Raw genomic sequence first — 56,017 nt, 5'->3', positions numbered from 1 at the left:
CGCGACCGCACCGCGGCGCGACCGGGCCCCGGAAACAGGGGCCCTCCCCGGTGGCGCCGCGGGCCGCCGTCGGCGCGCGGTGCCGGAGACGTGGGGCGGCCGGGCGCCCGGCGCGGCGCCCGGGCGTTACGGCTGCTTCGGCGAGGCGGGGGGCTCCGGTGCCGACTTCGGGGTGGCGTCGACGACCTCGATCGCCTCCCTGGCCGAGGGGAGGACCTTCTCGCCGGGGGCCTGGTCCGGGGCGTTCTCCGGGTGGTGGCAGGCGACCCGGCGGCCCGGCTGGAGTTCCAGGAGCGGGGGCTCCTGGGTCCTGCAGATCTCCGTGGCCTTCCAGCAGCGCGTGTGGAAGCGGCAGCCGCTCGGCGGGGCGATCGGCGACGGAACGTCGCCCTTGAGCAGGATGCGCTCGCTCTTGGCGTGGCGGCGCCTGGGGTCCGGGATGGGGACCGCCGACATCAGGGCCTTCGTGTACGGGTGCATCGGCGCCTCGTACAGCGACGTCCGGTCCGACAGCTCGACGATCTTGCCGAGGTACATCACCGCGATCCGGTCCGAGACGTGCCGGACGACCGACAGGTCGTGGGCGATGATCACGTACGTGAGGCCGAGCTCCTCCTGGAGGTCGTCCAGCAGGTTCACCACCTGCGCCTGGATCGACACGTCGAGGGCGGATACGGGCTCGTCCGCGACGACGAGCCTCGGCTTGAGCGCCAGGGCGCGCGCGATGCCGATGCGCTGCCGCTGGCCGCCCGAGAACTCGTGCGGGTAGCGGTTGTAGTGCTCCGGGCTCAGCCCCACCCGCTCCAGCAGGCCCTGGACCTCCTTCTTGACGCCGCCCTCCGGCTCGACGCCCTGGAGCCGGAAGGGCGCGGAGACGATCGCGCCGATGGTGTGGCGCGGGTTCAGCGAGCCGTACGGATCCTGGAAGATCATCTGGATGTCGCGCCGCAGCGGGCGCATGCCGCCGGTGCTCAGGTGTGTGATGTCCGTGCCGTCGAACTCGATCCGGCCGCCGCTCGGCTCCAGCAGGCGCGTGATGAGCCGGCCCATCGTCGACTTGCCGCACCCGGACTCGCCGACGACGCCGAGGGTCTCCCCGCGGCGCACCTCGAAGTCGATGCCGTCGACGGCCCTCACGGCACCGGCCCGCCGCTGCAACAGGCCCTTCTTGATGGGGAAGTGTTTGACCAGCCCTTCGACCTTCAGAAGGGTGTCGTTCGTACGCGTCGGTTCGTTGGTCACAGCTTCGGCGCAATCTCTTCGGTCCAGATCCGCGTGCGCTCGTCCTGCGACATGTGGCAGGCGGAGAAGTGGCCGGAGCCCACCTCACGCAGTTCCGGGCGCTCGGTGCGGGTGATCCCGCCCTTCGGGACGTCCGCGTACGGGCAGCGCGGATTGAAGGCGCAGCCGCTCGGCACGTTGATGAGGGACGGCGGCTGGCCCTTGACCGGGATGAGCCGGTCCGTCTGCTCCCGGTCGATGCGGGGCATCGAGCCGAGCAGGCCCCAGGTGTAGGGGTGCTGGGGCTCGTAGAAGATCGTGTCGACCGGGCCGCGCTCCACGCACCGGCCGCCGTACATCACCAGGATGTCGTCGGCGATCTCGGCGACCACGCCCAGGTCGTGCGTGATGATGACGACCGCCGAGCCGAACTCCTTCTGCAGGTCGCGGATGAGGTCGAGGATCTGCGCCTGGACGGTCACGTCCAGGGCGGTCGTCGGCTCGTCGGCGATGAGCAGTTCGGGGTTGTTGACCAGCGCCATCGCGATCATCGCGCGCTGGCGCATGCCGCCGGAGAACTCGTGCGGGTAGGAGTCCACCCGCTTGGCGGGCTCCGGGATGCCCACGCGGTCCAGGAGCTCGATGGCGCGGGCGCGCGCGACCTTCCTGGTCACCTTGTTGTGGACGCGGTACGCCTCCACGATCTGGTTGCCGACCGTGTAGTACGGGTGCATCGCGGACAGCGGGTCCTGGAAGATCATCGCCATCTCGCGGCCCCGCAGCCGCCGTACCTCGTCGGGGTCGGCGTTCACCAGCTCCTTGCCGTCGAGCCAGATCTCGCCGCTCATGCGGACGTTCTTGCCGCGCGCGCCGAGCCTGTGCAGGCCCATGATCGCGAGCGAGGTGACGGACTTGCCGGAGCCGGACTCGCCGACGACGCCGAGGGTCTTGCCCTTCTCCAGTTGGAAGGACAGCCCGTCGACGGACTTGACCAGGCCGTCGTCGGTCGGGAAGTGCACCTTGAGGTCGCGTACGTCGAGGAAGGCGCGCGGTTCGGAGGTGCCGGAGCGGTCGTCCACCACGGCGCCGGTCTTGGACAGTTCGGTCATGACACCCTCACGCGCGGGTCGACGACGGCGTACAGAAGGTCAACCACGAGGTTGAGGAAGACGACGAAGAACGCCGCGAGCAGTGTGACGCCGAGGATCGGCGGCAGGTCGTTGGCGACGATCGACTGCACCGCGTACTCGCCGATGCCGTGCAGCGAGTACACCGACTCGGTGATCACCGCGCCGCCGAGGAGGAGGCCGATGTCCATGCCGAAGACGGTGACGATCGGGGTGAGCGCGGCCCGCAGACCGTGCTTGGCGACGACCCGCCGCTCGCGCAGGCCCTTGGCCCGGGCGGTGCGGATGAAGTCCTCGCTCATCGCCTCCAGCATCCCGGAGCGGGTGAGGCGGGCGTAGATCGCCGCGTACAGCAGGGCGAGGGAACACCACGGCAGGAAAAGGGTGTTGGCCCACTGAGAGGGGTTCTCGGTGAACGGGACGTACGTCCGGCCGAAGATCTCCAGCTTGTAGCTGAAGAGCAGCAGGAACAGCTGGGCGGTGAAGAAGATGGGCAGGGAGACGCCGGCGAGCGCGCCGCCCATGGCCGCCCGGTCGAAGAACGAGCCGGGCTTGAGGGCGGAGATGACGCCGACGACGATGCCGGACACCAGCCACAGCACGGCCGCGCCGATGGCGAGCGAGATGGTGATCGGCAGCCGGTCGACGAGCTGCGGCCAGACCTCCATGTTGGTCTTGAAGGAGTAACCGAAGCAGGGCATGTCGCACCGGACGGTGCTGGGGCCCCGCTCGTAGGTGGCGCCGGAGACGATCCCCTTGATGAAGTCCCAGTACTGGAGGTAGACCGGGTCGTCGAGGCCGAGGTTGCGCTTGACCGCCTCGATGTCCTCGGGCGTGGGGTTCTTGCCGATGTACTGCTGGGCCAGCTGATCGGCGGTCTGTCCGGCCAGCTTCGGCAGGATGAAGAAGATGCCGAAGGTGACCGCCGTGACGACCAGCAGCAGGATCACTGCCGCGATCAGCCGGCGGATGATGTACGAGATCACGGGGACCGGCGCCGGTGCCCGCGGGCCGCACCGTGGATGCGGGGGCCCGCGGGCACCAATGCCTTCACCTGCCTTCCGGGGCTACTTCTTCGTGGTGCCGATGTTGAGGTAGTCGTACTGGCCGCTCCAGGCCGCCGAGGCCACCATGTTGGTGCCCTGCGGCGAGCGGTAGTTCAGGACCTTGAAGTAGGCCAGCGGGACGATGACCGCCTGCTCCATGGTCTTCTTGTCGACCTCCAGGTACGCCGCGTTGCGCGCGTTCTCGTCCGTGTTGGCGATGGCGTCGTCCAGCAGCTTGTTGATCGCCGGATCGTTCAGCTCGGAGAGGTTGGTGTTGCCGGACTGGCCGATGGCCTTGCCGTGCACGACCTGCTGGAGGAAGCCGTAGCCGGTCGGCCAGTCGGCACCCCACTGCATCATGAGCAGGCCGATGTTCTCCTTCTTGGTGAAGGACGGGACACCGGCGTAGTCGGAGAAGTACTTCGACGACGGGTACTGCTTGATCTTGGCGTCGATGCCGACCTTCTTCAGCGACGCGACGACGGCGGTGGCGGCGTCGACCTCGGTCTGGCGGTCGCTGCGCGCGGAGATGAAGGTGGAGATCTTCTCCTGGCCGCAGGCCTTCAGGTGCTGCTTGGCCTTGGCGACGTCACCCTTGTCGCCCTCGGTGGGGTACAGGTCGAACTTCTGGTGGCCGGGCAGGTCGTTCGGCATCACCGTGGAGGCGATGTCACCGCGGATCGGGCCGCCCATGGAGGTCTGCACGGAGACCTTGTCGACGGCGTACTGCACGGCCTTGCGGCACTCGACGTTGTCGAACGGCTTCACCTTGGTGTTGATCGCCGTGTAGACGAGCCGACCGCCGTAGGTGTTGTCGGTGTTGGCCTTCAGGTCTTCCTTGGCCAGGATCTGGGCCTGGGTCTGGGCGTCGACGCCGCCGCCCTTGAGGTCGGCGATGATGTCGCCGGACATCAGGTCCTTGTCGATGGTGGCCTGGTTGACCTTGAGGTTCAGGACGATCTTGTCCGGGTACTGCTTGCGCAGCGGGTCGGTCTTGGCGTCCCAGTGCTCGTTGCGGACGAGGACGACCTGCTTGCCGTCCTGGTAGGTCTCGAATTTGTACGAGCCCGAGGAGACGACGGACTTGGTGTAGTCCGAGCCCTTGTCCTTGGCCTTCGGCACCGGGGCGGTCTGCGGGGCGCTGACCAGGTAGTCGAAGTCGGCGAACGGCTTGTTGAGCTTGAAGACGATCGTGTGGTCGTCCGGCGTCTGGATGGACGCGAGGCCCTTGTCGCTCTTGTCCTTGTACGGACCCTTGTACTTCGTGGGGTCGTCGAGAAGCTGCTGGAAGTAGTTCGGGCCGTTGGACAGCACGTCACGCGCGAAGTTCGAGCGCTCGACCGCGTACTTGACGTCCTTCGCCGTGACCGGCGTGCCGTCGTCGTACTTGACACCCTTGCGGATCTTGTACGTCCAGGTCTTGCCGCCGTCGCTGGGGACACCCATGCCCTCGGCGAGGTCGGCGACCAGCTCGTTGCCCCCCTTGCCGGGGCCCGGCTTGAAGGTCGTCAGCGGGCGCGCGTACAGGCGGCTGAAGTTGTAGAGGAAGGAGTAGTACGTGTTGCCCGGGTCGAACGACTCGGGGGCGTCGGCCATCGCGTAGGTGACCGTTCCGCCCTTCTTGTCCGAGGCGTTGACGACACCGGTGGTGGCCGCGTCGGCCTTGGCGTTGCCCTTGTTGGCGCCGTCGCCGCCGTCCGCCTTGCTGCAGCCCGCGAGGAGCAGGCTCGCACTGCTGACGACCGCGAGTGCGGCCACTGCTGACCTTCGCATAATGGTCGAACTCCCCTTTTTGTACGGAAACTTGATCGGGACCGGACCCGGTCCGGCAGCCTTCAGCGGCTGCGCGGGTCGAGGGCATCCCGAAGGCCATCACCGAGCAGGTTGAAGGCCAGTACGGTGATGAAGATCGCGAGGCCGGGGACGAGCATGAACTGCGGGTCGACTTCGAAGAACGCGACCGCCTCCCGGAGCATGCCTCCCCACGAGGCCTGCGGTGGCTGGATCCCGACGCCGAGGAAGCTGAGCGACGCCTCGAAGATGATGTTGGTCGGAATGAGCAGCGTGGCGTAGACGGTGATCGGCCCGACGAGGTTCGGCAGCAGCTCGCGGAAGAGGATGTAGGGCCCCCTGGCGCCCATCCCCCGCGAGGCGTCGATGAACTCCCGCTCGCGCAGGGCGAGGGTCTGCCCGCGCACGATACGTGCCATGTACGGCCAGTTGAAGAAGCCGATGACGAAGATCAGCACGCTGATGTGCAGCGGCAGGCCTTCGAGTCCGAAGGCGCCACCCTGGAGGGTCGCCGAGATGGCGATGGCGAACAGCAGCAGCGGGAAGGCGAGGAAGGTGTCCATCAGCCGGCTGATGACGGTGTCCACACGACCGCCGTAGTAGCCGGCGACCAGACCGAGGACCACGCCGATGACGTTGGACAGGACCGTCGCGCCGAAGGCGACGACCAGCGACACCCAGGACCCCTCGAGGATGCGGGCGAGGATGTCGCGGCCGAACTTCGGGTCGACGCCGAGCGGGTGATCCCAGCTCATTCCGCCGAAACCACCCTTGGGCAGGGAGGTGTTGGGGTCGACGAGGTCCTGCTGGAAGGCGTTCGGGTCGAGGCCCAGCATCGCCTGGAGCGGCCGGGAGAGCACCGCGACGAGGACGAGCAGAATGACCACCACGCCGCCCGTGACGGCCATCCTGTCCCGCTTGAAGCGGTTCCAGGCGATCCGTCCGAGTGAACGGCCTTCGATCTGCTTGGACTTGACGCCTTCAAGTACGGCCTCAGGCGGTGCTCCGGCCTGCGGTCCGGTGGTCTCCATGGGTGCGGTCATCGTCCCTCGTGCTTGCCCGTGCCGACGGTCGCCGACAGTGCTCGACAGGCCGCCCGGGTCTGCGGTGCGGTCCGTTCAGAGGGTGCGGAAATGCGTTGCACGCATGTACGACGCCCCCTGATTGGGGGGAGTCTTCAATGGGTTCACGATCACCCGCCAGACCTCACCGGGAATGTTTGCGCAACCGTGATGCGGTCCGGTGGCTTCCGTTATGCGGACGCGGTGATCGTGTCAGCGGACCAACTCCGCAGGTATGGAACCTAATCGGACACGCGGGCGCGTCAGCCGCGGGGCGGGTAGCCGTACCCCGTACCGGGCGGGCCCGGGACCATCGGCGCGGTGGCGTGCGCCTCGCGGTCGTAGAAGGGACGGGCGTTGGCCCGCAGCCACATCGCGACCGGGTCGTACTCGTCGGACATCGCGACCGTCGACACCGGCAGGCCGTCCGGGACCGCCGCGATCGACTGACGCATCATCGCCTGCACCGCGTCCACGGACGCCTGGCTCGTGTCGTACAGGTCGAGACCGATGGCGAGGTACGGCGAGCCGAGCGACGGCTGCACCCAGGCGCGGCGCAGCGAGCGGACCGCGGGGGTGCGGTGCGCGTTCTGCGTGAGCAGGGCGTAGAACTGCGGGACCTGGAGGGCCGGTTCGGACAGCTTGAGCGGCCCGGCGGGCATCCGGTCGAGTCCGGTGGCGATGCGGCGCAGGTCGGGCCAGGGGATGCCGACGCCGCCGCCCGGGGCGTGCGGGTTGAGCCAGATGCCCCAGCGGTCGGGGTAGAGGGCGCGGGCGATGTCACGGCCGGTGATGAGCTCGTGGGCGCGGTTCCAGCCGGAGACGGCGAGTTCCTGGGCGGAGGTGACGCAGGGGGCGTACCCCAGGCCGTCGACCTCCATGTTGCCGTACTGGGCGTCGGGCGAGCCGGCCCGGCCGTGCCAGAGCAGCATCCAGACCGGGCCGTCGGCGAGGGCCGCCAGCAGCGCCTCGTACGCGTCGTAGCGCCCGGGCGTCACCTGGCTCAGCAGCTGCTCGACCTGCCCGGCCGCGTGCCCGGCGGCCTGGCCGGCCGCCGCGGTGCCTTGCGCGCTCACCCTGGGTCCCGCCCCTCTTCGATCCACCGCACCAGCTTATGCGGGCTCAAGGCCGCTCGCGCTGGTAGAACGGCCGCACCTTCTCCAGCATCCAGTCGCCGACCGGGTCCTGCGCGACGTCGAGCAGGACCAGATTGACCGGCCACGGGACCTGGACGCGGCCCAGCGCCCGGCCGAGCGCGTCCATCGGTACGTTACGGTCGGCGCCCTCCCATGAGGAGAGCTGGACGCCGACGAAGAGCGTCGGGGCGTCGCCCTCGATGCTCGCGAGGGCGCGGCGGGCGCTGACCACGACGCCGGTCGCCTCGAACTCGGCGGCGGCGGCGGACAGGAAGTCCACCGGGTCCTCCTGCCAGTCCGGCTCGAACAGCCGCACCCGGGCGCCGCTCGCCGGTCCGTCCAGCGGCGTGCGGCCGGCCCGGCACAGCTCGGCGACGGCGGCCGGCGGCAGGGGCGCTCCGACGGCGCCACCGGGGTTCACGGCGATGCCGAGCTGCGGGGGCAGACCGCGGGCGAACTCGACGGCGGGCGCGACGGTGTACGCCATGTGGGCGCCCACGCACCGCAGGAACTGCTCCTGGGAGCTGAAGACGGGGACGTACGCCTGGCCGTCCAGTTCCAAGGTCGGCAGGTCGAGGTCCGGGCTGTCGGGCCCGCCGCCCTTGGGCAGGGGAACCCAGACCTGGCTGCGGCCGAGCACCTCGACGATGCGGCCCCCGGCCGCGGGGTTGCCGAGCGAGGCGGCGAGGACCTCTTCGAGCTCATTGCCCGGCCATGCGGTGTCCACTGGTGATCCCTCGTCCTTCCCCCGTGCGGTGCTCTCGACGCCAGCACCCTAACGTTCCGCTCAGCCGAAGGTGATCCGGGTCAGCGCCGCGGCCGCCGGGCGGTCCAGCAGCACGGCCGACGCGCAGCCGCCCGGCAGGACGCCCCTCTCCGCGTCCCGCACCAGCCGCCCCACCGCCCTGCGGTGCCGCGCGAAGGCGTACCCGGACACGCCGCGCCCCCGGTCCCGCTGCCCCGCGCGGGCCACCTCGGGCGTGACGTCCAGCAGGACGAGGTGCAGGGCCTTGCCGCGCCGCCGGGCCTCGCGCGCCAGCCAGCGCCGCACCCACACCTGCGTACCGCAGTCGTGGACGACCACGCTCGCGCCGGAGCGCAGGGCGTGCCACAGGCCGGCGTAGTGGGCGATCCGGGCGAGCGGGCGGTAGACGGCGTACGGCAGGAAGCGCGGCATCCGCCGCTCCCACCGCTCCCGGGCGTCCTGCGAGTCGATGCCGCGCCCGTGGGCCGTACGGGCGATCAGCGTGGACTTGCCGCTGCCGGGCAGGCCGGAGACGACCACCAGGTCGCCGGCGGCGAAGCCGAGCACGCGCGGGCAGCGCCCGTCCCGGTCCCGCAGGTCGCGCGGGACGGCGGGCGCGGCCGACCGGCCCCGCGCGGACACCGCGGCGGGCACCGCGCCGCCCCGGCCGGCGGGCCCGGCTCCGGTGACCGCGCCGGCGGCCGCTCCCGTCACGGCGCCGCTCGTCGCGCAGGCACCGCCGCCCGGACCACGCCGGGGGGACCCCCACCGCTGCAACGTCATCGCTCACTCCCCCTGCTAGGGCCCTGTCCGGCTGATCCTGCCGTGCTCGCGTGCCCTGGCGCGGTGCCCAGGGCTCCACCCGGGGACATCCCCGGGCGGCGTTGTCGTCAGTCGCCAAAGCTCCGCGGTGGCTCGTTTCTCCGCCGTGCGTCCGTCCGCACCGCGGCGACCTCGGCCGCTCGCGGCGGGCCGCTCCCTGATCCGGCCCGGCCGACCGGGCCGGACGCGGGGTTCGGCCTCTCCGACCCTTGCCCAAGAAGTGTAAAGAACGGGTAATAAGGCACAAGCGATTTGCCGAGCGGACCCCTCGTGCAATGATGTGCGCGCCGGCGCACCCACGTGCGCACACAACCGCATACCGGCCGTTTGAATCCGCGCGGGAGAGTCCCGGGTCCCGCCCGGGCGCCGAAGGAGCAAGTTCCTCCCTTGAATCTCTCAGGCCCCGTACCGCGTGGATGAGGCAGATCTGAAAAGCGGGCCGCCGTGGCGGCTCCACCCAAGGTGCAAGCCGAAGGCCCCCCGTACCCCGCGTACGTCACGGTCACGGTGAACCTCTCAGGTTCCGATGACAGATGGGGAGGACCGTCTTCGAGCCATGCCCTGGGAGCCCTATCCATGAGCACTGCCCCCCGCCTCACCGCCCTCGATGCCGTGCATCGCGCGCTGGGCGCCACCATGACCGACTTCGCGGGCTGGGACATGCCGCTGCGGTACGGCAGCGAGCGCGACGAGCACAACGCCGTGCGGACGAAGGCCGGACTGTTCGACCTCTCCCACATGGGTGAGATCACCGTCACCGGACCGCAGGCCGCGGACCTCCTGGACTTCGCGCTCGTGGGCAACATCGGCAGCGTCGGTGTCGGCCGCGCCCGCTACACGATGATCTGCCAGGAGGACGGCGGCATCCTCGACGACCTGATCGTGTACCGGCTCCAGGAGCGGGAGGCCGGGTCTTCCCACTACATGGTCGTCGCCAACGCCTCCAACGCCCAGGTGGTCCTCGACGCGCTGACCGCCCGCGCCGCCGGGTTCGACGCGGTGGTGCGCGACGACCGCGACGCGTACGCGCTGATCGCGATCCAGGGCCCCGAGTCGCCCGGCATCCTGAAGTCGCTCACCGACGCCGACCTGGACGGGCTGAAGTACTACGCCGGGCTGCCCGGCACCGTCGCCGGCGTGCCCGCGCTGATCGCCCGCACCGGCTACACGGGCGAGGACGGCTTCGAGCTGTTCGTGGAGCCGCAGCACGCCGAGAAGCTGTGGCAGGCGCTGACCGAGGCCGGCGCGCCGGCGGGCCTGATCCCCTGCGGGCTGTCCTGCCGCGACACGCTGCGCCTGGAGGCGGGCATGCCGCTGTACGGGCACGAGCTGACGACGTCCCTCACCCCCTTCGACGCGGGCCTGGGCCGGGTGGTGAAGTTCGAGAAGGAAGGCGACTTCGTGGGCCGTGCGGCCCTGGAGGCCGCCGCCGAGCGCGCCGCCACGAACCCCCCGCGCACGCTGGTCGGCCTGATCGCCCAGGGCCGCCGTGTGCCGCGCGCCGGGATGGCCGTGGTGGCGGGCGGACAGGTGATCGGCGAGGTCACCTCCGGCGCGCCGTCCCCGACACTCGGCAAGCCGATCGCCATGGCGTACGTCGACGCGGCGCACGCCGCGCCGGGCACCGAGGGCGTCGGGGTCGACATCCGCGGTACCCATGAGCCGTACGAGGTCGTGGCGCTGCCCTTCTACAAGCGCCGCAAGTGACCACCCGCACCACTCCCCCGTTCACCACCACTCCCCCGCGTACAGGAGAATCCCAGTCATGAGCAACCCCAAAGAGCTGCGCTACAGCAAGGAGCACGAGTGGCTGTCGGCCGTCGAGGACGGCGTCTCGACGGTCGGCATCACGGAGCACGCGGCGAACGCCCTCGGCGACGTCGTGTACGTCCAGCTCCCGGCGGTCGGCGACACGGTGACCGCGGGCGAGACCTGTGGTGAGCTGGAGTCGACCAAGTCCGTCAGCGACCTGTACTCCCCGGTGACCGGTGAGGTCGTCGAGGCGAACCAGGACGTGGTGGACGACCCGTCGCTGGTGAACACCGCTCCCTTCGAGGGCGGCTGGCTCTTCAAGGTACGCGTGAGCGAGGAGCCGGAGGACCTGCTCTCCGCCGACGAGTACACCGAGTTCTCCGGCTCCTAGGCCGCAGGCCCCCAGGCTAAGGATCTTCCCGATGTCGCTTCTGAACACCCCTCTCCATGAGCTGGACCCGGATGTCGCCGCCGCCGTCGACGCCGAGCTCCACCGCCAGCAGTCCACCCTCGAGATGATCGCGTCGGAGAACTTCGCTCCGGTCGCGGTCATGGAGGCCCAGGGCTCGGTCCTCACCAACAAGTACGCCGAGGGCTACCCCGGCCGCCGGTACTACGGCGGCTGCGAGCACGTCGACGTGGTCGAGCAGATCGCCATCGACCGCATCAAGGCCCTCTTCGGCGCCGAGCACGCCAACGTGCAGCCGCACTCCGGCGCGCAGGCCAACGCCGCCGCGATGTTCGCGCTGATCAAGCCGGGTGACACGATCATGGGTCTGGACCTGGCCCACGGTGGTCACCTGACCCACGGCATGAAGATCAACTTCTCCGGCAAGCTGTACAACGTGGTCGCGTACCACGTCGACGACGCCACCGGCCAGGTCGACATGGCCGAGGTCGAGCGGCTCGCCAAGGAGACCAAGCCGAAGCTGATCGTGGCCGGCTGGTCCGCCTACCCGCGTCAGCTCGACTTCGCCGCCTTCCGCCGTATCGCGGACGAGGTCGGCGCGTACCTCATGGTCGACATGGCGCACTTCGCGGGCCTGGTCGCGGCCGGGCTGCACCCCTCCCCCGTGCCGCACGCCCATGTGGTCACCACCACGACGCACAAGACCCTGGGCGGCCCGCGCGGCGGTGTGATCCTGTCGACGGCCGAGCTCGCCAAGAAGATCAACTCCGCGGTCTTCCCGGGCCAGCAGGGCGGCCCGCTGGAGCACGTGATCGCCGCCAAGGCCGTGGCCTTCAAGGTCGCCGCGACCGAGGAGTTCAAGGAGCGCCAGCAGCGCACCCTGGACGGCGCCCGCATCCTGGCCGAGCGTCTCGTCCGGGCGGACGTCACCGAGCACGGCGTCTCGGTCCTGTCCGGCGGCACCGACGTGCACCTGGTCCTGGTCGACCTGCGCAACAGCGAGCTGGACGGCCAGCAGGCCGAGGACCGCCTCCACGAGGTCGGCATCACGGTCAACCGCAACGCCATCCCGAACGACCCCCGGCCCCCGATGGTCACCTCGGGCCTGCGGATCGGCACCCCGGCCCTGGCCACCCGCGGCTTCCAGGCCGAGGACTTCACCGAGGTCGCCGACATCATCGCCGAGGCGCTGAAGCCGTCGTACGACGCCGACGCCCTCAAGGCCCGGGTCGCGACTCTCGCCGCGAAGCACCCGCTTTACCCTGGTCTGTAGCCCTTACCGGGTTACGTAGGTAACAGACTGAAATGCGGGGCACCGCGCACACTGGACAGTGAGTGCGGTGCCCCGCCCCTTGCCCCGCCTTTGCCCCACCCCGCGTTGCCCCTGCACCACCCCGGCAGACAGCGACGTCTTCCCCTCAAGGAGTCCCCCGTGGCCATCTCGGTCTTCGACCTGTTCTCGATCGGCATCGGCCCGTCCAGCTCCCACACGGTCGGCCCGATGCGGGCGGCCGGGATGTTCGCCCGCCGGCTGAAGAACGAGGGTCTGCTGGCCCACACCGCCTCGATACGGGCCGAGCTCTACGGCTCGCTGGGCGCCACCGGCCACGGCCACGGCACCCCCAAGGCCGTCCTCCTCGGCCTGGAGGGCAACTCGCCCCGCACGGTCGACGTCGAGACCGCCGACGAGCAGGTCGAGCGGATCAAGGCGGACCGGCGCATCAACCTGCTGGGCGCGCACGAGATCGGCTTCGACTTCGACGAGGACCTGGTCCTGCACCGCCGCAAGGCGCTGCCGTACCACGCCAACGGCATGACCCTGTGGGCGTACGACGCCGCGGGCGCGGCCCTGCTGGAGAAGACGTACTACTCGGTCGGCGGCGGTTTCGTCGTGGACGAGGACGCGGTCGGCGAGGACCGCATCAAGCTGGACGACACCGTGCTGAAGTACCCCTTCCGCACCGGTGACGAGTTGCTGCGCCTGGCGAAGGAGACCGGCCTGTCGATCTCCGCGATGATGCTGGAGAACGAGAAGGCCTGGCGCACCGAGGAGGAGATCCGCGAGGGTCTGCTGGAGATCTGGCGCGTGATGCGGGCGTGCGTGGACCGCGGCATGTCCCGCGAGGGCATCCTGCCCGGCGGCCTGAAGGTCCGCCGCCGCGCCGCGAACACCGCGCGCAAGCTGCGCTCCGAGGGGGACGCGCAGGCCCTCTCCATGGAGTGGATCACGCTGTACGCCATGGCCGTGAACGAGGAGAACGCCGCGGGCGGCCGGGTCGTCACCGCCCCGACGAACGGCGCCGCGGGCATCATCCCGGCGGTCCTGCACTACTACATGAACTTCGTTCCCGGCGCGGACGAGGACGGTGTGGTCCGCTTCCTGCTGGCCGCCGGCGCGATCGGCATGCTCTTCAAGGAGAACGCCTCCATCTCCGGCGCCGAGGTCGGCTGCCAGGGCGAGGTCGGCTCCGCCTGCTCGATGGCGGCCGGCGCGCTCGCCGAGGTGCTGGGCGGCAGCCCGGAGCAGGTGGAGAACGCCGCCGAGATCGGCATGGAGCACAACCTGGGCCTGACCTGCGACCCGGTCGGCGGCCTGGTCCAGATCCCGTGCATCGAGCGCAACGGCATGGCGGCCGTCAAGGCCGTCACGGCGGCCCGGATGGCGATGCGCGGCGACGGCAGCCACAAGGTCTCCCTGGACAAGGTCATCAAGACCATGAAGGAGACCGGCGCGGACATGTCGGTGAAGTACAAGGAGACCGCGCGCGGCGGGCTCGCGGTGAACATCATCGAGTGCTGAGCCGCCCGCCGCGTACGCGCGTACGCGTACGGCGCCGCCCGTACCGCCGGGCGGCGCCGTTTTCCGTGGGTACGGTCACGCCTTGCTGAGGTGCGCCCAGAACTCGTCGAAGGTGAGCAGGCCGTCGCCGTTGCCGTCCTGGGAGTTGATGACGGCCTGGGCGACGGTCTCGGTGACGTGGAAGTCACCGAGCTCCGCCATGACGCGCTTGTACTCGGCGGCCGAGATCAGCCCGTCCCCGTTCACGTCGAACCGCTCGAATGCCTTGCGCGCCGACTCGATGTCCGCCACAGGTCCACCCCTTCTTGGTGCATAACTGACGGCGGTCAGATTATCGGCACGGTCGGCGCGCCCGGCCCGGGGGCCGTGGGGGAGCATGGGGGCATCAGCGGCGTGGTGGCCGAGATCCTGCCGGCGGCGGCACGGGGGGTTCCCGCCGGCCGACGGCTCGGTCAGGGTGGTCCCGCAGCCGAACGAACGGGACGCCGGTGTGCCGGCCTTCACCGCGCACCCGGTGGTCTTCACGGACGAGGACCGGGACTCGATCCGGCGGGAACTCGCGGCCACGCCGAGCGACGCGCCGACACCGCCGCCATGAATCCGGCTTCCCTGGCGGCGGTGTCGGCCCGTGCGGGCCGCCATAGAAACACCATCGGCCTGCTGACGGTCGCCCCGGCCCTGCCCGGTGCCCCGGAACTCGGCCTGCGCGAGATCGTGGACCCGGGCCACTCCCGCGTGGCACGCGCCCTGAGCTTCCGTGACGACGTACGGGTCCGGGCGGCCGACGGCGGTGTGGTGATCCTCGGCCGGGGCGCCGCGGGCCGCTGGGAGGCCGCGATCGAGGTGGACGAGGAGGCGCGGGGGGGGGATCGGGCCGGGCCCTCGCCGTCGCGGCCCGGCACCTGGTGCCGGACGCGGTGCCTGGGCCCAGCAGTCCCCGGGCAACGCCCGCAGCGTCCGTACCTTCCAGGCGGCGGGCTACCGCCCGGTCGGCTCGGAGGCGCTGTTCACGGCCGGGTGACCGACCGGGCGGGCCGGGGCGGGCGGGGGGTCAGCCGCGCCAGGGCTCGTAGTGCGGGTTGTCCTCGCACTCCGTCATGATCTCGATCTTCTTCACCTTGTCGACGGGGCAGACGCCCACGATGTGCTTGCGGGCGATGCCGCCGGGGAAGGCGACCTCCTCCTGGTCGGCGTACTTGTGCGTGTCACCGATGGTCCTGTTGACGTCCACGCCCTTCGGGGCGTCGACGTAGTAGTTGAAGCCGCTCTTCCACTTCTTGTAGAGGTCGTGGTCGTACGTCGTCGAGACGTACGGCGAGGGCTGGTTGACCAGAACGTACTTCTCGATGTCGTACTGGCCGTCCAGCGGCGCCCTGGGGTGGAAGCCCTCCTCGAAGACGACCGCCGGCGGGCGGTTGTCGGCGCGGTAGAGCTGCTTGCAGTCCTTCCGCCACGCGGGGGCGGGGGTGATCCGGTCCGGCTGTACCCGGCGGTCGGCCGCCGGGTACAGCCGGTCCTCGACGACGGGGCAGCTCGCCGCGGCCTTCGGGGCGAAGGCGGGAGCGGCGGCGGGGGCCCCGGCGGCCGGGGCCGCCTCGGTGGACGCGGCGGGGACGAGGAGGGCGGCGACGGACACGGCGAGCGCGGCGGCACGCCGCCGCGGACGGGAAGTGATCATGGCCCACACGATCGCGGCCGGGCTGCGCCGGACCCCGCACCGTCACCCGATCGGCGGCGTGTCCCGTCGTCGCGCGGCTCAGCGGAAGACGCCGGTGTGGCCCAGTGAGTAGCGGCCGGGCTGCGGGTAGACGGCGAGCCCGTGCGGGCCGCCGCCGACCGGAATGCGGGCGAGCTGTTTGCCGGTCGTGGTGTCGATCGCGTACACCTCGCCGTCGTACCGCCCGGACAGCCACAGCACCTTGCCGTCGGCGGAGACCCCGCCCATGTCGGGGGAGCCGCCGTCCGGGAGGTGCCACTTCTTCGTGAGCGCGCGGCGCGCGAAGTCGTAGACGGAGACGGAGCCCTCGCCGCGGTTGGAGATGTACATCTCCTTGGAGTCCCGGGAGACGTACAGGCCGTGGCAGCCCTTGCCGGTGGGCAGGAGCCTCGGGGTGGCGAAGCTGTCGCCGTCCAGCACCCACATGCCGTGGGCCATCATGTCGGCGATGTAGAAGGTCGTGCCGTCCGGGGAGAGCTTCACGTCCTGCGGCATGGCGCCCCGGAACGGCAGTTTCTGCTGGCCGATCACCTTCATCTTCTCGGTGTCCACCTTGAGGAGTTCGCCGGAGAACTCGCACGAGACGATGAAGTAGCGGCCGTCGGCGGAGAAGTCGGCGTGGTTGACGCCGTAGCAGGAGACCGGCTCGGTGTGGACGGGCTCCATGGTGTGCGGGTCGCGGAAGACGAGCTCGCGGTCGAGGGACGCCATGACGACGGCGTGCTTGCCGTTGGGTGTGAAGTAGAGGTTGTACGGGTCGTGGACCTCGACCGGCTTGCCCGCGACGCCGGTGGCCGGGTCGATGGGGGTGAGCGTGTGGCCCCGGTTGTTGTTGACCCACAGGGTCTTCAGGTCCCAGGACGGGACGACGTGCTGCGGCTGGACGCCCACCTTGATGGTCTCGATGACCTTGTACGTCTTCGGGTCGATGACCGAGACCGTGTTGGAGGCCGTGTTGGGGACGTACACCCGGGACGGGAAGCCCTTGACGACCGGGGAGAGCCGGCCGGGGCGGTCGGCCGCGTAGACGTCCTTGGGGTCGAGGACGGGCGGCATACCGGGAAGCCCGGCCGGCGCGGCCTTCTTCGGGACGGCGGCGGGCACCGCCGCCTTCGAGGACCGCGCCTCGGTGCGGCCCCCACCGACGCCGTCACAGCCCACCAGGGCGGCGAGGGCGGCGGCCACCACGAGGAGGCTCTTCGATCGCTTCGAGAGGGTCACGGGACATGTATGGCGCGCCGGGGGCACCGCATAACGATTGCGCCACCCGCGCATTCCCCACACCGCCGATGAATCAATCACCCAAGCCCATAGTTATTCATGCTTTACGAGGCGCGTGGCCCATCTCACCTGCGATTCAGTTTCACTATAGCCCGATTTGACCATCATTACTCCGGTAGGGCCTTTTGGCGGCAACGCCCCCCGTCTGCCATAGTCGGTGCCACGACCCCCATTGACCCGGGCGAGGTCGCATGCGCGCCGTGGACACACCCCACCCCGTCCACGGCGCCCCCATGGAAGCCCCCACGGCGCCGCACCACGGCACGAAGGGGGCTTTCCTGTCGCCGGACCCGCCCGGGCCGCCCGGGCGGCCGGCCGTGTCAGCGGTCCGCGACGCGCATCTCGAACCAGGTGGTCTTGCCGCGCGGCTGGAGGTCGACGCCCCACCGGTCCGAGAGCTTGTCGACGAGGAAGAGCCCCCGCCCGCTGGTGTCCATCTCCCGCACCGGCAAGAGGCACGGCAGGCCCCGGGACGGGTCGCGGACCTCGACCCGGATCATGCCGCGGCGCCGCAGCAGCCGCAGCCCGAAGACCCGGGCCCCGGTGTGCCGGACGGCGTTGCCGACGAGCTCGGAGACGAGCAGGACCGCGTGCTCGGCGATCTGCGGGCCGAGGGCCCACTGGCGCAGGACGACGCACTGGGTCAGCCGGCGGGCCGTCGCGGCGGACTGCGGACGGGACGGCAGCCGCACCTCGTCCTCCGCCGGGTTGCCGAACAGCTCGAGCATGTCGAGCGCCTGTTCGTCATCCGCGACCTGCACCCACCGCGCGGCGACAGCGCTGCCGCGCCGCCGCGGTTGATCCACACCTTCCAGCCCCGCCATGCCCACCATCATGGCCGCCCGGCGGCCGGCGCGGGGGCGGTTCCCCGGGAATCGTGCGCCGGTCCGAACCTCTCGCGGGGCCCCTCCGACATATGACTCCGGCAGGAAACACCCCGGATCGCACGGGTGACCTGCGGTGACCCGGATCACACCGGTGGACCGTCCGGGGCTGCGGCCGTCGGACCCCAGCCCCCTTCGGTCCGCGCCAAACCACCCACAAGGCTGACAGCCCAGCGGTCGGGTTTCCAACGCGCCATCCCTCAGAGGAACTTGGCCTTACCGGGGCCTTCCTCCACGAAGCTGCGCATTCCGCGCTCACGGTCCTCGGTGGCGAACAGCCCGGCGAACCAGTTGCGTTCGACGGTCAGGCCCGTGTCGATGTCCGTCTCCAGGCCCGCGTCGACGGACTCCTTGGCGGCGCGCAGCGCCAGCGCCGGCCCCTGGGCCAGCTTCGCGGCCCAGGCGTGCGCCTGCTCGTACACCTCGGCCGCCGGCACGACCCGGTCGACGAGTCCGATCGCCAGCGCCTCGTCGGCCTTCACATGACGGCCCGTGAAGATCAGGTCCTTGGCCTTGGACGGGCCGACCAGCCGCGCCAGGCGCTGCGTACCGCCCGCGCCGGGGATGAGGCCGAGCAGGATCTCGGGCTGGCCCAGCCTGGCGTTGTCGCCCGCGACGCGGAAGTCGGCGCACAGCGCCAGCTCGCAACCGCCGCCCAGCGCGTACCCCGTGACGGCGGCGACGACGGGCTTGGGGACACGGGCGACGGCGGTGAACGAGTCCTGGAGGGCCTTGGAGCGCAGCACCATGGCCGCGTGGTCCATCGCCTGCATCTCCTTGATGTCCGCCCCGGCCGCGAACACCTTCTCGCCGCCGTACAGCACCACCGCGCGCACGTCGTCGCGGCGGCTCGCCTCCTCGGCGAGCTCGCGCAGCCGGTCCTGGGTCGCGATGTCCAGCGCGTTCATCGGCGGGCGGTCCAGACGGATGGTGCCGACGCCTTCGGAGACTTCGAGAGTGACTGTCATACGGGGCAGGTTAGCCGCCGTTAACGACGGCGGGGCCCATGCTGTTGGTCACAGCACGGGCCCCGCTGAGTGGCGGTGGTTACGCGACCCACTCCGACCACGGCATGTTCCAGCCGTTCAGGCCGTTGTCCGGCTTGATGGTCTTGTCCTTGGAGTTCTTCACGATGACCACGTCGCCGATGAGCGAATTGTCGTAGAACCAGGCCGCGGGCGTACCGCCGTCCCAGGCGCCCCGTACGTCCCGCAGGCCCACGCACCCGTGGCTGACGTTGGCCGAGCCGAACGTCCCGCTGGACGCCCAGTAGTTGCCGTGGACGAAGGTGCCCGAGGTCGACAGGCGCATCGCGTGCGGGACGTCCTTGATGTCGTACTCACCGCCGAAGCCGACCGTGGCGCCGTTCATGCGGGTCACCTTGTACTTCTCGCTGATGACCATCTGGCCGTTGTACGTCGTCGTGGACGGCGCGCCCGCGGTGATCGGGATGGTCTTGATGAGCTTCCCGTCGCGTACGACCTTCATGGTCTTCTCGCTCGCGTCGACCGTGGAGACCTGGCTGCGGCCGATGGTGAACTTCACCGTCTTGGCCTGCTTGCCGTACACGCCCGGGCGGCCCTCGACGCCGTCCAGGTCCAGTCGCACGGTCACCTTGGTGCCCGCGGCCCAGTACTTCTCCGGCCGGAAGTCGAGGCGGTCGTTGCCGAACCAGTGGCCCTCGATCGGCACGGACGGCTCGGCGGTCACCTTGATGGCGGCCTCGACGGCCTCCGGGTTGGTGATGCCCCGGGTGAAGTTGATGGAGACCGGCATGCCGACGCCGACGGTCGAGCCGTCCTCCGGCGTGTAGTGGCCGATGAAGGTGTTCTTCGGTACGAGGGTGGTGAAGGTGGTGTCCTTCGCGGACTCGCGGCCCTCCGCGTCCTTGGCGACCGCGTGCACCTTGTACTTGGTGCCCGAGGCCAGGTGCCGTACCGGCTCCCAGCTCGTGCCGCCCGCCGCCGCCCTGCCCTCGACCTGCTTGCCCTTGGTGTCGGTGACGGTGACCGTGGTCAGTTTGCCCTTGACGGCGGTGACCTTCAGCGCACCGCTGGTGGCGACGGCGTCGGCGCCGTCCTCGGGCGTGATGGTGACGACGGCCTGCGAGGCCGCGTTCTCCACCGCGCCGCCGTCCTTCTTCCCGTCCCCGCCCTTGCCGCCGCTGCCGGGGCCGGAGCCCCCGCACGCCGTCACCAGCACCAGCAAAGCGCCCAGCACCAGGGCCGGCAGGCCCTTGCCGGTGCCGCGACCGCGCCGCGCACCGCCCGCCCCGGCCGATGCCCCCGATATCGGCTGCCCGTTCACGATCGTGTTCTCCCCTCGCACCGGCCCCGGCGCTGCCAGGACCCGCACCCCCGCGCGCTCCACTCGCACGCACCGCGTTAGATAATCACATCGCAGGCGGTACCGAGTGCCCACGAATGTCACCGTTCAGTCCCAACTTGTCCAGGACGTGAGCGGAGCATGCGGGGGGGCCGTGAGCGGCGGGGGCGTGGCGAGGAGTTCAGGACAGGGCGGAACCGGCCTTCCACCGGGCCCAGTCCATGTTCCAGCCACCCAGGCCGTTGTGGGCGGCGACCTCGCGGTCGCGGGAGTTGACCACTTCGACCACGTCGCCGATCAGGGTGCGGTCGAAGAACCAGCCGGCCGGGGAGTCCGGGCTGCCGCCCTTCACATCGCGCAGCCCCACGCACCCGTGGCTGACGTTGGCCGACCCGAACGTCTCCGGGGGCGCCCAGTAGTTGCCGTGCAGGAAGGTCCCGGAGTCGGTCAGCCGCATCGCGTGCGGCACGTCCTTGATGTCGTACTCGCCCTTCCCGGTCTCCTCGTCCGTGAAGCCGACCGTGGCGCCGTTCATCCGGGTCACGTCGAACAGCTCGGTGACCACCATCTTCCCGTTGTACGTGGTGGTCTTGGGCGCCCCCGCCGTGATGGGCAGCGTGGTGACGAGCTCGCCGTCGCGCCGTACCTCCATGGTGTGCTCCTCGGCGTCCACCACGGAGACCTGGGAGCGGCCGATGGTGAAGTCCACCTTCTTGCGCTGGATGCCGTACACGCCCGGCGCCGCCTCGACATCGCGCAGCCTCAGGTCGACGGTGACCCGGGTGCCCGGTTTCCAGTACGCCCGCGGCCGGAAGTCGAGGCGGTCCTTGCCGAACCAGTGGCCCACGACCTCGACCGGCGGCCGGGAGGTGACACGGATGGCCCGCTCGACGGCCGCCCGGTTCTCGATGGGCCGGTTGAAGTCGAACGAGACGATCATGCCGGTGCCCACGACGGAGCGGTGCTCCGGCTTGAAATAGCCGATGAAGCGGTGTTCCGGGACCGCGGTGGTGAAGGTGGAGTGGCGCGCCGAGCGGCGGCCGTGCCCGTCGAGGGCGACGGCGTCCACGCTGTACTTGGCGGCCAGCGCCAGCCGCGTACCGGAAGCCGGGCGCCAGCGCAGGCCGTCCTCGGAGATGCTCCCGGGCATCTCGGCCGGCCGGTCGTCCTCGATCTTCCTCACCTTGACCCGCTCCAGCCGGCCGCTCGGCACCCGTACCTCCAGCCGGCCGTCCGGCGCCACGCCCTTCGCCCCGTCCTCGGGCGTCACCCGGATGGTGTCACCGGGCGCCCCGCCCTTGTCACCGACCCCGATGCCCCCGATGCCGCCCTCCGGGGTGCAGCCGGCCAGCCCCGCCACCAGGCCCGCCATCAGTCCTGCCCATGTCACGGCCGCGGCCGTGCCGAGCCCTGCCCGTCTCAGTACGTGTTTCACGCTCCGCCCAACGAGCGCCCCCCTCCAGGGGAAACGTCGGTGCGGGTCATGTTGGGAGCCCGGCCCGGAGGGAAGAACAGGTGGAGGACCACGTGTGCGAGCCGCGGCCGGGACGCCGCGGCTCGCGTGCGGCGTGGGCCGGCAGGGGGACGAGCCGCGGGAGGCCGGCAGGTGTCGAGCGCAGCGGAGCAGGGGGCAGTGCGGCGTGCGCAGAGCGCGCAGGGCCCGCTGCGAGATGTCGTACGCGGACTGAACGCGCGCCCCAGGGCGGCGCCCGGCCCGCCGGTGTGGCCGGGGGCGCCGACGCCCCTGGGCGCGCGGTTCCGGGTCGGGCCGGACGGGGTGGCCGGGACGAACTTCGCCCTGTGGGCGGGCGGCGCGGAGGCGGTGGAACTGTGCCTCTTCGACGCGGACGGCACGGAGAGCAGGGTGCCGCTGACCGAGCTGACGCACGAGATCTGGCACGGTTTCGTGCCGGGCGCGCGGCCCGGGCAGCGGTACGGCTACCGGGTGCACGGCCGGTGGGACCCCTGGACGGGTGCCCGCTGGAACCCGGCGAAGCTGCTGCTCGACCCGTACGCCCGGGCGGTGGACGGCGAGTTCTCCCTGCCGGCCGAGGTGTACGGGCACGTACGGGACTGGCCGGAGCAGCACGTCGCGGACACCGTGCGCGACGACCGGGACTCCGCCCCGTACGTGCCCAAGGGCGTCGTCGTGCACGACGACGCGCCCGACGACGAGTGGGCGGACGACCGGCGGCCCAAGACGCCGTGGGCGGACTCGGTCATCTACGAGGTGCACGTACGCGGCTTCACCAAGCGCCACCCGGGCATCCCGGAGGAGCTGCGCGGCACGTACGCGGGGCTCGCGCACCCGGCGGCGATCGAGCACCTCGTACGGCTCGGGGTGACGGCGGTCGAGCTGCTGCCGGTGCACCAGTTCGCGCACGAGGACCATCTGCTGCGGCGGGGGCTGAAGAATTACTGGGGCTACAACTCCATCGGCTACTTCGCGCCGCACGCCGCGTACGCCGCCACGGGCACGGCGGGGCAGCAGGTCGGCGAGTTCAAGCGGATGGTGCAGGCGCTGCACGCCGCGGGCATCGAGGTCATCCTCGACGTCGTCTACAACCACACCGCCGAGGCGAACGAGCTGGGGCCGATGCTGTCGCTGCGCGGCATCGACAACCGCGGCTACTACCGGCTGGCCTCCGACGCCCGCCGGTACGCCGACTACACGGGCTGCGGCAACACCCTGCACGTCGTCCAGCCGCACGTACTGCGCCTGATCACCGACTCGCTGCGGTACTGGGTCACCGAGATGGGCGTCGACGGCTTCCGGTTCGACCTGGCGGCGGCGCTGGCCCGCTCCATGCACGACGTCGACATGCTGTCGCCGTTCCTCGCGGTCATCGCCCAGGACCCGGTGCTGCGGCGCGTGAAACTGATCGCCGAGCCGTGGGACGTCGGCAACGGCGGCTACCAGGTGGGGGCCTTCCCGCCGCTGTGGACGGAGTGGAACGACCGCTACCGGGACGCCGTGCGGGACTTCTGGCGCGGCGCGCTGCCCGACGTACGGGACCTCGGGTACCGGCTGTCGGGCTCCAGCGACCTGTACGCGTGGAGCGGGCGGCGGCCGTACGCCTCCATCAACTTCATCACCGCCCACGACGGCTTCACGCTCCGCGACCTCGTCAGTTACGAGCGCAAGCACAACGAGGCCAACGGCGAGGGCAACCGGGACGGCACGAACGACAACCGGTCCTGGAACTGCGGCGCCGAGGGCGAGACCGACGACCCGGACATCAACGCGCTGCGCCGGCGGCAGGTGCGCAACCTGCTCACCACGCTCCTGCTCTCCACGGGCGTGCCGATGCTGGTGTCGGGCGACGAGATGGGCCGCACCCAGGGCGGCAACAACAACGCCTACTGCCAGGACAACGAGATCGGCTGGGTCGACTGGTCCCTCCTGGAGCGCCCCGGCCCGCGCGGGCTGCTGGAGCTGACGTCCCGGCTGCTGACGCTGCGCCACGCCCACCCGGTGCTGCGGCGCCGGGCGTTCTTCTCGGGCCGCCCGCAGGCCGCGGACGGGCTGCGCGACCTGGCCTGGTTCACCGCGCGCGGGGAGGAGATGACGGAGGCCGACTGGTACGCGCCGGCGGCGACGATCGGCCTGTACCTGTCCGGCCGGGACATCCCGGGGCGGGACGCGCGGGGTGAGCCGATCACGGACGACAGCTTCCTGGCGATCCTGCACGCCGCCGCCGGACCACTGGACTTCGTCCTGCCGGGGCCGCCGTGGGCGGGCTCGTACGAACTGGTGGTCGACACCTCACGGGAGGACCAGACGGACGCGCCGGGCACGGTCCACCCGGGTGGTGAGGCGGTGCCCGTACCGGGCAGGACGGTGCTGCTGTTCCGGGTGCGGGAGTGAGGGGGAGAGCCGGTCGGCCGAAAAGGACGTGAGCGGTGTCAGGGGTGAACCGTAGGCTCGGAGCTGATGAATGACCGCTCAAGCATCCGTTCGCTGACGCGCCTGTGGCCGTACGTCCGGCCGGTACGGGCGCGGCTGTTCGCGGCGGCGTTCGTCGCCGTCGTCGCGTCGTGTCTTGGCCTGGTCATCCCCCTGGTGCTCAAGTGGATCGTGGACGGCCCGGTGACCGGCCGCGATCCGGACGGGGTGTGGCTCGGGGCGCTGGTGGTCCTGCTGCTCGGGGTGGCGGAGGCGCTGCTGTTCGGGCTGCGGCGGTGGCTGGTGGCGCGCCCGCTGGCGGGGGTGGAGGCGGCCATGCGCGCCGACCTGTACCGGCATGTGCAGCGGCTTCCGGTGGCGTTCCACGACCGGTGGGCGTCGGGGCAGTTGCTGTCGCGGGCCACGACGGATCTGGCGCTGCTGCGGATGTTCATGGCGTTCCCGCTGACGTTCCTGTTCGTCAACGGGGTGACAGTGCTGGTGGGGTGCGCGGTTCTGCTGGCGCAGGACGGGTTCCTGGGGCTGGTGCTGCTGGTGCCGGTCGTACCGCTGATCGTGGTCTGCGCGCTGTTCGAGACGCGGTACTCGGTGGTGGCGCGGCGCGCGCAGGACCAGGTGGGTGATCTGACGACGGTCGTCGAGGAGAGCGTGCTGGGCATCCGCGTCATCAAGGGCTTCGGGCGGCACCGCAGCCAGGCGCGGGCGTTCCGCGCACTGGCGGAGCGGCTGCGCACCACGGAGCTGGGCAAGGCGCGGCTGCTGGCCGGCATCTGGGCGGTGATCACCTTCGTACCGGAGCTGGCGATCGGCGCGGCGCTGGTGCTGGGCAGTGTGCGGGTGGCGGACGGTGAGCTGACGGCGGGCACGCTGGTGGCGTTCCTGTCGACGGCGCTGGCGCTGCGGTGGCCGGTGGAGTCGATCGGTTTCCTGCTGGCGCTGAGTCAGGAGGCGGCGACGGCGACGGAGCGGTACTTCGAGGTGATGGACGAGGCCGAGGAGGACGCGGGCGGTACGTCGCCCGCCTCGTCGTCACCCGGCGGGCTGCGCTTCGAGAGCGTCACCTTCCGCTACCCGGACGCGCCGCCGGATGCCCCGCCCGTGCTGGCCGGGGTCGATCTGTGGGTCCGCCCGGGCGAGACGATGGCGCTGGTGGGTGCCACCGGCTCCGGCAAGACGACGCTGACGGCCCTGGTGCCGCGGCTGCACGAGGTGACGGGCGGCCGGATCCTGCTGGACGGTGTCGATGTGGCGGACCTGCCCCGGGAGCGGCTGCGGGAGCTGGTGTCGGTGGCCTTCGAGGAGCCCACGCTGTTCTCCGCGAGCGCCGGCGAGAACGTGCTGATGGGCGCCGGCCCGGCGGGCGCGGGCGAGGACGGGATGCGGCGCGCGCTGGAGGTGGCGCACGCGGACTTCGTGGGCCGGCTGCCGCACGGCGCGGCGACGCGGGTGGGCGAGCAGGGCCTGAGCCTGTCGGGCGGTCAGCGCCAGCGGCTCGCCCTGGCCCGTGCGGTGGTGGGCCGCCCGCGCTTCCTGGTCCTGGACGACCCGCTGTCGGCGCTGGACGTCCACACCGAGGCGCTGGTGGAGGCCGCTCTGCGGGAGGTGCTGCGGGACACGACGGCCCTGGTGGTGGCGCACCGCCCTTCCACGGTGCTGCTCGCGGACCGGGTGGCCCTGCTCTCCGGTGGCCGTATCGCGGCGGTGGGCACCCACCAGGAGCTGCTGCGGGAGAACGCGGAGTACGCGTGGCTGATGTCGGGGACCGGGACGGGCGGCACGAAGGGCGGTGCGGGGTGAGCGGGGTGACGGACACGACGGCGGACACGGCATCCGGCCCGGACGACGACCGGCGGGCTGGCCGGGGGGCGCCCGTCGACCCGGGCGGCGGGACGGGCGGCGGCGGGACGGGCGGCGGCGGGACGGGCGGTGACGATCCCTTCGACCGGGACGCCCTGCCCACCGGGCGAGGGGCCACCGGGGCGCTGCTGCGGTCCCTGCTCGGGCCGCGCCGCGTCCGTGTGGGCCTCGCCGGCCTGCTCCTGGTGCTCCAGCAGGCGGCGGTGCAGGCGGGCCCGCTGCTCGTCGCGTACGCCATCGACGGCGGCGTACCGGCGCTGCGGCGCGGTGAGTACGGGCCGCTGATCGCCGTCGCCGCCGGGTACGGGGGGTGCGCGGCGGGTGCCGCGCTCCTCCAGTACGCCTTCGTCCGCGCCGCCGCGCGCGTGAACCAGGACGTCCTGCTGGACCTGCGCGGCCGGATCTTCCGCCACGCCCAGGCGCTGAGCGTGGACTTCCACGACCGGTACACGTCGGGCCGGCTGATCTCCCGCTCCACGACCGACGTCGAGGCGCTGCGCGAGCTGCTCGGCGAGGGCTTGCAGGAACTGATCGGCGTCGTCCTGTCCTTCGTCTGCATCTCCGTGATGCTGCTCTGGCTGGACGTGGGCATCGGCGCGGTGGCGGTGGCGTCGTTCGTCCCGCTGCTCCTGCTGGTACGGCTGTACCGGCGGCGCGCGGCGGTAGCGTTCAGCGCGCGGTCCACCGCGATCTCGGCGGTGATCGTGACGTTCGCGGAGACGATGAACGGCATCCGGCCGGTACGGGCGTTCCGCCGTGAGCGCGTGAACGACGAGCGCTTCCGGGTGCTCAACCACCGCCACGAGCGCCGCAACGGCGACGCGATCCTGGAGATGGCCCGCTATGTCGTCGGCTCCCGTCTGGTGGCGAACACGGCGGTCGCGGGCATGGTCCTGTGGGGCGCGTACCGGGTCGCGGGCGGCACGCTGGCGCTCGGTGCGCTGGCGGCGGCCGTCCTCTACATGCGGAGGCTGTACGACCCGATCGACCGGCTCGCGATGTTCCTGAACTCCTACCAGTCGGCCGCCGCGTCGCTGGAGAAGATCGCCGGGCTGCTGGCGCAGACGCCGGGCGTTCCGGAGCCGACTGCGCCCCGCGCCCTGCCGCCGTCCCGCCCGGGGTCGCCCGGCCGGGAGGTCGTCTTCGACGGCGTCGGGTTCGCGTACCGCACGGGTGGCGAGGTGCTGCCGCGCTTCTCGCTGACGATTCCGGCGGGGCAGACCGTCGCCGTGGTCGGTGCCACGGGCGCGGGCAAGTCGACGCTGGCCAAGCTGCTGGCCCGCTTCTACGACCCGACCGAGGGGCGGGTCCTGCTCGACGGCGTCGACCTGCGCGACCTGGCGGTGCCGGAGCTGCGGCGCGGGGTGGTGATGGTGACGCAGGAGGCGTTCCTGTTCTCCGGGACGGTCGCGGAGAACATCGCCATCGGCCGCCCGGACGCGACCCGCGAGGAGATCGAGCACGCCGCGAAGGCGATCGGCGCCCACGACTTCATCGCCGCCCTCCCGGACGGGTACGACACCGACGTACGCAAACGGGGCGGCCGGATCTCGGCGGGCCAGCGCCAACTGGTGTCCTTCGCCCGCGCCCTGCTGGCCGACCCGGCGGTGCTGATCCTCGACGAGGCGACGAGCTCGCTGGACATCCCCGGCGAGCGGGCGGTGCAGCGCGCCATGGACACGGTGCTGCACGGCCGGACGGCGGTGGTCATCGCCCACCGCCTCTCCACCGTTTCGATCGCGGACCGCGTCCTGGTGATGGCGGCGGGCCGCGTCGTGGAGGACGGCCCGCCGTCCGAACTCATCGCCGCTGACGGCCACTTCGCCGGCCTGCACCGGGCGTGGCGCGACAGCGTGGTGGGGTGAGGCGTCCACGGACGGCGTGCCGGGCCGCCCGCGCACCACGCCCCCTGGGGCTTCCGCGTCAAAACGTCCCGGCAGCCGGGGAGCGCGACCGGCCACCGGGCCGCTCACCGGTACGGCTTCCGGGGTCAGGGGGCGCCGCTCGCGTGGTCGCGTCCCGCCGGGAGGGTGGACGCCCCTTCGTCGAGCAGCCGCGCCGGGAGGGAGCCGCGCGGCGCCGCAGTGCGCCGGCTCGGCGACTGCGGCGGCGGCGGTGGCGCGTCCACCTCAGCGCCGCGGGACGAGCGCCTTTCCGGTGAAGCCGGGCGTGGTGACGTCGAAGGCCGTCACGTGGGTGGTCGGGGTGGCGTCGACCATGCCGCCGGGGGCGTACAGGCAGGTGCGGGAGAGGTCGGCGGAGCAGGGGGCCGCGGTGGCGGTGAGGCCGAAGCGTGCCTGGGGAAGCGCCGGGACGGCGGACCAGGTGTTGGTGCGGGGGGCGAACACCTCGGTGGTCGTGACGCCCGTGGTCTGGGTGGTGGGCGAGCCGCCGATGCCGTACACGCAGGTGGTGCCGAGGAGCGCGGTGGCGTCCGGGCAGGGGGCGGAGGTGACGCCCATGCCGCGGCGGGCGGTGGGGGCCGAGGGGAGCTTCACCCAGGTGCGGGACTCGGGGTCGAAGACCTCGACGGTGTTCACGGGTTCGGCGGTGTCGTTACCGCCGATCGCGTACACGCAGGACGGCGCGTGCGACACCACCGCGCGGGGGCAGGACGCGGACGTCACGCCCAGGCTGCGGCGCGCCGTGGGGAGCGCGGTCAGCGTCGCCCAGGTGTTGGTGGCCGGGCTGTAGGCCTCGACGGCGGCGAGCGTCTTGACCGCGCTCCCGGAACCGGTGCCCGGGCCTGAGCCGGAGCCCGTGCCGGTGCCTGAGCCGGGCTCCGTGCCGGTGCCTGAGCCGGGCTCCGTGCCCGTGCCGGTGCCGGTGCCGGAGCCGGTGCCCGTGCCGGTGCCGGTGCCGTGGCCCGCGCCTGAGCCGGGCTCCGTGCCGGTGCCCGTGCCGGAGGCGGCGGTGCGCGCGGCGCCGGCGACGGTGTACACGCACATGCCGCGCAGCTCCTGGACGCCCTGGGGACACGGCGCGGCGGCGGCGCCGAGGAAGGCGCGGGCGGTGGGCATCGAGGGCACGTTCGCCCAGGTGTTGGTGGCCGGGCTGTAGGCCTCGACGGTGGTCAGGGAGCCGCCGCCGTTGGTGCCGCCGACGGCGTACACGCACGTGCCGCGCAGCGCCTCGACGTCCTGCGGGCACGGCGCGGTGACGGCCGCCAGGCCGGAGCGGCCCACGGTCATCGACGGCAGCTTGGCCCACTTCTTCGTCTTCGGGCTGTACGCGTGGGCCGACAGCGCCGCTTCGAGGGGGTGGCCGCCGACGACGTACACACAGGCGCCCTCCCCGAGGCCCTCGACGTCGTCGGGGCAGGGCGCCGTCGTCGTGCCGTGGCCCGTGCGGGCCATCGTCAGGTCGGGGACGGGCACCCAGCCGGGGTCGGCCGCGGCGTGCGCCGGGGCGGCCGGGGCCGCCAGCGCGGAGGTCAGCGCGGCGGCGACGAGCCACCGGCGCCGCCGGTGCCCGCTCGTGGTGGTCGGGTGACATCCCTCGGGTCGGGAAAAGATCCGCACCTGTGGTCCCTGCCTTTCAACGGTCTCGACATTCAGGACCATTAAGACATCGCACCCTCCGACACGCGGCGGAGCCACGACCGAACGACTGACGCGGCGGCGGACAACGGACGGCCGGGAACGAGCCACAGTGCCGGGTGCCGGGGAGAAACGCAGGCCGCCGGCCGCTCAACACGCCGTTCACGCACGGTGGGTGCGGGTCGCGACCTGGCTCCCCTCCGGCCCGGGGATCGGCGAACACCGGGCGACGTGGCGGCGTTGCCCCGCGAAACGTCCGCTTAACGAACATGGCTCTTCGGGCAACGGACGATTTCCGGCCAACTTGTTGACGCGGTCCTGACAGCGACCCTTTACGGCTGCCACTCTTCCAGCGTTCTGCCGCACAGCTGTTCGCACCCGTTCCACCAGCTCTGTTTGCTCTGCCCGGACGGCCCACCCAGCCGTCCGTACCCCCCTCGCAAAAGGAGTCTGCGTGAGATCCACGCCAAGCCGTCGCGCCACCGCGACGGGCGCTCTGATCGCCGCCGCCGCCATGCTCGCCGTGGGCGTGCAGACCGGCACCGCCACCGCCGACGACGAATGGCCCGTCGCCCCGAAGGCGCAGGCAGCGGGCAAGGCCGACCCCGGCGCTCTGCCCGCCGACCTCTCCCCCGCCCAGCGCACCGCGCTGATACGCGCGGCCGACGCGTCCAAGGCGGCCACCGCCAAGGAGCTCGGCCTCGGCGCCCAGGAGAAGCTCGTCGTCCGCGACGTCGTCCAGGACCGCGACGGCACCACCCACACGCGCTACGAGCGCACCTACGCGGGACTCCCGGTGCTCGGCGGCGACCTGGTCGTCACCGAGACCAGGGCGGGCAAGCGCGAGGGCGTCAGCAAGGCCTCCCGGGCGGAGCTCAGGAACGTCGACACCGGCGCGGACGTCGCACCGGCCGCCGCCGAGCGGCAGGCCCTGGCCGCCGCACGGGCGGAGGGCTCCAGGGCGACCGACGCCGAGCGCGCGCCGCGCAAGGTCGTCTGGCTGGCGCAGGGCAAGCCGGTCCTCGCGTACGAGACCGTGGTCGGCGGGCTCCAGCACGACGGCACCCCGAACGAGCTGCACGTCCTCACCGACGCCACCACCGGCAAGAAGCTGTACGAGTGGCAGGCCGTCCACACCGGCACCGGCAACACCCAGTACAGCGGCCAGGTCACGCTCGGCACGGCCCCCTCGTACTCGCTGACCGACACCGGCCGCGGCAACCACAAGACGTACAACCTCAACGGCTCGACGTCCGGCACCGGGACGCTCTTCTCCGGCGCCGACGACATCTGGGGCGACGGCACCCCGCAGAACAAGGAGACCGCGGGCGCCGACGCGCACTACGGCGCCGCGCTGACGTGGGACTACTACAAGAACGTGCACGGCCGCTCCGGCATCAGGGGCGACGGCGCCGGCGCGTCCTCCCGCGTCCACTACGGCAACGCGTACGTCAACGCCTTCTGGCAGGACAGCTGCTTCTGCATGACGTACGGCGACGGCTCCGGCAACACCAAGCCGCTGACGTCCATCGACGTCGCCGCGCACGAGATGACGCACGGCGTCACCTCCCACACCGCCGGCCTCGTCTACAGCGGCGAGTCGGGCGGCCTGAACGAGGCGACCTCCGACATCTTCGCCGCCGCCGTCGAGTTCTACGCCAACAACCCCAAGGACGTGGGCGACTACCTCGTCGGCGAGAAGATCGACATCCGCGGCAACGGCACCCCGCTGCGCTACATGGACAAGCCGAGCAGGGACGGCTCGTCCAAGGACGCCTGGTACTCGGGCATCGGTGGCATCGACGTCCACTACTCCTCGGGCCCGGCCAACCACTGGTTCTACCTGCTCTCCGAGGGCAGCGGCGCCAAGACCGTCAACGGCGTGAACTACGACTCGCCGACCTCCGACGGCCTGCCCGTCACCGGCATCGGCCGTGAGAAGGCCGCGCTGATCTGGTTCAAGGCGCTCACCACCAAGTTCAACTCCACCACCAACTACGCGGGCGCCCGCGCCGGCACCGTCGCGGTCGCCACGGAGCTGTACGGCGCGGGCAGCGCCGAGGTCAAGGCCGTCGAGCACGCCTGGGCCGGTGTCAACGTCGGCGCCCGCCCCGGCGGCGGCGACCCCGGCACCGGCAAGGTCTTCGAGAACACCGCCGACGTCTCCATCCCGGACAACGGCGCCGCCGTCACCTCGGCCGTCAGCGTCACCGGCATCGCCGGCAACGCCCCCTCCGCGCTCAAGGTGGACGTGGACATCGTCCACACCTGGCGCGGTGACCTGGTCGTCGACCTGGTGGCCCCCGACGGCTCGGTCTACAACCTCAAGCCGTACAGCTCCTCCGACTCGGCGGACAACGTGAAGGCCACGTATACGGTCAACGCGTCGAGCGAGGTCGCCAACGGTTCGTGGAAGCTGCGCGTCCAGGACAAGGCCGCGCAGGACACCGGCTACATCAACGGCTTCAAGCTGACGTTCCCGTAGGCGGTCCGCTCAGCACACCGCCCGGTGGCACCCCGCGTGCCACCGGGCGGTGGTGCGTCACCGCATCAGTACGCCGGCGCCCTCGCCCGTCGTCTCCGTCGGAAGCGCCACCAGGCCCAGGTCCGCGCTCGTCGCCAGCAGCCGGTGGGTGGGCAGGAGCCGGACCGTGTAGCCGAACGGGCCCGTGCGGTCCAGGGTGAGCGGCCCCTCGTACATCCAGCGCCCCTGCTGGTCCGGCCCGCCCGCCGGTTTGAGCGGGAACGTCCCGGGGTCGGCGAGCCGGTCGTCCGGGTTCACCCGGCCCGCGACCGCCTGGACCTCCACGTCCTCCGGCCGGAGGTCCCCGAGGGTCACCCGGACCCGCAGGGCCAGGGTGGAGCCGAGCTCGGCGATCCCGCTGGACTCCTCGACCTCGACGTGGTCGACCGCCACCCGTGGCCACGCGGCGCGCACCCGGGCCTTCCAGGTGGCCAGCTCCCGCGCCGCGCCGGCGTCCAGTGACCGGTGGGCGAGCGCGGCGGGCGTGTACAGCCGCTCGACGTACTCGCGCACCATGCGCCCCGCCAGCACCTTGGGGCCAAGGTTGGCGAGCGTGCGGCGCACCATCTCGATCCACCGCTCGGGCAGCCCGTGGCCGCCCCGGTCGTAGAAGCGGGGGGCGACCCGCTCCTCGATCAGCTCGTACAGCGCGGCGGCCTCCAGGTCGTCGCGGCGGTCCTCGTCGGTCGTCGGTCCGTCGGCGGTCGGGATGGCCCAGCCGAAGTCCGGCTCGTACCACTCGTCCCACCAGCCGTCCAGCACGGAGAGGTTGAGGCAGCCGTTCAGGGCGGCCTTCATCCCGCTCGTCCCGCACGCCTCCAGGGGCCGCAGCGGATTGTTCAGCCAGACGTCACAGCCGGGGTAGAGCTTCTGCGCCATGCCCATCCCGTAGTCCGGCAGGAAGACGATGCGGTGGCGCACGCGCGGGTCGTCGGCGAACCGCACCAGCTCCCGCACCAGCCGCTTTCCGCCGTCGTCCGCCGGGTGGGCCTTGCCCGCGACGACGATCTGCACCGGCCGGTTCGGGTGCAGCAGCATCTCCGTCAGCCGGTCGCGGTCCCGCAGCATCAGGGTGAGTCGCTTGTACGAGGGGACGCGGCGGGCGAAGCCGATGGTGAGGACGTCGGGGTCCAGGACGCCGTCGATCCAGCCGAGCTCCGCCGAGACGGCGCCCCGCTGCCGCCACGAGGCGCGCAGCCGCGTCCGCACCTCCATCACCAGCTGTTCGCGCAGTTCGCGCCGCAGCTCCCAGATCTCCGCGTCGGTGATCTCGGTGACCGAGTCCCAGCGCTGCGCCCCGCCGATGCTGAGCGCGTCCTCGGCGCGCTGCGCGCCGATCTTCCGGGCGCCGAGGCGGAACACCTCGGGCGCCACCCAGGTCGGGGCGTGGACGCCGTTGGTGATGGAGGTGATCGGCACCTCCTCGGGGTCGAAGCCGGGCCACAGGCCGGAGAACATCCCCCGGCTGACGGCGCCGTGCAGGGTGGACACGCCGTTGGCGCGCTGGGCGAGGCGCAGCCCCATGACGGCCATGTTGAAGAGGTTGGGTTCGCCGCCCGGGTAGGTCTCCAGGCCGAGCTGGAGGATCCGCTCGGCGTCGACGCCGGGCAGCTCCGCGCCGTCGCCGAAGTGGCGGGCGACGAGTTCGCGGTCGAAGCGGTCGATGCCGGCCGGGACCGGGGTGTGGGTGGTGAACACCGTACCGGCGCGGACGGCCTCCAGCGCCGCGTCGAAGTCGATCCCCGTCTCGCTCAGTTCGCGGATGCGCTCCAGGCCGAGAAAGCCGGCGTGTCCCTCGTTGGTGTGGAAGACCTCGGGGGCGGGGTGGCCGGTGAGGGCGCAGTACGCCCGGACGGCCCGCACACCCCCTATCCCCAGCAGCATCTCCTGGAGCAGCCGGTGCTCGCTGCCGCCGCCGTACAGCCGGTCTGTGACGTCGCGCTCGGAGGGCCCGTTCTCGTCGACGTCCGAGTCGAGCATCAGCAGGGGGACGCGGCCGACCCGGGCCACCCAGACGTGGGCGTGCAGACTGCGGCCGGCGGGCAGGGCGAGGGAGACGCGGACGGGGCCGCCGTTCTCCTGCCGCAGCAGGCTGAGCGGCATCTCGTTGGGGTCGAGGAGCGGATAGTGCTCCAGCTGCCAGCCGTCCCGGGAGAGGGACTGGCGGAAGTAGCCGTGCCGGTAGAGCAGACCGACGCCGATCAGCGGTACGCCGAGGTCGGAGGCGGCCTTGAGGTGGTCACCGGCGAGGATGCCCAGGCCGCCGGAGTACTGGGGCAGGGCGGCGGTGACGCCGAACTCGGGCGAGAAGTAGGCGATGGCGGCGGGCAGTTCGCCGTCCGACGCGGCCTGGTGCTGCTGGTACCAGCGGCGGCCGCGCAGATAGTCGTCGAGGTCGTCGGCGGCGGCGGACAGGCGGCGCAGGAACCGCCTGTCCTTGGCGAGCTCGGCGAGCCGCCCGGCGGACACGGAGCCGAGGAGCCGTACGGGATCGCCGCCGGCCGCCCGCCAGCCGTCGGGGTCGACGGTCTGGAACAGCTCACGGGTCTCGGCGTGCCAGGACCAGCGCAGGTTGCGCGCGAGGTCGCTGAGTGGTCGAAGGGGTTCGGGGAGGACGGGGCGCACGGTGAATCGACGGATTGCCTTCACGTGTTCCACCTTCGCAGGGGAGATCCGTATCGGGGCGGACGCACAACGGTGTGCGTCCGCCTTCACCCTCCGACGTTAGTGGCACCGCGCCCCGTCAACCACGGCGCACTCAGGGGAGCGCACTCACCGGTACCTCGTACGGGGAGCCCAGGTTGACCGTCGCCGGGTCGAACGCGCCGGTCAGCGCGTACCGGGCGGCGATGTCCGCACGTTCGTGCGGGGGGATGACGTCGTCGATGTCGGTGAATCCGCCCGGCGCACGCCGGTGGGCCAGGTTGATGACGATCTCGGGGCCCAGGCGCCGGTTGGCGCGCTGCAGCTCCGTCATGGCGGGGCGGCGCTCGCCCTCGTACGCGGCGAGGGCCTCGGCCGGGTCGCGGTGGAGGGCCATGGCGTGGGCGAGCGCGCGGGCGTCGACGATGGACTGCGTCGCGCCGTTGGAGCCGATGGGGTACATGGCGTGGGCGGCGTCGCCGATGAGGGTGGTGCGGCCGTGGGTCCAGCGGGTGAGCGGCTCACGGTCGACCATGGGGTACACGAAGGCGCCGTCGGCGGCGCGCAGGACGTCGGGGACGCTGACGCCGTCGAACTCCCATCCCTCGTAGTGGTGGAGGAAGGAGTCGACGGGTACGGGACGGTTCCAGTCGCCGCGCGTGGACGTCGACGAGGCGTTGGCGATGCGGTCGGCGGGCATCGCAAGCGCCCAGTTGACGAGGGTGTCGGGGCGGCGCAGGGTCGGTTCGCTCACCGGGTAGACGACGGCCTTCTGCCGGTCGTCGCCCGCGATGAACATGAAGGAGCCGGCGCGGCGGGCGTCGACGCGTGACACGCCGCGCCATACGAGCATGCCGTTCCACGGCGGCTCGCCCTCGCCCGGGTTGAGCGCCGCGCGGACCGTGGAGCGGATGCCGTCGGCGCCGATCAGGACGTCGGGCCGCAGGGAGGTGAGGCCGCGGGTGGCGCCGTCGCGGTGTTCGAGGCGGACGCGCGGGCGCCCGTCCGGGAGCAGGTCGAGGCCGGACACGCGGACGCCGCCGACGAGGGCGGCGGGGCCGAGCCGTTCCCGTACGGCTTCGGCGAGGACGAACTGGAGGTGGCCGCGGTGGACGGACAGCTGGGGCCAGCGGTAGCCGGCGCGCAGGCCGCGGGCCTCGCGGGAGATGAGTCCGCCGGAGCGGTGGTAGTAGCGCAGCTCCCGGGTGCGTACGGCGCCGGCCTCGACCTCGTCGAGGACGCCGAGCGCGTCGAGCTCCCGGACGGCGTTGGGCATGAGGTTCAGCCCGGCGCCGACGGGCCGGATCCCGGGGGCGGCCTCGACGACGGTGACGTGCGGGAAGCCGGCGGCGTGCAGGGCGAGCGCGGCGGTGAGTCCGGCGATGCCGCCACCGGCGATGAGGATGTGCGGGGTCATGGGCGCACTCCTCTCAGGCGGCCGGGGTGCGGGGCCGCTCGACGGCCCTGCGCACCAGCGTCTCGTTGTCCCGGGTCAGGTCGAGGACCTCGCGCAGCAGGGCGATCGGGGCGCCGCCGCTGCCCGCCTCGTACAGCTTCAGGTCGTCGCTGTAGGCCTTGCGGGCGATGCCGATGTGGCGGGCGCGGAACGTCTTGAGGATGCGCAGGACGCGGGCGAGGGAGCGGGCGGAGGCGATGAGCGGGGCCGGCAGCCGGTGCACCGTCTCCCAGCTGAGGGCGGCGGACAGCTTGCCCACGGCGGAGATGCCGCCCTTGTGGGCGGCGTGGAAGGCCCGCCACGACGGCAGGCTGTACTCGACGGACTCCTCCAGGAACGCGTCGTAGGCGGGGTTGGAGCGGTCGCACTGCCAGAGCGTCAGGTCGACGAGCCACAGGGGTACCTGGGCGGCGGCCGGGCCGAGGTAGTCGCGGCCCGCCACGTCGATCTCCTCGAAGTAGGAGCGCAGCGTCCGGGCGAAGAAGACGGGCGTGACGTTGGTGACGGTGAAGTCGATGGAGTCGACCATCGCCTGGACGTGCTGGGCGGTGCGGTCGAGGGCGAGCGCGAAGCCCGGGTCGTACGGTTCGAGGCGGGCGAGGACGGTACAGGTGTCGAGCGCGGCGACGAGGCTGGGGAAGACCATCCGGACGGCTTCCTGGAGGTGGGCCTCCATCCGGTGGCCGGTGAACATCCGCTGCCGGGGGCCGATGGGGTTCCAGGTGGTGTAGTGGTGCACGGTGTCGCGGGGCACCATGTCGGTGCGCCGGGCCAGCTCCTCCAGGACGGGGAGGACCTCGGGGACGGCGGCGACGGGTTCGGTGCCGTGGCGCTTCAGCGAGCCGAGCAGCATGCCGAGGTCACGCATCGCGGCCAGGGCCTCGACGACGCTCCACTCGGCCGCCCGGTCGAGGTCGGGGACGAGGGCGCGCAGTGCGACGGTGAGCGCGGCGACGTCGGCGTCGCGGTTCATGGCAGGGAGCGCGGCCAGCAGCGCGTCGGCGCCGAGTGGGTCGGCCGCGCGTATCTCGGCTATGCGGTAGCGCGGTTCGGCGACGGTATCGAGACCGGGCGCGACCAGGTCGTACAAGGTCAACGGGATGCCCCCCTTGGGCAGTCGGGTCAGGGAGTGGCGGGATCCGCTTGGTCAGGCGGTCACCGCGGTTCGCCCACCCGCTCCTGGCGTGGCGGCGCCGGTACGGGCGCGGGCAGGGTCAGCCGTACGGACAGCAGTGCGGCCAGGGCCGCGAAGGCCGCGCCGACGAGCAGGGCGGCCTGGAAACCGGCCGTCTCGCCCGCGGGGGTCGCCGTGCCGGTACGTGCGGTGGCGACGGCCACCAGGACGGCGAGGCCCAGGACGGAGCCGAACTGCTGACTGGTGTTGATCAGCCCGGACGCCAGGCCCGTCTCCTCGGGCAGGGCCTCGGCGGTGGCGGCCACGTTGGTGGTGACCATGACCAGCGGCAGGGCCGCACCCAGCAGCAGGCTGGGTGCGAAGACTGTGGTGAAGAAGGTGCCGTCGGCGCTCAGGGCGAGCGCGAGCCACACCAGGCCGGCGAGGAGGAGCCCGAAGCCGAGGGTCATGGTGGCGCGCAGTCCGAGGCGGGCGATGACGCGTCCGGTCTGCGGGGCGGTGGCGACGACGACCAGCGACAGCGGCAGCAGGCCGAGCCCGCCGACGAGCGGGGACTCCCCGAGGACGCTCTGGAGGTACAGGCTGACCAGGAAGAACATGGGGAACAGCGCCATCTGGGCGAGGGCGCTGAGGCAGTTGGCGAGCCGCAGCGCGGGCCGCCTCAGGACCGCGGGCGGCACGAGCGGCCGGGTGATCCGCGCCTCCAGCACCGCGAACACCGCGAGCAGCGCCGCTCCGGCGGCGCCCGCGAGGAGGCTGCGGCCGACGAGGGCGTACGCGACGAGCCCGAGCCCGCCGGTGGCGGTGAGCGCGCCGAACAGGTCGAAGCCGCGTTCGGTGCCGCGGGTGGAGCCGTCGAGGAGCCGCAGCGCGAGGGCGCCGAGCAGGGCGGCGACGGCGACGTTCAGCCAGAAGGTGGAGCGCCAGCCGAGGAGGTCGGTGAGGACCCCGCCGAGCACGGTCCCGAGCACACCGCCGAGCCCGCCCATGGCGGCGAAGGCGCCGAGCGCCTTGTGCCGCGCCGGCCCGTCCGGGAACAGGATCAGCAGCAGCGCGAACGCGGCGGCGGCGGCGAACGCCGCCCCGACGCCCTGCGCGGCGCGCGCGGCGATCAGCATCCCGGCGGACCCGGCGAGCCCGCCGGCGAGCGACGCGGCGGCGAGCAGCGCGAGGCCGGCGACGAACAGCCGCCGGTGGCCGAGCAGATCGGCGGTGCGCCCGCCGAGGAGGAGCAGTCCGCCGAAGGTGATGAGGTAGGCGTTGGCGACCCAGGACAGCCCGGCGGATCCGGAGCCGAGGTCGTCGCCGATCGAGGGCAGCGCGACGTTGATGATCGCCGTGTCCATGATCAGCAGCAGCTGTGTCGCCGCGAGCAGCCCCAGCGCGCCACGCGTTCCCGCCACGGCGCTCACCACTCGCCCTCGGCGCGCGTCCACCGGGCAGCGGCGGCGCGGCGGACGCCCGGGTGCGGGTCGCCCGCCGACCGCACCGCCCGGCCGCCCCGGGCGCACTGCCCCGGATCGGCCGCGCGCAGTCGCGCGGGGGCGCTCATCGGGTGCGCTCCAGGCCGTAGCCGTCCAGGCAGGCCCGGGCGAGCGCTTCGCACGCCGGTCCGTCGCCCTCCCACGCCTGCTGCGTCAGGTAGACGTGCGGGGCGCCGTGGTAGAAGCGTTCGTACTGCTCGTGGCGGCCGGCGAACTCGGAGCCGAGCGCGTCCCACGCCAGCTTCAGCAGCTTGATCCGCTCCTCGGCGGGTGTGCCGGGTGAGCGGATGTACTTGCGGACCAGCGGGCCGAGCTCCGGGTGCAGCAGGTCCTCGCCGGAGGCGGGCAGCTGGATGACGCCGCCGCCGGCGAGCAGCTTGATCTCCTGGACGGCCTGCGGGTACAGCTCGCCGGCCATGATGCGCTGCGCGAACGAGATGTCCTTGCCGGGCATCACGCCGCCGCGCCCGCCGTCGACCTGTTCGTACGACGCCTCGGCGGCCAGCACGAACGCCTTCGCCTGGGCGACGCGGCCGAGCAGCCGGCCGATCGCCTGGGTGACGGGCGGCAGCTGGTAGGTGTTGTTCGCCTTGGTGATCAGGATCGCGAGGCCGGTGAGGAACTCCAGCTTGGTCCAGAAGCGGGTGGCCGACTGGTGCACGAAGTTCAGGTACGCGGGGGTCTGCCACCACATCCGGAACGACACGTCGACGTTCCGGTACGCGAGGACGTTCTCCCACGGGACGAAGACGTCGTCGCACACGAGCAGCGCGTCGTTCTCGTCGAACCGCGAGGAGAGCGGATTGTCGAAGACGCTCCGCGCCCGCGCCTCGTACGACGTGCGCGAGAGGAACTTCAGCCCCGGGGTGTCGACCGGGATCGAGAAGCACACCGCGTGCTCGACGTCCTGCGGGGCGAGCGGCTCGATCGTGCCGACGATGACCTCGTTGCCGAACACGGCGGCGGTGCCGATCATCTTGGCGCCGCGCACCACGATCCCGCCGTCCTTCTCGGCGACGACCCGCACCACCAGGTCGTCCTCCTCCTGTTCGGAGGCGGACCTCGTCCGGTCGGTCTGCGGGTTGGTGAGGGTGAAGGTCGGGTAGAGGTCGCCCTCGGCGAGCCGCCGGTGGTAGGCGAGGGCGTTGCCGGCCCCGTCGTACGCGTCCGTGGTGAACAGCTGCGGCAGCGCGGCGAAGCCCGCCGCGCCGCCCGCCATGCAGTCGGGTGTGCGCCCCAGGAAGCCGAATCCGGCCTCCGCCCACACCTTGTACGCCCGGCGGCGGGCGACGAGGTCGTCGTACGAGCGCGGGATCGCGTACGCGCGGTGGACACCGCCCCGGGTGAGGACCGGGGTGTGCTCGGAGTCGTGCGCCAGGTCGTAGAGCCGTGCGAGGGACGCGGCGGTGTTGCGGAAGGCGGGGTGTGTGGTGACGTCCTCCACCCGCTCGCCGTCGAGCCATATCTCGCGTCCGTCGCGCAGCGACGCGAGATATTCCTGACCGGACCTGGTCACCTGTTCTCCTCTTGCGGAACGGCTGTGCCGCAGCAGAGCCTGTCTGGCCGTACCGGTCCACGGCAATGAACGACCGTCCAGCTGTCCTTAAGAACCGGCCAGTGCGGTTTTGGCCATACCGTTCGGTATCAGGCCGCTGCGGTGCTGGTGCGGTACTCCCCCGGGGTCACCCCGAACCACTTGCGGAACGCCAGATGGAAACCCACGGCGCTCTGGTAGCCGACCCGCTGGGGCACCGCGGACTGCGGCAGCGACGTCTCGCCGAGGAGCCGCGCCGCCTCCTGCATGCGCCGGCCCGTGAGGTGTCGTGCGGGGGCCTCGCCGACCAGCTCGCGGAAGGCGGCGGTGAAGGCCGAACGGGACATGCCGACCTCCTTCGCCAGCGACTCGATCGTCCACGGCTCGGCGAACCGGGTCGCGATCATCACCATGGCCCGGCTGACACCGGGGTGGCGCAGCACGGGCAGGCTGGCCGGGTTCTCGGTGAGCTCGCGCAGCAGCGGTCGCAGCGCCAGGACCAGGGCCATCTCGAAGGCGCGCAGGGTGATGAGCCGGTCGCCGGGGCCGACGGGGCGGTCCGGGGTGGCCAGCAGCTGGAGGGTGTCGCGCAGCAGCGGTTCGCGGTCGACCTGGGTGCGGTCGAGGACCAGGACCCAGGGCAGCGCCTTGTACAGGCCGGTGGCGGCGCTGGCGTCGTAGTGCAGCCCGGCGCACAGCAGCCGGCTCTCGGGGCCGCCGCCGGTGATGCGGATCTCGCCGGAGGTGCCGGGCTGCCGCTCGGGCAGCACCGCCTTGAGCGGCACCCCCTGGCGCTCGGGCCGGTCGGACAGCCGGTGCGCGGTGCCCGTGGGGAAGACGGCGAGATCGCCCGCGTGCAGCTCCTGCGGGGCCTGCCCCGCGGCGGTGATCCAGCAGTTGCCGTCGACGATGTAGTGCAGCACGGCGCAGCCCTGCTCGGCGTCGCCCTCGATCGCCCAGGGGGCACTGACGTGCCAGCGGCTGTCGAAAACTCCCGTCAGTCGCAGTGGTTGCAGTAGCTCGCTGAGGAGGTCGTCGCTCTCGGTGCGTACTTTCTCGGTGCGTACGGTGCCCATGGACGATCCTTCAACCCCCGCCCCGGTTTGTTAATTGATCGGCCAAAGCCGTCGCCGCCAGCCTGTGAGGTGCCGTCATGGCAGCAGACCCACCCTATCGAAGGGCCCTTCAGGCACATGTCCGAACACTTGTCAGAGCACATGCCGATGCGTGTTGCAGTCGTGGGAGCGACCGGTTTCCAGGGCGGCGCGGTCGCCCGCCTCCTGGCCGAGCGGCACCACCGCGTGCGTACGCTGACCCGCCGTCCCGACGGCGACCGGCCGCCGCTGCCGGGCGTCTCGTTCGCCTCCGGTGACCTGGGTGAGGCCGAGGACGTACGCCAGCTGTTCGAGGGGGCGACGCACGCCTCGGTGGTCATGCCGCTGGTGTACGAGCCGGACCGGGTGCACCGGTACGCGCGGAACATCGCGGCGGCGGCCCTGGACGCGGGGGTGCGGCGGCTGGTGTACAACGCCAACACGCGCGTTCCCCGGGAGACCACCGATGTGGCGGCGTTCGAGACGCGCAGGATCACCGAGGAGGTGCTGCGCGACAGCGGTGTCCCGCTGGTGGTGCTGCGCCCGCCGGTCTATCTGGACAACCTCTTCAGTCCGTGGAACGGGCCCGCCCTGGTGAACGACGGCGTCCTCGCGTATCCGCTGCCCGCGCACACGCCGACGGCGTGGATCTCGCACCGCGACCTGGCGGAGGCGGTGGTCGCGGCGCTGACCGCGGACGGCGTGGAGGGCGGCACGTTCGACATCGGCGGCGAGCGCGCGCTGACGGGTGAGCAGCTGGCGACGGCCTTCGGCCACGGGCTGGGCCGTACGGTGCGCTACCAGGCGCTGGACCCGGACCTCTTCGAGCAGGGCCTCGCCCAGGTGCTCGGCCCGGCGGCGGCGGCCGGCGTCGCGGGTATCTACCACTACATGGCGACCGGCGCGGACCCGCTGCTGATGGCGGGCGACCACGGTGTCTCGGCCGGGGCGCTGTCGCTGCGGCCCTCACCGGTGGACGAGTGGGTGAGCCGCCAGCCCTGGCAGATCTGGGCGAACGACCCGGAGGAGCAGGACGCCCAGCCCTTGAAGTGATTCCCCCCCGGGTCACACGCCGCGCGTGCCTCACGGGTGACCCACGCGCCCACCCACTCACAGCAACCACGGAGGCCCCGCCTCAAGTTCACCCGTACGGCGGTATCCCTGCCGGCCCTCTTATTTTGCGCCATAAGGGGGCCGGTTCGTCTTGTTCCGACTACCTCTCGGTAGTTAACACTGCGCCGGATTGCCCACCCGAAGGGTGTGGGAAGGCTCCTCCGGAACCCGCCCACCCGAGTGAACCCGGACAGGAGCGGTGATGCCTGCGCCCCGCCACCCGTCAACGGAGCAGCTACAAAGAGCGATACCCCATAAGCAACCCTCAGGTGATGCCGTGAATTCGCTGATTGGTCGCATTCCCGTACTGGACGTTCGTCCGCTGGTCGACTGCGGTAGAAGGCCCGCCAAGGCGGTGGTCGGCGAAACCTTTCAGGTTACGGCCACCGTGTTCCGAGAAGGTCACGACGCCGTGGCCGCCAATGTCGTACTGACGGATCCCGCCGGCCATGAAGGGCCGTTCACCCCCCTGCGCGAACTGGCCCCCGGCACCGACCGCTGGGGCGCCGAGGTCACCCCGACGGCCGAAGGGCGCTGGTCCTACCGGGTCGAGGCGTGGAGCGACCCGGTCACCACCTGGCGCCACCACGCCGAGATCAAGATTCCGGCGGGCATCGACACCGAGCTCGTACTGGAGGAGGGCGCCGCCCTCCACGAGCGGGCCGCCGAGGGCGTACCGAAGAGCGAGGGCCGCGAAGCCGTGCTCGCCGTGGTGGACGCCCTGCGCGACGAGCGGCTGACCGCCGAGGAGAGACTGCGGGCGGCGCTCGCGCCCGAGGCGGTGGAGGCCCTGTCCCGGCACCCGCTGCGCGAGCTGGTGACCTCCTCGCGCCCGCTGCCGCTGCTCGTGGAGCGCGAGCGGGCGCTGTTCGGGTCGTGGTACGAGATGTTCCCGCGCTCCGAGGGGGCGCGCGTGGAGAACGGCAGGCTGGTCCCGGGCACCCTGCGCACGGCCGCCGAGCGGCTGCCGGCCATCGCCGCGATGGGTTTCGACGTGGTGTACCTGCCGCCGATCCACCCGATCGGCACCACGCACCGCAAGGGCCGCAACAACGCGCTCACGGCGGAGCCGGACGACGTGGGCGTGCCGTGGGCGATCGGCTCCCCCGAGGGCGGCCACGACACGGTCCACCCGGACCTGGGGACCCTGGAGGACTTCGACGCCTTCGTGGCGCGCGCCCGCGAGCTGCGCCTGGAGGTCGCGCTGGACTTCGCGCTGCAGTGCTCGCCGGACCACCCATGGGTGAGCAAGCGCCCGCAGTGGTTCCACCACCGGCCCGACGGCACGATCGCGTACGCCGAGAACCCGCCGAAGAAGTACCAGGACATCTACCCGATCGCGTTCGACCAGGACATGCGGGGCCTCGTCCGCGAGACGCTGCGCGTGCTGCGGCACTGGATGGCCCACGGGGTGCGCATCTTCCGCGTCGACAATCCGCACACCAAGCCGGTGGTCTTCTGGGAGAAGGTCATCGCGTCCATCCGCCGCACCGACCCGGACGTGATCTTCCTGGCGGAGGCGTTCACCCGCCCGGCGATGATGCACACGCTCGGCGCGATCGGCTTCCAGCAGTCGTACACGTACTTCACCTGGCGCAACACCAAGCAGGAGCTGACCGAGTACCTGACGGAACTGTCCGGGGACGCCGCGGCCTACATGCGGCCGAACTTCTTCGTGAACACCCCCGACATCCTGCCCGGTTACCTTCAGCACGGCGGCCGGCCCGCCTTCGAGGTGCGGGCGGTGCTCGCCGCCACGATGTCGCCGACGTGGGGCATGTACGCCGGGTACGAACTGTGCGAGAACACCCCCGCGCGGGAGGGCAGTGAGGAGTACCTGGACTCCGAGAAGTACCAACTCCGGCCGCGTGACTGGGAGTCGGCGGAGCGCGAGGGACGCACGATCACCCCGCTGATCACCACGCTGAACCGGATCAGGCGCCGCAACGCCGCGCTGCGTCAGCTGCGGTCGATCCACTTCCACCACGCCGACAACGACGCGGTGATCGCCTACAGCAAGCGGTCGGGTTCGAACATGGTTCTGACGGTCGTCAACCTCGACCCGCGCCACACCCACGAGGCGACGGTCTCGTTGGACATGCCGGAGCTCGGCCTCGACTGGCACGAGACCGTACCGGTGCGCGACGAGCTCACCGGCGAGACCTATCACTGGGGCAGGGCCAACTACGTGCGCCTTCAGCCGGGCGTCACGCCCGCGCACATCCTGGTCCTGCGACCGTCCCCGCCGATCGGAGGGTCACCCACATCATGATCGTCAACGAGCCCGTCCACGACACCTTCGAGGACACGCCCGCCAAGGACCGCGATCCCGACTGGTTCAAGCGAGCCGTCTTCTACGAGGTTCTGGTCCGGTCCTTCCAGGACAGCAATGGCGACGGCGTCGGTGACCTCAAGGGCATCACCGCCAAACTGGACTACCTGCAGTGGCTCGGAGTCGACTGCCTCTGGCTTCCGCCGTTCTTCAAGTCGCCGCTGAGGGACGGCGGTTACGACGTCTCGGACTACACGTCCGTCCTCCCGGAGTTCGGTGACCTCGCCGACTTCGTCGAGTTCGTGGACGCCGCCCACCAGCGCGGCATGCGGGTGATCATCGACTTCGTGATGAACCACACCAGCGACCAGCACCCGTGGTTCCAGGAGTCGCGCGCCAACCCCGACGGCCCGTACGGCGACTACTACGTCTGGGCCGACGACGACAAGCAGTACCAGGACGCCCGGATCATCTTCGTCGACACGGAGACGTCCAACTGGACCTTCGACCCGGTCCGCAAGCAGTACTACTGGCACCGGTTCTTCTCGCACCAGCCCGACCTGAACTACGAGAACCCACGCGTGCAGCAGGAGATCCTGTCCGCGCTGCGTTTCTGGCTGGACCTGGGCATCGACGGCTTCCGCCTCGACGCCGTGCCGTACCTCTACCAGGAGGAGGGCACCAACTGCGAGAACCTCCCGGCCACCCACGCCTTCCTCAAGCGGGTCCGCAAGGAGATCGACGCCGCCTACCCGGACACCGTGCTGCTCGCCGAGGCCAACCAGTGGCCCGAGGACGTGGTCGACTACTTCGGCGACTTCCCCGGCGGCGGCGACGAGTGCCACATGGCGTTCCACTTCCCGGTGATGCCGCGCATCTTCATGGCCGTGCGCCGGGAGTCCCGCTACCCCGTCTCCGAAGTCCTGGCCAAGACCCCGGCGATCCCGGCGGGCTGCCAGTGGGGCATCTTCCTGCGCAACCACGACGAGCTGACGCTGGAGATGGTCACCGACGAAGAGCGCGACTACATGTACGCGGAGTACGCCAAGGACCCCCGGATGCGCGCCAACATCGGCATCCGGCGCCGGCTCGCCCCGCTGCTCGACAACGACCGCAACCAGATCGAGCTGTTCACCGCGCTGCTCCTGTCCCTCCCCGGCTCGCCGATCCTGTACTACGGCGACGAGATCGGGATGGGCGACAACATCTGGCTCGGCGACCGCGACGGCGTCCGCACCCCGATGCAGTGGACGCCCGACCGCAACGCGGGATTCTCGTCCTGCGACCCGGGACGGCTGTACCTGCCGACCATCATGGACCCGGTCTACGGCTACCAGGTCACGAACGTCGAGGCGTCCATGGCCTCGCCCTCGTCGCTGCTGCACTGGACGCGGCGGATGATCGAGATCCGCAAGCAGAACCCGGCCTTCGGCCTCGGCTCGTACACCGAACTGCCGTCGTCGAATCCGGCGGTCCTCGCCTTCCTGCGGGAGTACGGCGACGACCTGGTGATGTGCGTGCACAACTTCTCGCGCTTCCCCCAGCCGACCGAGCTCGACCTGCGGCAGTTCAACGGCATGCACCCGGTGGAGCTGATCGGTGGGGTGCGCTTCCCCGCCATCGGCGAATGGCCGTATCTGCTCACCCTCGCCGGGCACGGGTTCTACTGGTTCCGGCTGCGCGAGGACGCCGTGAAACCGGCCAAATCCATCAAGCCGAACGCCACCGCGACGACCAGGCCGGCCGCCGGACCGACCCGCAACTCGGCGGCGGGCAACGGCGCGAGCTGAGACGGACTCAGGGCGGTGCGTTTCCGTCGCCCCGCCCTGGGAACTCTCCCCCTCATACGTCGAAGCGGGTCCATCCGGACCCATCCCCGCCCGACACGTCCCGCACAGCCGGACAGCAATCGCCGCATTCCGGGACACTCTGCACGTTCTGTGCATTCTGTAGTGCCCGGGGAAAGGACGCGCTGCCATGTCGGAGACCGCATCCACCGCCCGGGCCCCGGTCGCCCTGCTGCCTTCCCTGGGGCCACTGCTCCTCGAATGGCTGCCCCGGCAGCGCTGGTTCGCCGGGAAGGGACGGCCCGTCACGGGCTTCACCCTCGTCTCGGCCACCGAACTGCTCCCCGTCGACGCCACGGGTCCCGGTCTGCTGCACCTGCTCGTCCGCGTCCAGCAGCCGGGCCTCGCGCCCTCGGCCCAGGCCGACTGCTACCAGCTGCTGCTGGGCGTACGGGCGAACCTGCCGCCACAACTCGCCCACGCGCTCATCGGCCGCGTGCCCGACGGCCCGCTCGCCGGCCGCACGGTCTACGAGGGGCTGAGCGACCCGAGGCTCGCCTCGCTCCTGCTGGAACGATTGCGCACCCCCGGCCCCATGGGGCCGCTGCGCTTCTCCCGCACTGTTTCCATCCCCGAGGGCCTCAGCCCCCGCGTGCTGGACGCCGAACAGTCCAACTCCTCGCTCGTGTACGGCGACGCGTACATCCTGAAGGTCTTCCGCCGCATCTACCCGGGCGCCAACCCGGACCTGGAGCTCCCGCTGGCGCTCGCCCGCGCCGGCTGCGCCCGGGTGCCCGCACCCGTCGCCTGGTACGAGTCCGAGAACAGCCAGCCCGAGCCCAGCACGCTCGGCGTCCTCCAGCCGTATCTGCGCGGCTCCCAGGACGGCTGGCAGCTCGCCCTGGACGCGCTCGCCGCCGAACGGGACTTCACCGCCGAGGCACACGCGCTCGGCCGGGCCACCGCCGAGGTGCACACCGCGCTCGCCGACGCGCTGCCGACCGTCGCGCTCGGCCGCCCGCAGACCGAGAACCTCGCCATCCAGATGAACCGGCGCCTGGAGGCCGCCGCCCAGGCCGTGCCCGCGCTCCTGCCGTACGTCCCCGGGCTGCGCACCGCCTTCGACGCCGTCGGCAAGCTGGCCGCCGAGGACGTCACCTGGCGGGCGCAGCGGGTGCACGGCGACCTCCACCTGGGCCAGACGCTGCGCACACGGGACGGCGACTGGTCGGTGATCGACTTCGAGGGCGAACCCGCGAAGCCGCTCGCCGAGCGCCGCCGCCCGCAGCCACCCGTCCGCGACGTGGCCGGGATACTGCGCTCCTTCGACTACGCCGCCCGCTGGTTCCACCCCTGGAACCCCGACTGGGCGGAGCGCTGCCGCGACGCGTACTGCACCGGATACGCCGAGGCCTCCGGCACCGACCCGCGCGCCGAACCCGCGCTGCTGCGCGCGTACGAGACGGACAAGGCCGTGTACGAGGTCCTGTACGAGGCCCGGCACCGACCCGACTGGCTCCCGGTCCCGATGGCGGCGATCCGTCGCCTGGCCGCGCAGCCGACCCCCTGACGCCTTGAGGAGGCCTTTCCCCGTGACCCCCCGTCGTCCGACCCGCAACCAGGCAACCGAGAAGACCAAGGCCGTCACGACCCCCCTCGGGGAGGCCACCGCCCTCCCCACCCCGCCGCCCGGCGCGACACCCCGCCCCCGGACGGCGGCCGGCGGTGTGCCCGCCGCGCCGCTCGACGCCGCCGACCGGGGGCGGCTGCTGGCCGGCGAGCACCACGACCCGCACGCCCTGCTGGGCGCGCACCCGGTCGCGGGCGGCGTCGTGATCCGGGCGCTGCGCCCGTACGCGGTGGGCGTGACCGTGCTCGTGGAGGGGGCGCGGACCGAGCTGCACGACGACGGCGACGGGTTCTTCTCGGGGGTGCTGCCGCTGTCGGAGGTGCCGGACTACCGGCTGCTGGTCGCGTACGACTCCGGCGTCGTCGAGGTGGACGATCCGTACCGCTTCCTGCCCACGCTCGGGGAGCTGGACCTGTATCTGATCGGCGAGGGCCGCCACGAGCAGCTGTGGACGGCGCTCGGCGCGCACCCGGTGACCCACCAGGGCGTGGAGGGCACCCGGTTCACGGTCTGGGCGCCCAACGCGCGCGGGGTGCGGCTCGTCGGCGAGTTCAACTACTGGGACGAGGCCACGGGGCTGCCGCTGCGTTCCCTCGGCAGCACCGGCGTGTGGGAGCTGTTCGTGCCCGGGCTGGGCGAGGGCGCGCTGTACAAGTTCGCGGTCACCGGCCCCGACGGCAGCCGCTCGCTGCGCGCCGACCCGATGGCCCGCCGCACCCAGTGCCCGCCGGAGACCGCCTCCATCGTCACCGCCTCGCACTACGAGTGGCAGGACGGCGAGTGGATGGCGCACCGCGGCGACCGGCCCGTCCACGAGGCGCCGTTCTCGGTGTACGAGGTGCACCTGGCGTCGTGGCGGCCGGGGCTCGGCTACCGGGAGCTGGCCGAACAGCTGCCCGCGTACGTCAAGGAGCTCGGCTTCACGCACATCGAGCTGATGCCGGTCGCCGAGCACCCCTACAGCCCGTCCTGGGGCTACCAGGTCACCTCGTACTACGCGCCGACCGCCCGCCTGGGCAGCCCGGACGACTTCAAGTTCCTCGTCGACGCCTGCCACCGGGCGGGGATCGGGGTGATCGTCGACTGGGTGCCCGCCCACTTCCCGAAGGACGACTGGGCGCTGGCCCGCTTCGACGGCACGCCGCTGTACGAGCACCCGGACCCGCGCCGGGCCGAGCACCCGGACTGGGGCACGCTCGAATTCGACTACGGCCGCACGGAGGTCCGCAACTTCCTCGTCGCGAACGCCGTCTACTGGTGCGAGGAGTACCACATCGACGGCCTGCGGGTCGACGCCGTCGCCTCCATGCTGTACCTGGACTACTCCCGTGAGGGCGGCGAGTGGGTGCCGAACGAGTACGGCGGGCGGGAGAACTTCGACGCCGTCTCCTTCCTCCAGGAGATGAACGCCACCGTCTACCGCCGCTGCCCGGGCGTGGTGACCATCGCCGAGGAGTCCACGGCCTGGGAGGGCGTCACCCGCCCCACCGACCAGGGCGGGCTGGGTTTCGGCCTGAAGTGGAACATGGGCTGGATGCACGACTCGCTGGTGTACGTCTCCAAGGAACCGGTGCACCGCAAGTACCACCACAACGAGATGACGTTCTCGATGGTGTACGCGTACAGCGAGAACTACGTCCTGCCCATCTCGCACGACGAGGTGGTGCACGGCAAGCAGGCGCTGGTGACGAAGATGCCGGGCGACTGGTGGCAGCGGCGCGCCACCCACCGCGCGTACCTGGGCTTCATGTGGTCGCACCCGGGCAAGCAACTGCTGTTCATGGGGCAGGAGTTCGCCCAGGGCGCCGAGTGGTCGGAGGCGCACGGCCCGGAGTGGTGGCTGATGGAGGACTCCTACCACTCGGCCGGCGACCACCGCGGCATGCGGGACCTGGTGCGCGACCTGAACGCGGTGTACACCGCGACGCCCGCGCTGTGGGAGCGGGACACCGCCCCTGAGGGCTTCCGGTGGGTGCTGGGCGACGCGGCCGACGACAACGTCTTCGCGTTCCTGCGATACGACGCGCAGGGCAACCCGCTGCTGGCGGTGAGCAACTTCTCGCCGGTGGTGCGGCACGAGTACCCGATGTGGGCGCCGGACGGGGTCTCCGCCTGGGCGGAGGTGCTGAACACCGACGCGGCGCGGTACGGCGGCGGTGACGTGCGCAACGCCGGCCCGGTCAAGCCGGAGTCGGGGTGCCTCCGGCTGACGCTGCCGCCGCTGGCGACGGTGTGGTTCGCACCGGCGTGACCCGGAACCGGGAGGGCCGGTCGCGCGGCGGTGGTGTCCGCCGTACGACCGGCCCGCCAGCCCGGGGCGCGGCGTCTTCCCCGGGACGAACCCGCCGGAGCGGGTTCAGCGCGCCGTTCGGGCGTCGCGGATGACGCCCAGGCGCTGCGTCGCGCGGGTCAGCGCCACATAGAGGTCGTTGACGCCGTGCGGCCCCGCGGCGCGGATGGCGTCCGGGTCGGCGACGATCACCGTGTCGAACTCCAGCCCCTTCGCCTGGCGCGGCTCCAGCAGGACGACCGGCCGGGTGAGGTCGGGGACCGGGCCGTGCGCGGCGTCCGGGAGCGCCTCGCTCAGCGCCCGCAGACGGCCGGACGGGGCGATGACGGCGAGCCGCCCCTCGGCGGGCATCTCGCGGCGTACGGCCTCGGCGACGTCCCGGGCCAGGTCGTCGCTGGTGGTCTCCCAGGGCGGGACGCCCGTGGAGCGCACCGACCGCGGCGGTTCGAAGTCCGGCTCCTCGGCGCGGCGCACCGCGGCGGCGACCTCCATGATCTCGGCGGGGGTGCGGTAGTTGACGCCGAGGCGGACGTGCTCGAAGCGGTCGCCGACGTACGGGTCGAGGATGTCCTTCCACGAGCCGCAGCCCGCCGCGTCGCCCGTCTGGGCGGGGTCGCCGACGAGGGTCATCGAGCGGGTGGGGACGCGGCGCATCAGCAGCCGCCACGCCATGGCGGACAGCTCCTGCGCCTCGTCGACGATGACGTGTCCGAACGCCCAGGTGCGGTCGGCGGCGGCGCGTTCGGCGGCGCTGCGGTGGTCGGCCTCCTCGTGGCGCTCGGCGAACCGTTCGGCGTCGATGATGTCGTGGGCGGCGAGCACCTCCGACTCCTCGTCCTCGAACTCGTACGTGCGGGAGGCGTAGCTGACGTCCAGCACGCCCTGGGCGTAGGCGATGCGCCGGCCGCGCTCCCGCTCGGCCTCGGCGCGGGCGAGGGCGTCGTCCTCGCCGAGGAGCTCGGCGGCCTCGTCCAGGAGCGGTACGTCGGCCGGTGTCCAGGGCCCGGTCGCGCGCCGTACGAACTCGGCCTCGCCGTCCGGCAGATAACCGTCCGGTTCGGCGAGGAAGCGGGCGAGCAGCCCTTGCGGGGTGAGGGTGGGCCACAGCTCCTCGATGGCGGCGTGGACGCGCGGTTCGGCGGCGATCTCCTTGCGCATCTGGGTGATGTCGGAGGGGTCGAGGAGGTTCGGTCCTCCGAAGGGGTCGGCGCCGATCCGCTCGGTGAGCTGCTCGGTGAGCGCGTCGATGACGCGGAACGCGAAGCGCGGGCGGGCCAGGTTGTGCGGCAGGCCGGTGGAGCGGGCGTCCCAGCGGGCGTCCTCGGCCATGTTCCGGTCGAGGAGGAGGGTGCCGTAGTCCTCGTGGTCGATCTCGATGGGGGCGTCGGTGGCCGGCACGGTCTGCTGGTCGCGTACGTACCGCGCGAGGACGTCCGCCATGCTCGCCCGGCCCTTTATCTCGGCGGCCTCGGGGCTGTCGGTGCCGGTGGCGTGGACGCCGGGGAAGAGCTCGCCCATGGTGGCGAGCAGGACGCCGGTCTCGCCGAGGGCGGGCAGGACCTCACCGATGTACCCGAGGAAGGCGGGGTTGGGCCCGACGATGAGCACGGCCCGGCGGGCGAGCTGCTCGCGGTGGGCGTAGAGCAGGTACGCGGCGCGGTGCAGGGCGACGGCCGTCTTGCCGGTGCCGGGGCCGCCCTCGACGACGAGGACGCCCTGGTGCGGGGCGCGGATGACGCGGTCCTGCTCGGCCTGGATGGTCTGCACGATGTCGCTCATCCGCCCGGTGCGGGCGGCGTCGAGCGCGGCGAGCAGCACGGCGTCGGCGTCCGGGTTCTCGTGCCCGGTGCGGGTGGGGTCGCTCAGGTCGAGGATCTCGTCGTGCAGCGCGGTGACCTCGCGCCCCCTGGTCGTGATGTGGCGCCGCCGGCGCAGCCCCATGGGCGCGTACCCGGTGGCGAGGTAGAACGGGCGGGCGACCTCGGCGCGCCAGTCGACGACGAGCGGGGTGCGCTCCGCGTCGTCGTCCCGAATTCCGATGCGCCCGATGTGGTGGTCGCGTCCGTCCCGGAACTCCAGCCGCCCGAAGCACAGGCCGTTCTCACCCGCGTCGAACGCGGCCAGCAGCCCGGACTGCTCGGCGACCAGCACGTCCCGCTCCAGCCGCGCCTGGAGGCCGTTCCCCCCGCCCTTGAGCGCGGCCCGCATGGCACGCTCGGCCTGGTAGCGCAGGTGGTCGAGTCGCGCGTAGAGCTCACTGATGAATTGCTGCTCTTCCCGAATGTCCTCGGTTGACAATTCGACTCCTGCCGCGATACAGTGCGTTTATTGAACTTCCGCGTGCGCTTTATCGAAAGCACACAGGAACCATTCAATATACGCGAAGAAACACCCCGGCCGCCAATTCCGACCGGGGTATTTTTGTGCGCGGATTTCGACCGGGCCTGCCGCTACGCCGGCGCGTCCCCCGGCTCCTGGAGCAGGCGCCGCTCGGGGCGGTCGCCGACCATCGACCTCACCGGTCCCCCGGCCCGGAAGAGCAGCGGGGATCGGCATCGCCGGTACGCCGGACCGCGTCACCGTACCGGGGTTGGTGTCCACGTCGATCCGGACCGCCTTCAGCCGGTCGGCCTCCTCGGCGGCCACCGCGCTCAGCACCGGGGCCGGTCGGCGGCACGGGGGCACCAGTCCGCGGTGGTGCGGGGGTTTCGGTCGCCAGGGCGACCGGGTGGCGACCTCGGTGCGGATCGACCGGAGCCGGCCGATCAGGCCGTCCAGTTCGGCGAGCTTGCGGCGGTGGACGTCGAGCGACGCCGGGCAGGAGTCCCCGGCCGGGTGACCGGCCCGCAGACAGTCGACGAACGGCCAGGTCTCCTCCAGGTCGGACCCGGAGCCTGGAGCGTACGGATCTGCCGGAGCAGCCGCAGGTCGGTCTCGTCGTACCTGCGGTAGCCGTTCTCCGCCCGCCGTGCGGGGAGCGGTCCGCGCGACTCGTAAGAGCGCGGGGTGCGCGTGCTGGTGCCCGCGCGCCCCGCGAGTTCGCCCATGCGCATACCGACGGACGTAATCAATCCCTGACGCGGACGTCAGGGCGAGCGGACGCCGGGGCGGGATGTGCTCGGGACCCGTGACGCGCCGCCCCCCGGCGGCGCGTCACGGGAGGTCTCAGACGCGCTCGGCTTCCCGGGGCTCCGGTTCGGCGGCCGGGCGGTCGCCGGCCCGGGTGCGGCCGGGGAGCAGCGCGGCGACCAGGAGGGTGCCCACACCGAGGATGGACGCGCCGATCAGGCTCGTGTGGGCGACGGCGTCGGAGAAGGCCGAGCCGACCGCGTCGGCCATCTGCCGGGCGCCCTGGGCGAGCGGCGCGGCCTGGGCGGGGGACGCGTGGGCCGCCTGGTCGGCGATGCCCCGCGCGACGGCGTACCCGGCGCCGACCGAGTCCTGGGCCGCCTCCAGGGCCTGGGCCGGCAGACGGCTGCCCGCCGTCGCGTCGGCGAGGTTCGAGGAGTACGAGGACGCCAGCACCGAGCCGAGCAGCGCGATGCCGAGGGAGCCGCCGAGCTCCAGCGACGTGTCGTTGACGGCGCCGCCGACGCCCAGCTCGGACTCGGGGAACGCGCCCATGATGGCGTCGGTGCACGGCGAGAGCGCCAGGCCGATCGCCACGCCCAGGATGACCAGCGGGGCGACGAGGTCCCCGTACCCCGAGGTCGCGTCGACGCGGGTGAGGAGCGCGAGCGCGACCGTACCGAAGAGCATGCCCGTGGTGACGGTGACCCGCATGCCCAGGCGCGGCGTGAGGAAGCCGGTCAGCGCCGAGCCGACGAAGACCGCGCCGGCCAGGGGCAGCATGCGGACGCCGGTGTCGAGCGGGTCGTACCCGAGCACGAACTGCAGATGCTGCGTCAGGAAGTAGAAGGCGCCGAAGACGGCGAGGAAGAACAGCGCGACGGCGAGGTTGGAGCCGGCGAAGCCGCGGTCCAGGAAGCGGCGAACGTCCAGCACCGGGCGCGGGTGGCGCAGCTCCCAGGCGACGAAGGCGACGAGCCCGAGGCCGGCCGCGACCGCCGCCCCGACGGCCTTGGCGTCCCAGCCGAAGTGCGGCCCCTGGATGATCATGTAGACGAGGGCGCCGGTCCACAGGACGGAGAGCAGCCCGCCGACGTAGTCGATGCGGCCGTGGTGGGCGGCCCTGGACGGCGGTACGAGGGCGAGGGCGCCGATGACGGCGAGCACGGCGACCGGGACGTTGATCAGGAAGGTCGACGCCCAGCCGTGGCTCTCCAGGAGCGCGCCGGCGACCAGGGGCCCGGCGGCGATGGCGACGCCCGCGGTGGCCGTCCACAGCACGATGGCCTTGGCCCGCTCGGCGCGCGGGAAGGTCGCGGCGAGCAGCGACAGCGTGGCCGGCATGATCATGGCCGCGCCGACCCCCATCACGGCGCGGGCGGTGATGACCCCGGCCGAGGAGTCGACGAGCGATCCGGCGACCGAGCCCGCGCCGAAGACGACGAGGCCGAGGACGAGGGCTCCGCGCCGGCTGTACTTGTCGCCTATCGCGCCGAGCAGCAGCATGAGCGCCGCGTACGGGACGGTGTAGCCGTCGATGACCCACTGGAGGTCGGAGCTGGTCAGCCCGAGGTCCTGGGTCATGTCGGGGGCGGCGACCGTCAGCGCGGTGTTCGCCATGACGATGATCAGCAGGCTCAGGCAGAGCACCAGCAGGGCCCACCAGCGCCGTGGGTAGGGCCGGTCCATTTTCTCGACCGGCTCGTTCATGACGAGACGCATGGCTCGGTCCACCCTTCCTCTCACGATCTTGCACATAAGTGTGCAACTACACACTGCTGTGCAATTTACGTGACTGCACACCGCTGTGCAAAATGGGGGCGTGACCTCTTCTGGAAGGGCCGACGCGAACCGGCGCCGCATCGAGCAGGTGGCCCTGGCCGAGCTGCTGCGCGACCCGGACGCCTCCATGGACCAGATCGCCCGCGCCGCGGGCGTCGTACGCCGCACCGTGTACGGGCACTTCCCGAGCCGCGACGCGCTGATCGCCGCCCTCGTGGACAGCGCCGTCGAGTCGGTCGCACGGGCGCACGCGAGCGGTCGCGCGGGCGTGACCGACCCCGCCGAGGCGCTGGCCCGCGCCACGCTGGCGGTGTGGGAGATCGCCGACCGCTACCGGCTGCTGGTGGCGCTCGCCCAGCGCAGCGTCACGATGGAGGGCATCCGGGAGCGGCTCACCCCGGTCCGCGAGGCCTGCGCGCAGGCCCTGCAACGAGGCCTGGACGAGGGCGTGTTCCGCTCACCCCTGCCGGCCGCTGCCCTCGCCCACGTGCACGAGCACACGCTGTTCGGACTGATGGAGGCCGTGAACACGGGCGCCCTCGCGGCGGACCGCGCGGGGCGGTCGGCCGCGGTGACGATGCTGATCTCGGCAGGGGTGACGGCCGAGCGGGCGGTGCGGCTGGTCGACTCACTGCCGTCGGCTCCCGCGTGAGCCGTGCGGCGCCCTGGACGGGCCGCCGGTGACGGCGGCCCCGTCGACGCCGTGCGGGGGCGCGCCGGTGGCTACCGGGTGAGCCCGGGCAGGGCGTCCGCCGCGACCTTTCCGGCGCGCTCGCGCTGCGGA

At 72.0% G+C, this 56,017-nt stretch carries 40 protein-coding genes, 2 pseudogenes and 1 riboswitch (1 of these 43 only partly in view); of the genes and pseudogenes, 15 read left to right on the top strand and 27 right to left on the bottom strand.

The features are described from left to right. Window positions 1-126 precede the first annotated feature (126 nt). The 8 genes from ABZZ38_RS11390 to ABZZ38_RS11355 form a co-directional block, all read right to left on the bottom strand. Window positions 127-1,242, bottom strand: coding sequence for a dipeptide ABC transporter ATP-binding protein (locus tag ABZZ38_RS11390; RefSeq protein ID WP_356738182.1), 1,116 nt, complete (start codon window positions 1,240-1,242; stop codon window positions 127-129). Continuing rightward, window positions 1,239-2,330, bottom strand: coding sequence for an ABC transporter ATP-binding protein (locus ABZZ38_RS11385; protein ID WP_356738180.1), 1,092 nt, complete (start codon window positions 2,328-2,330; stop codon window positions 1,239-1,241). The genes ABZZ38_RS11390 and ABZZ38_RS11385 overlap by 4 nt, the downstream gene beginning before the upstream one ends. Then, window positions 2,327-3,334 (bottom strand): ABC transporter permease, encoded by a 1,008-nt coding sequence (locus ABZZ38_RS11380; RefSeq protein ID WP_356738178.1) that lies wholly within the window; start codon window positions 3,332-3,334, stop codon window positions 2,327-2,329. The genes ABZZ38_RS11385 and ABZZ38_RS11380 overlap by 4 nt, the downstream gene beginning before the upstream one ends. An 81-nt stretch (window positions 3,335-3,415) precedes the next feature. Continuing rightward, entirely contained in the window at window positions 3,416-5,167 is a 1,752-nt protein-coding gene (locus ABZZ38_RS11375; protein ID WP_356738176.1) for an ABC transporter substrate-binding protein, read from the bottom strand. Window positions 5,168-5,229: 62 nt separating this feature from the next. Next, window positions 5,230-6,228, bottom strand: coding sequence for an ABC transporter permease (locus ABZZ38_RS11370; RefSeq protein ID WP_356738174.1), 999 nt, complete (start codon window positions 6,226-6,228; stop codon window positions 5,230-5,232). Window positions 6,229-6,509: 281 nt separating this feature from the next. Next, window positions 6,510-7,322: an enhanced serine sensitivity protein SseB C-terminal domain-containing protein gene (locus tag ABZZ38_RS11365; RefSeq protein ID WP_356738172.1), complete on the bottom strand. Its 813-nt coding sequence runs from the start codon at window positions 7,320-7,322 to the stop codon at window positions 6,510-6,512. Window positions 7,323-7,368: 46 nt separating this feature from the next. Then, on the bottom strand, window positions 7,369-8,109 hold the full coding sequence (locus ABZZ38_RS11360; RefSeq protein WP_356738170.1) for an enhanced serine sensitivity protein SseB: 741 nt from the start codon (window positions 8,107-8,109) through the stop codon (window positions 7,369-7,371). Between the two features lie 60 nt (window positions 8,110-8,169). Beyond that, on the bottom strand, window positions 8,170-8,910 hold the full coding sequence (locus tag ABZZ38_RS11355) for an AAA family ATPase (RefSeq protein WP_356738168.1): 741 nt from the start codon (window positions 8,908-8,910) through the stop codon (window positions 8,170-8,172). A 367-nt stretch (window positions 8,911-9,277) separates the two neighbouring features. After that, a riboswitch (glycine riboswitch) is annotated at window positions 9,278-9,370 on the top strand. A 155-nt stretch (window positions 9,371-9,525) separates the two neighbouring features. Here ABZZ38_RS11355 and gcvT point away from each other — a divergent pair. From gcvT to ABZZ38_RS11335, 4 genes are all read left to right on the top strand, one after another. Then, window positions 9,526-10,656, top strand: a complete 1,131-nt coding sequence (gene gcvT / locus ABZZ38_RS11350) for a glycine cleavage system aminomethyltransferase GcvT (RefSeq protein WP_356738166.1) — start codon at window positions 9,526-9,528, stop codon at window positions 10,654-10,656. Between the two features lie 58 nt (window positions 10,657-10,714). Next, window positions 10,715-11,092, top strand: a complete 378-nt coding sequence (gene gcvH, locus ABZZ38_RS11345; RefSeq protein WP_356738164.1) for a glycine cleavage system protein GcvH — start codon at window positions 10,715-10,717, stop codon at window positions 11,090-11,092. Window positions 11,093-11,123: 31 nt separating this feature from the next. Next, the gene (gene glyA / locus ABZZ38_RS11340; protein WP_356738162.1) at window positions 11,124-12,383 is read left to right on the top strand and encodes a serine hydroxymethyltransferase; all 1,260 of its coding nucleotides are present in this window, start codon (window positions 11,124-11,126) and stop codon (window positions 12,381-12,383) included. Window positions 12,384-12,542: 159 nt separating this feature from the next. Then, entirely contained in the window at window positions 12,543-13,910 is a 1,368-nt protein-coding gene (locus ABZZ38_RS11335; RefSeq protein ID WP_356738160.1) for an L-serine ammonia-lyase, read from the top strand. A 75-nt stretch (window positions 13,911-13,985) separates the two neighbouring features. Here ABZZ38_RS11335 and ABZZ38_RS11330 read toward each other — a convergent pair whose 3' ends face one another. Beyond that, window positions 13,986-14,201, bottom strand: coding sequence for an EF-hand domain-containing protein (locus ABZZ38_RS11330; protein WP_356738158.1), 216 nt, complete (start codon window positions 14,199-14,201; stop codon window positions 13,986-13,988). A gap of 93 nt (window positions 14,202-14,294) precedes the next feature. Here ABZZ38_RS11330 and ABZZ38_RS11325 point away from each other — a divergent pair. Continuing rightward, window positions 14,295-14,931 (top strand): annotated as a pseudogene (locus ABZZ38_RS11325) (GNAT family N-acetyltransferase). 30 nt (window positions 14,932-14,961) lie between these two features. Here the strand turns inward: ABZZ38_RS11325 and ABZZ38_RS11320 are convergent. The 6 genes from ABZZ38_RS11320 to ABZZ38_RS11295 form a co-directional block, all read right to left on the bottom strand. Continuing rightward, complete coding sequence (locus ABZZ38_RS11320; RefSeq protein ID WP_356738156.1) at window positions 14,962-15,588, bottom strand: ADP-ribosyltransferase; 627 nt, start codon at window positions 15,586-15,588, stop codon at window positions 14,962-14,964. Window positions 15,589-15,666: 78 nt separating this feature from the next. Continuing rightward, window positions 15,667-16,902 (bottom strand): PQQ-binding-like beta-propeller repeat protein, encoded by a 1,236-nt coding sequence (locus ABZZ38_RS11315; protein ID WP_356738200.1) that lies wholly within the window; start codon window positions 16,900-16,902, stop codon window positions 15,667-15,669. A 326-nt stretch (window positions 16,903-17,228) separates the two neighbouring features. Next, the gene (locus tag ABZZ38_RS11310; protein WP_356738154.1) at window positions 17,229-17,744 is read right to left on the bottom strand and encodes an ATP-binding protein; all 516 of its coding nucleotides are present in this window, start codon (window positions 17,742-17,744) and stop codon (window positions 17,229-17,231) included. 248 nt (window positions 17,745-17,992) lie between these two features. Further along, window positions 17,993-18,760 (bottom strand): enoyl-CoA hydratase-related protein, encoded by a 768-nt coding sequence (locus tag ABZZ38_RS11305; RefSeq protein ID WP_356738152.1) that lies wholly within the window; start codon window positions 18,758-18,760, stop codon window positions 17,993-17,995. Window positions 18,761-18,839: 79 nt separating this feature from the next. After that, on the bottom strand, window positions 18,840-20,099 hold the full coding sequence (locus ABZZ38_RS11300; protein ID WP_356738151.1) for an Ig-like domain-containing protein: 1,260 nt from the start codon (window positions 20,097-20,099) through the stop codon (window positions 18,840-18,842). A 199-nt stretch (window positions 20,100-20,298) separates the two neighbouring features. Further along, window positions 20,299-21,552, bottom strand: a complete 1,254-nt coding sequence (locus ABZZ38_RS11295) for an Ig-like domain-containing protein (protein WP_356738149.1) — start codon at window positions 21,550-21,552, stop codon at window positions 20,299-20,301. Window positions 21,553-21,723: 171 nt separating this feature from the next. Between ABZZ38_RS11295 and glgX the strand changes: the two genes are divergently transcribed. The 3 genes from glgX (at window position 21,724) to ABZZ38_RS11280 (ending at window position 27,746) form a co-directional block, all read left to right on the top strand. Continuing rightward, window positions 21,724-23,985 (top strand): glycogen debranching protein GlgX, encoded by a 2,262-nt coding sequence (gene glgX / locus ABZZ38_RS11290; protein ID WP_356738147.1) that lies wholly within the window; start codon window positions 21,724-21,726, stop codon window positions 23,983-23,985. A 66-nt stretch (window positions 23,986-24,051) separates the two neighbouring features. Further along, on the top strand, window positions 24,052-25,821 hold the full coding sequence (locus ABZZ38_RS11285) for an ABC transporter ATP-binding protein (RefSeq protein ID WP_356738145.1): 1,770 nt from the start codon (window positions 24,052-24,054) through the stop codon (window positions 25,819-25,821). Between the two features lie 5 nt (window positions 25,822-25,826). Next, window positions 25,827-27,746, top strand: coding sequence for an ABC transporter ATP-binding protein (locus ABZZ38_RS11280; RefSeq protein ID WP_356738198.1), 1,920 nt, complete (start codon window positions 25,827-25,829; stop codon window positions 27,744-27,746). Between the two features lie 264 nt (window positions 27,747-28,010). On the opposite strand, the gene ABZZ38_RS11275 is transcribed toward ABZZ38_RS11280, so the two are convergent. Continuing rightward, on the bottom strand, window positions 28,011-29,402 hold the full coding sequence (locus ABZZ38_RS11275; RefSeq protein ID WP_356738143.1) for a kelch repeat-containing protein: 1,392 nt from the start codon (window positions 29,400-29,402) through the stop codon (window positions 28,011-28,013). 472 nt (window positions 29,403-29,874) lie between these two features. On the opposite strand from ABZZ38_RS11275, the gene ABZZ38_RS11270 reads away from it, so the two are divergent. Further along, window positions 29,875-31,905, top strand: a complete 2,031-nt coding sequence (locus tag ABZZ38_RS11270) for a M4 family metallopeptidase (protein WP_356738141.1) — start codon at window positions 29,875-29,877, stop codon at window positions 31,903-31,905. Window positions 31,906-31,962: 57 nt separating this feature from the next. On the opposite strand, the gene glgP is transcribed toward ABZZ38_RS11270, so the two are convergent. The 7 genes from glgP to ABZZ38_RS11235 form a co-directional block, all read right to left on the bottom strand. After that, on the bottom strand, window positions 31,963-34,593 hold the full coding sequence (gene glgP, locus ABZZ38_RS11265) for an alpha-glucan family phosphorylase (RefSeq protein WP_356738139.1): 2,631 nt from the start codon (window positions 34,591-34,593) through the stop codon (window positions 31,963-31,965). Window positions 34,594-34,702: 109 nt separating this feature from the next. After that, on the bottom strand, window positions 34,703-36,004 hold the full coding sequence (locus ABZZ38_RS11260) for an FAD-dependent monooxygenase (RefSeq protein WP_356738137.1): 1,302 nt from the start codon (window positions 36,002-36,004) through the stop codon (window positions 34,703-34,705). A gap of 13 nt (window positions 36,005-36,017) precedes the next feature. Next, window positions 36,018-37,139, bottom strand: coding sequence for a monodechloroaminopyrrolnitrin synthase PrnB family protein (locus tag ABZZ38_RS11255; RefSeq protein WP_356738135.1), 1,122 nt, complete (start codon window positions 37,137-37,139; stop codon window positions 36,018-36,020). Between the two features lie 59 nt (window positions 37,140-37,198). Next, window positions 37,199-38,581 carry an MFS transporter gene (locus tag ABZZ38_RS11250; protein WP_356738133.1) on the bottom strand — a complete coding sequence of 461 codons (1,383 nt, stop codon included), beginning with the start codon at window positions 38,579-38,581 and terminating at the stop codon, window positions 37,199-37,201. Between the two features lie 5 nt (window positions 38,582-38,586). Further along, window positions 38,587-38,730, bottom strand: a complete 144-nt coding sequence (locus tag ABZZ38_RS11245) for a hypothetical protein (RefSeq protein ID WP_356738131.1) — start codon at window positions 38,728-38,730, stop codon at window positions 38,587-38,589. Beyond that, entirely contained in the window at window positions 38,727-40,178 is a 1,452-nt protein-coding gene (locus tag ABZZ38_RS11240; protein ID WP_356738129.1) for a 4-hydroxyphenylacetate 3-hydroxylase N-terminal domain-containing protein, read from the bottom strand. Before ABZZ38_RS11240 ends, ABZZ38_RS11245 begins: the two co-directional genes overlap by 4 nt. Window positions 40,179-40,306: 128 nt before the next feature. Further along, window positions 40,307-41,272, bottom strand: a complete 966-nt coding sequence (locus ABZZ38_RS11235) for an AraC family transcriptional regulator (protein ID WP_356738127.1) — start codon at window positions 41,270-41,272, stop codon at window positions 40,307-40,309. A 147-nt stretch (window positions 41,273-41,419) separates the two neighbouring features. Here ABZZ38_RS11235 and ABZZ38_RS11230 point away from each other — a divergent pair, with 147 nt between their 5' ends. From ABZZ38_RS11230 to glgB, 5 genes are all read left to right on the top strand, one after another. Then, on the top strand, window positions 41,420-42,343 hold the full coding sequence (locus ABZZ38_RS11230) for an NmrA family NAD(P)-binding protein (RefSeq protein ID WP_356738125.1): 924 nt from the start codon (window positions 41,420-41,422) through the stop codon (window positions 42,341-42,343). Window positions 42,344-42,689: 346 nt separating this feature from the next. Then, window positions 42,690-44,675, top strand: coding sequence for an alpha-1,4-glucan--maltose-1-phosphate maltosyltransferase (locus ABZZ38_RS11225; RefSeq protein ID WP_356738196.1), 1,986 nt, complete (start codon window positions 42,690-42,692; stop codon window positions 44,673-44,675). Continuing rightward, window positions 44,672-46,465, top strand: a complete 1,794-nt coding sequence (gene treS / locus ABZZ38_RS11220; protein WP_356738123.1) for a maltose alpha-D-glucosyltransferase — start codon at window positions 44,672-44,674, stop codon at window positions 46,463-46,465. Before ABZZ38_RS11225 ends, treS begins: the two co-directional genes overlap by 4 nt. Before the next feature lie 187 nt (window positions 46,466-46,652). Continuing rightward, window positions 46,653-48,032, top strand: a complete 1,380-nt coding sequence (locus ABZZ38_RS11215; protein ID WP_356738121.1) for a maltokinase — start codon at window positions 46,653-46,655, stop codon at window positions 48,030-48,032. A 4-nt stretch (window positions 48,033-48,036) separates the two neighbouring features. Beyond that, window positions 48,037-50,343 carry a 1,4-alpha-glucan branching enzyme gene (gene glgB / locus ABZZ38_RS11210; RefSeq protein ID WP_356738119.1) on the top strand — a complete coding sequence of 769 codons (2,307 nt, stop codon included), beginning with the start codon at window positions 48,037-48,039 and terminating at the stop codon, window positions 50,341-50,343. 105 nt (window positions 50,344-50,448) lie between these two features. On the opposite strand, the gene ABZZ38_RS11205 is transcribed toward glgB, so the two are convergent. From ABZZ38_RS11205 to ABZZ38_RS11195, 3 genes and pseudogenes are all read right to left on the bottom strand, one after another. Further along, entirely contained in the window at window positions 50,449-52,680 is a 2,232-nt protein-coding gene (locus ABZZ38_RS11205) for a UvrD-helicase domain-containing protein (RefSeq protein ID WP_356738117.1), read from the bottom strand. 435 nt (window positions 52,681-53,115) lie between these two features. Then, window positions 53,116-53,435, bottom strand: a pseudogene (locus ABZZ38_RS11200) (MerR family transcriptional regulator); the annotation flags it as partial. A gap of 112 nt (window positions 53,436-53,547) precedes the next feature. Next, window positions 53,548-55,173 (bottom strand): MFS transporter, encoded by a 1,626-nt coding sequence (locus ABZZ38_RS11195; RefSeq protein WP_356738115.1) that lies wholly within the window; start codon window positions 55,171-55,173, stop codon window positions 53,548-53,550. Between the two features lie 100 nt (window positions 55,174-55,273). On the opposite strand from ABZZ38_RS11195, the gene ABZZ38_RS11190 reads away from it, so the two are divergent. Continuing rightward, window positions 55,274-55,885 carry a TetR/AcrR family transcriptional regulator gene (locus ABZZ38_RS11190; protein ID WP_356738114.1) on the top strand — a complete coding sequence of 204 codons (612 nt, stop codon included), beginning with the start codon at window positions 55,274-55,276 and terminating at the stop codon, window positions 55,883-55,885. A 71-nt stretch (window positions 55,886-55,956) separates the two neighbouring features. Here ABZZ38_RS11190 and ABZZ38_RS11185 read toward each other — a convergent pair whose 3' ends face one another. Then, a protein-coding gene (locus ABZZ38_RS11185; RefSeq protein ID WP_356738112.1) for a YncE family protein crosses the window boundary here: on the bottom strand, window positions 55,957-56,017 show its end. 1,130 nt of this gene lie beyond the right edge of the window; the window shows 61 of its 1,191 coding nt (coding positions 1,131-1,191); its start codon lies beyond the right edge, outside the window; the stop codon is at window positions 55,957-55,959.

The organism is Streptomyces sp. NPDC006368 (genome assembly GCF_040612535.1).
Lineage (GTDB): Bacteria > Actinomycetota > Actinomycetes > Streptomycetales > Streptomycetaceae > Streptomyces.
Note: the sequence above shows the minus strand (reverse complement) of the source record. Positions and strands in the feature narration are given on the sequence as shown.

What these genes read in the sequence shown, in the direction of transcription:
- ABZZ38_RS11385 (WP_356738180.1), bottom strand. Translation starts at nt 2,330, where the DNA reads ATGACCGAACTGTCCAAGACCGGCGCCGTGGTGGACGACCGCTCCGGC.
- ABZZ38_RS11375 (WP_356738176.1), bottom strand. Translation starts at nt 5,167, where the DNA reads ATGCGAAGGTCAGCAGTGGCCGCACTCGCGGTCGTCAGCAGTGCGAGC.
- ABZZ38_RS11370 (WP_356738174.1), bottom strand. Translation starts at nt 6,228, where the DNA reads ATGACCGCACCCATGGAGACCACCGGACCGCAGGCCGGAGCACCGCCT.
- ABZZ38_RS11355 (WP_356738168.1), bottom strand. Translation starts at nt 8,910, where the DNA reads ATGACGTTGCAGCGGTGGGGGTCCCCCCGGCGTGGTCCGGGCGGCGGT.
- gcvT (WP_356738166.1), top strand. Translation starts at nt 9,526, where the DNA reads ATGAGCACTGCCCCCCGCCTCACCGCCCTCGATGCCGTGCATCGCGCG.
- gcvH (WP_356738164.1), top strand. Translation starts at nt 10,715, where the DNA reads ATGAGCAACCCCAAAGAGCTGCGCTACAGCAAGGAGCACGAGTGGCTG.
- glyA (WP_356738162.1), top strand. Translation starts at nt 11,124, where the DNA reads ATGTCGCTTCTGAACACCCCTCTCCATGAGCTGGACCCGGATGTCGCC.
- ABZZ38_RS11320 (WP_356738156.1), bottom strand. Translation starts at nt 15,588, where the DNA reads ATGATCACTTCCCGTCCGCGGCGGCGTGCCGCCGCGCTCGCCGTGTCC.
- ABZZ38_RS11315 (WP_356738200.1), bottom strand. Translation starts at nt 16,902, where the DNA reads ATGCGCGGGTGGCGCAATCGTTATGCGGTGCCCCCGGCGCGCCATACA.
- ABZZ38_RS11310 (WP_356738154.1), bottom strand. Translation starts at nt 17,744, where the DNA reads ATGATGGTGGGCATGGCGGGGCTGGAAGGTGTGGATCAACCGCGGCGG.
- ABZZ38_RS11305 (WP_356738152.1), bottom strand. Translation starts at nt 18,760, where the DNA reads ATGACAGTCACTCTCGAAGTCTCCGAAGGCGTCGGCACCATCCGTCTG.
- ABZZ38_RS11285 (WP_356738145.1), top strand. Translation starts at nt 24,052, where the DNA reads ATGAATGACCGCTCAAGCATCCGTTCGCTGACGCGCCTGTGGCCGTAC.
- ABZZ38_RS11260 (WP_356738137.1), bottom strand. Translation starts at nt 36,004, where the DNA reads ATGACCCCGCACATCCTCATCGCCGGTGGCGGCATCGCCGGACTCACC.
- ABZZ38_RS11245 (WP_356738131.1), bottom strand. Translation starts at nt 38,730, where the DNA reads ATGAGCGCCCCCGCGCGACTGCGCGCGGCCGATCCGGGGCAGTGCGCC.
- ABZZ38_RS11235 (WP_356738127.1), bottom strand. Translation starts at nt 41,272, where the DNA reads ATGGGCACCGTACGCACCGAGAAAGTACGCACCGAGAGCGACGACCTC.
- ABZZ38_RS11230 (WP_356738125.1), top strand. Translation starts at nt 41,420, where the DNA reads ATGCGTGTTGCAGTCGTGGGAGCGACCGGTTTCCAGGGCGGCGCGGTC.
- treS (WP_356738123.1), top strand. Translation starts at nt 44,672, where the DNA reads ATGATCGTCAACGAGCCCGTCCACGACACCTTCGAGGACACGCCCGCC.
- ABZZ38_RS11215 (WP_356738121.1), top strand. Translation starts at nt 46,653, where the DNA reads ATGTCGGAGACCGCATCCACCGCCCGGGCCCCGGTCGCCCTGCTGCCT.
- ABZZ38_RS11195 (WP_356738115.1), bottom strand. Translation starts at nt 55,173, where the DNA reads ATGCGTCTCGTCATGAACGAGCCGGTCGAGAAAATGGACCGGCCCTAC.